We start from the raw sequence: 57,671 nt of genomic DNA, 5'->3' as shown, positions 1-57,671 counted from the left end.
TTAAAAAGGCACCGTCTAAAGACGAAATCGTTGTTAATTTGGTTTCCTAATTCCTGTTTGGTGTAATTGAGAGCTGACGTTGCTTTGCAAGGTCAGCTTTTTCATTTTTTATTCGTAGGAAGTTAAGCAAATGTAAGCTCATTTTCAAATGCTTTTCTGTGACATAATGCTCTCTCATCAGTTTTGAGTGCATTTTAATCTTCATCTCAGCTTTATTCATTTGTATCACGAACGTGAACTGATGGCTCGGCTCGAAAGATGCTGGTTTATTTGATATATTAACTGTAATTTTTCAAAGGTTGAGGCCGCTTTAGGGACTCGACCTTTTTCATTAGGACAATGATATGACGCGTAAGTATTTTGGCACCGATGGCGTGCGCGGTAAAGTGGGTAACTTTCCTATTACACCTTCATTTGCGATGAAGTTAGGGTGGGCGGCAGGTACAGTGCTGGCATCATCAGGCACCAAAGGTGTCATAATTGGTAAAGATACTCGAATTAGTGGCTATATGCTTGAATCTGCGATCGAAGCAGGCCTGATTGCAGCAGGCGTCAATGTTTCTTTGATTGGCCCAATGCCAACACCTGCGGTTGCATATTTGGCTTCAACTTTTCGGGCTGATGCAGGAGTCGTGATTAGTGCCTCCCATAACCCGTATTACGATAACGGGATCAAGTTTTTTTCAAATGCAGGCACAAAATTGACTGACGCCCAAGAGCAAGAAATAGAAGTTTTGCTCGATAAGGCAATCAATGAAGATGGCATGGCGTGTGTCGAGTCAGATAAGTTAGGTAAGGTGAAGCGCATCGAAGATGCTGCAGGCCGTTATATCGAGTTTTGTAAAGGAACTTTTCCCAACGCACTATCGCTATCAGGTTTAAAAATTGTAGTTGATAGTGCCAATGGCGCGGCTTACCACATTGCGAAAAAGGTTTATGCCGAGCTCGGTGCTGAAGTGATCAGTATCAATGACCAGCCAGATGGGATTAATATCAATGACCGTTGCGGTGCAACTGATTTGAAAAGCCTTTCTATTGTCGTACAAGCTGAAGAGGCGGATTTTGGGATTGCATTGGATGGTGACGCAGACCGAATTATGTTTGTGGATCACTTGGGCAACAAAGTCGATGGCGATCAAATTTTATATATTTTGGCAAGCTCGTTAAAAGCAAAGGGCAAAATGGATGGTGGCGTCGTTGGGACTTTGATGTCAAATCTGGGGCTTGAACTTGCGCTTCGAGAGATGGATATCCCGTTTGTTCGAGCGAATGTTGGTGACCGGTATGTTGTTGAACAATTGAAGAAAACCGGTTGGAAAATTGGTGGTGAAAACTCAGGGCATATCCTGAGCTTAAAGCATACAACAACTGGTGATGGTATCGTTGCATCACTGCAAGTGCTAAAGGCGATTGTTGAATCGGGTCAATCACTTGCGGAATTAGTTTCCGGAATGAAGATGTTGCCGCAAGTCTTAATTAACGTGAGAGTTGAAAATGGCAATGCCGCGGCAATGATCGAGATGGATGCTGTCAAACAAGCAGTGAAAGATGCGGAAGCTGAAATGGGAGATAGTGGCCGAGTATTGCTGAGGAAGTCTGGTACAGAGCCGCTGATCCGAGTTATGGTTGAATCAACGGATCCAAGCGGAACTCAGCGGCATGCCGAAGCCATTGCTGAAGTGATCCGTAGTCTATAGTTATCATTATATCGTATTCATGGATTTTTAGATTAGGGAAAGGCTATGGCTGTTTTAGTGACCGGTGGTGCAGGGTACATAGGAAGTCACACAATTGTTGAGTTACTCAACATTGGCAAGGATGTAGTCGTTATCGATAACCTTTGTAATTCAAGTATTGAAGCGCTTAAGCGTGTTGAAAAAATTGCAGGTACCAGTATACAGTTTTATCAAGGTGATATTTTAGACAGCGTTATTCTGCATAAAATTTTCTCAGAAAATAGCATTGATGCAGTGGTCCACTTTGCTGGTTTAAAAGCGGTTGGTGAGTCTGTTGCTGAACCCTTAAAGTATTACCAAAATAACGTTGCCGGCACTTTGGTATTATGTGAAGTGATGAATAAATTTAAGGTCAAAAACCTTGTGTTTAGTTCTTCGGCCACGGTTTACGGCGAGCCTGCTTCACTGCCAATGCTTGAAAGCTTTCCTATGGCGCCTGAAAGCCCTTATGGGCAATCAAAGCTGATGGTAGAAAATGTGCTAGCTGATTTGGCTAATTCAGATCCCGAATGGAATATCGCTCGCTTGCGGTACTTTAATCCTGTTGGGGCCCATGAAAGTGGTTTGATTGGTGAAGATCCAAATGACATTCCCAATAATCTGATGCCTTTTATTGCTCAAGTTGCCGTCGGTAAGCGCGAACAACTGAGCGTTTTTGGTGATGATTATGAGACGCCAGATGGAACCGGCGTCAGAGACTATATTCATGTCGTCGATTTGGCTCGTGGTCATTTAAAAGCACTTGAAAAACTAGCGACGGGATCTGGTCTCGTCACTTACAATTTGGGTACCGGTGTTGGTGTTAGCGTTCTTGAAATGGTGAAAGCTTTTGAGCAAGCTTGCGGCATGCCGATCCAATATCAAGTGGCAAAAAGGCGGTCTGGAGATATTGCTGCTTATTGGGGAGATCCTTCTCTGGCTAAGAAAGACCTAGGCTGGCAAGCAACCCATACTCTAGATGACATGGTTTCTAGCAGTTGGAAGTGGCAGTCCATGAACCCTGATGGTTATTATTCATAGAAAGCTCATTCATTATGGCCAGAACGCTAGCTTGTAGAGGGCTGGCGTTTTTTGTTTAGAATAAGTACAACCTGCAAGTCGTAAAATCAGTAGAAGCGCAGGTAACAGGATTCGGGGGCTAAAATCGTTGTAACTAAAAAAGGCATTGTTCTAGCCGGCGGGCAAGGTTCTCGTCTGTATCCGATGACACTCAATGTGAGTAAGCAACTGCTACCCATTTACGATAAGCCTATGATTTATTATCCATTGGCGACGTTGATGCAAGCTGGAATTCAGCATATTTTAATCATCTGTACAGCCCGAGATTTACCTTTGTTTCAGACATTGCTGGGTCGTGGTCAGCAGTGGGGCATTCACCTTGAATATGCCATTCAAGAACAAGCGAATGGTATCGCAGAATCCCTGTTAATTGCGGAAGATTTTTTGGCTGGTCATGGTTGCGCATTGGTCTTAGGGGATAACCTTTTTTATGGTGAAAACTTAGCGCAGATATGGCTTGATGCGGCAAGTCAGCATGTCGGTGCCCATGTTTTTGCTTATCACGTTGCAAATCCTCAGGATTATGGTGTCGTCAGTCTTAACCAGCAGGGCGTTGTGATTTCCATTCAAGAGAAGCCGAAAGCGCCGAAGTCTCAATATGCCATGCCAGGATTGTACTTCTTCGACTCTCAAGCCGTTGAGTATGCGAAGGGTATTCAACCATCCTCTCGCGGTGAGTTAGAAATCGTTGATGTGATAACTCAATATATGAATACTAATCAGCTCACAGTCTCTACCTTAGGCAGAGGCGTGGCATGGCTAGATACGGGAACACCGGATGCACTTTCTGAAGCGACACAGTTTGTTGCTGCTATCGAAAAGCGTCAAGGTTTAAAAATAAACTGCCCAGAAGAGGTCGCATTTCGGCAAGGCTGGATTGATGGTTCACAATTAATGAAGTTGGCAAAGCCTTTGTTAAATAGTGGCTATGGCGAGTATTTAGAAAGTTTAGTTAGAAAACAGAGACGTTTATGAAATGTAATCAATCAGCGATTCCGGATGTATTGGTTTTTGAGCCGGTTGTACATCATGATGAGCGGGGTTTTTTTAAAGAGGTCTTGAGGGAATCAAGCTTTAACCAATTTCTTTCGCTCTACGGCCAGCCGAGTCAGTCTTTAGTGCAGGAGAATTTGAGCCAGTCAAAGCGCCACGTTCTTCGAGGATTACATTTTCAGTCTCAGCAACCACAAGGAAAACTAGTGAGTGTGGTGCATGGAGAGGTATTTGATGTTGCGGTGGATATTCGACCTCATTCTGAAACATATGGCCAATGGGTTGGACATATATTATCAAATCAAAACCATCAGCAGGTTTGGATTCCACCGGGTTTCGCCCATGGCTTTCTAGTGTTGAGTGAGTCTGCCGATGTGCTTTATAAGTGCTCGAGTTACTATATGGCTGGTGACCAACAGGGCATTTTATGGAGCGATCCAACGCTTGCGATTGACTGGCCCCTCGCTAAAGGACAAAGCCCTATACTCTCTGTACAAGATGTGACTCAACCGTTATTTCGAGGTGAATAGACCCGTAAAGGTTCGATATTAGTCATTTATATATTGTGCTGTTTGTATGATGACTTTAAGTCGTTTTTGTTAACTCCATTCTAATTAGCATATCAATTGCGCCCATCAATTGCGTCCATTAATACAGGCCCTAAATACTCCCAGTGGCATTTCCAGTTGAATTCTCATTGTGGCTTTTATCGCAATATATGTTGCGTTACTGCCAATACTCTTCTTAATCAAAAAGTCGCTAAATGACTTAAAATCACTAAATTGTAATCGCCTTGTGTAGGACTTCAAAAGACGTTTGCTGCTGTTGCCAATACAGCTGTTTGGCAAGTTGGTAGTCTTGTGTCTGAGTTGCCGTCGACGTTATTTGATCTCGTTCACCGAATCTTCCATGCCTGCCTTTTGCAGCGATATGAATGAATGCCTCAGAATTGTGGATTTCTATGCCGGGCAATCTCATGTGCTCTGCATACTCATATTGAGCGCGACTCTTGGTGAGGTAGCTGTCTTTATCGAATTGAAAAAATGCCAATGGCACTTGGAATTGCAGTGCGTCGATATAAAGTGATGAGTAGTCGGTAATCAATAGATCAAGATACGGCAGCAAGTCGTATACATCCTCTCGATGGCTGATATCAATGATGTTAGGCTGCTGTGCCAATGCTTCAGCTAAATGCCGCTCATTCGGGTGGCAACGTATAAGTAGTAACGTGTTACTCGCAACCAGCTCATGGGATAAATTGAGCCAGTCTATGACGTTGACATACGGGTTCTCGTCCGTGCTGATGTTATCTCTAAAGCTAGGCGCGTACAGCACAACGCGCTGATAGTCAGCAAGTTTGATCGCGGGTGAATGCAAAGGTTTTACCTTCGGTATCGCATAAGAGGCTTGAGCGTCTGCGAAATAGTCGGTTCTAGGGTAGCCGCTGCGCAATATCTGCTCGTGAGATATACGGAATGCACTAGAAAATAGGGCATCGACGAGTGGACTCGGGCTTAACATGAGATCAGGGCGTACATATTCCTGATGATGGAATAGCTCAGTCATGAAGCGGTTCACAATTCCAATGGGCCGATAGGTAGATGCTAAGGTGCCGTGTTCAATATCATGTTCAATTTGTTTTAGCGGACTCCCATGCCACAGGTTAATTTTGAATGTGCCGCCAGTAAGATATTGATTCACATCTCCCACATAGCTGCTGTAGCAAACGTATTTTGCCGTTAGGCTATGGAAGACCCCTTGTAAGGACCACCTCACGTAAGCTTCATGACCGGATAAGCGCAATTGCTCGACGAGTCGGTGATTGCCTGAAATCCATATTGCACGGATAAATTGGCTCTGAGACCAGTGCAAGAATAAGTATTTACTGTTGTCGCTAAATAAGTTGTGGTGGCAACCAAATACCGCTTTATGCTTGTTTCTAGGGCTTAGTTTCGCGAGTTGATATAGGCACTTGCCGATAATTGCCTTCAATACGTTAAGCATAGGGCTATCCTCTATTTTTACTGGAGTTGGATTTCACTCATGTGAGCCTATTCCATTCTACGGGGTGGCTAGCTGCTGAATATTTCTTGCGAGATTATCTTTAATTTCAGTCGTAGAGATGTCCTCAGTTCTTGGCAAATAGACCACCTGACAATACTTTTTCAAATCATCAAACTTCCCTTGCCAGTCGTCACCAATTGCAAAAATGTCGGCATGATAAGTTTGAATATCCCTCGCTTTTTGCTGCCAATGTTGTTCCGGGAACACGGCGTCTACAAACCTGCATGCGCTCACTATCTCTGCGCGTTGGCGATAGCTAAAAAATGCCATCTTTCCTTTCATTGCATTAAATTCATCGGTTGAAACACCCACAATTAATTGGTCTCCTAGCGCACTAAGCCTTTCGAGTAGGCGAACATGGCCGATATGAAATAAATCAAAAGTTCCGTACGTGATTATCGTTTTCATCATGTGTTTCTCCTATGTCCGAATGAGTGTCGGTTAATGTATCGGTGCATGCTTTGGGGTAGAGGGCTGACTAACATTGAGCTGGCTATTGATGTTCAAAATTGATGACCGGATGTCACTTTCCTGAGCTGCATCAATAGAGCCTAAGGAAGTCGCATTTCGCAGCGATTGCCAAATTAGCGTGATGCCTTTCATGGCTGAGAACTGATGCATAAATTCAATTTCAGCCAGTAGAATTTGTTCAATTGGTGCTTTAGAAAGTAACAGTTGTTCTGGCCCAAATACGCCAACTGGTAAATGATGATTGGTTGCTAATACAGAGTCTGGCTTGATACGTTGATGTTGATGTGCCGCAGCAGAACGTCCGAAAAACTTGAGGCGTCCAGAAACGACGTGCCATAGCTCAGGAAGGCGCGCGACCACTTGGGGGGGAAGGTGCCATTGCCAAGATGCAAACCTCTGACCTCTATTGTCGATAAAGGGGTTTTTAATCATCATTTGATGAGGCTGTTTTAGCCACGCAGCTATGTGAAGCATTGGCCAACACGGTAAGCTGATGACGAGTATGCAAAGGGCGATGAAGCGCTCCAGAAAGCTGCTTTGATGCAAAACTTCTAGCGTTTTAGTAGTTGGGTGTGTTTGTTCAAGGTTATGAGTTTGGCTTGCCTGTTGCGCTTGTGTTCGCTCCTCTTGAGTGGGGCTCTGAAAAAATGACGATGCTGTGTGCTGAGAGATGCTTTCCCCGATTACGGTATTGTCAGTCACCTTGCAGGCTGTTTGCGTATCCATTTGAATAATATGGTTCTGACAGACAATTGAATTTTTGATGCTGAGGTGCTCGCCAATAAAAGTATTCGGCAAAACGAGGCTATTTTCTATTTTCGTTTCTGCGCCGATATTACATAAATCACCAATAACGACTTGGCCTTGCAGCCGGCACGAGCTATGAATTTGTACACATTTGCCAATCGCACCATTTGCATTTTGCTCGTGTGCAGAACAAATTTTAGATTGAGCGCCCACAAAAAGACGATTGGCGCTGCCGCTGACTAATGCATGCCCTTGAGGCGTCATCCCTGCGACTTTTTGGCTGGCAATATCTCGGTTGGCTTGTAAGTAATCATCAAGAGAGTCCAGGTGATAATTCATGCCGTGAATGACTTGGGTTACTGGCGACTTGTCGCTTTGCTGTTGAAGTGGCCAATTGAGCGATTTGGCTTGCGTTAATTCCACCGCCTTGCTTTGAGATGGCTGGAGTAGTACTAATCCAGCGGGCTTATGGTTGATTAAGACGTCGACAGATCCATGGCTCATATTTTTTGCGTAGGCAATAAACTGTTCGATACACGGGCTGCGAAGAATATCCCCCCTGACTAACAGAGTAGGCAGGGCTTGATGCACCGTTAGTCTTTGGATGATGTCTTCAGTGCGTTCTTGCTGCTGGCAAGGAAAGTAACTTAACTGAACCCCCCAACGACAGCCTTTTTGGAGATGGGCTGCAATTGCTTGAGAATGCGTATCTGCAACAATTTTTATATCCTGAATACCCGCGCGAGCGAGATCTTCAATGGCGTATTCGATAACTGCTTTGTTAGCTACCGGTAGCAAGGCTGGCGTGTAAAATTGATTTAATGGAGCGACTTCGCTGCCGGTTCGATTTGCAAAAATAATTGCTTGCATGATATTTGTCCTCAATCTAAGTGGATCCATTAATATGCGCCGCGGGCCAAAACGACTGCTGGAATGGTTTTGATTAGAAGCATGACGTCTGCTTTTAGCGATTGCTGGTGGATGTACTCAACATCCAGCTCAACTTGTTGAGCAAAAGGAATATCTGAACGCCCCGAGACTTGCCAGATACAGGTAATTCCAGGTTTAACTGCGAGCCGTTGCCGTTGATGAGTTTCGTATTGCGCGACTTCTGACAGTAAAGCGGGTCTTGGTCCAACTAAGGACATATCGCCTTTTAATACATTCCACAGTTGCGGTAGTTCATCAATCGATGCTTTTCGAATGAACTTACCGATGCGAGTGATGCGTGGATCTTGTTTCATTTTGAACAGCACACCACCTTTCATTTCATTGTTCTGCTGAAGTTTTTTTAACCTGTGGTCAGCATCTTGGTACATGGAACGAAATTTCCACATCGTGAATGCTTGGTTATTTTTTCCTGCGCGTTGCTGGCTATACAATGCTGCGCCCGGTGATTCCAAGCGGATTAAAACCGTAATCAGGCATAACAGTGGGCTCAATAGCATGAGTAATAATGCCGATGCACAGATGTCTAAAATTCGTTTGCTTATCTGGCTTATGGCGATATTGGCGCGTTGTAATCTCCGAGTGAAAATCGCTTTCACGGCGCGGATATTATGATGCTGAAGTGAGGTTGGCATCTCGAATTGGATCGCAGCATTTCGTTTGTCGTGCATTTGGTTGTTGGCCGATTGAAAGGCGCGCCACAAAAAAATGGGATTGCCGAGAATGTATCGGCGCCACATTCTTTGGGGTTCTTGCACTAAACGCCAAATCCACTCCATTCCAATGTGGCGCAACCACATCGGCGCACGACTTATTCGATTCGAGTAGAAATCAAACAAGCCTCCAACCCCTATCGCAATCGCAACGTTGAGTTGTGATGTATGCTCTGCAATCCATAGATCTTGCTTCGGGGCGCCCATAGCGACCAATAAAATGTCAGCCTGTGATTGGTTAATTTGCTCAATAATGGGGGTCGCATCCGAAAAAAAACCGTGGTGCGTACCCGCTATCTGTAGTTCTGGGAAGCGCTTCAGCATATTATTCGCGGCTGTCTCTGCGATACCGTCTTGGCCACCCAGCAAGAAAATTCGATGTCCTTGCTCAGATGCCTGCTTGCAAAGCGCAGGGAATAAATCTGTCCCGTTTAAATTGTCTTTGAGTCCAAAACCATGCCAAAGCGAGGCTAGACGGACACCAGAGCCGTCAGCAAGGAGATGCTCACAGCGGTTGAGTTGCTCCCTATAGGTCGCATTGCGATGACTGATATTGACGCAATCAGCATTCACGAAGGCATACTGAGTGAGTGTTGAGCGTTGCCCGATATGACGGGGGCGCATCACTCGCTCGTTTATGTCAGCGAGCACCTGCACCATAGTCAAGTTACTGAACGTTAATCCCATTATTTTGAAACGACGGCTGTGTCGGTTCATAGGGCGTGAAGAAGAGAGCGCATAGGTCGCAATGCAGCGGGTAAGCGCCATCATTAGACGTAGCGGCGAAGATAATGCCTGAGACGTCGCAATCTGGGCGTTTTCAAAACTAAGCCCCATTCTTTGTTGGCTTGCTGCCAGCGAAAATAGCCCAGGTTTGAAAGGTGAATCGGGTTGACCCTCAATGCTGTAAATCAGTGGATCGCCAAGTAGGGCAATATCGCCATTGATAACACTGAGTAGCCTTGGAGAGCGACCGAGCCAAGATTCATCATCGAACTGTTGAAGCGTCCTAATCGTTCCTTTCTCACCATAGACGTCAATGCGTTCGATGGGGTTCAGTTTTAACCATTGTCGACACAACTTGAGCAGCATCATTGGCGAAAGCAATGTCAATGCTAATGAGGCAAGCAAAATTTCCATAGGGCGTATCCAAGGATGAGCAAATCGATCTTGGTAATGCTTGATGTCGGGATGATTTTGTTTTCCTGTTCGATTCATTGTCTGCACCTCAAAGGATGATTCATATGACTTTGAGTGAAGGTATTGCAGGGGCTGTGCCAAATATTTTTATCTATAAAAACATGGGATTACTGGGTCTGATGCTGGTCGGGGGCTGGTGGTATGGATTGATTTGCAAATTGCAATGCGGCTTGCGAATTACCTGTGTTGGCAAAAACATAGAATCGTGGAAGGTCATCATTGCTGAAAAGCATGTTGTTGGTCGACAACTCGCTTTCATTTCTAAGGATAAATCAAAGCGAGTTGTGAGACAGTTTCATGGTGGGGTAAGCCCTTACCCCGCAAAGCCATGACGACGTGAGGGGCAAGGCTTGCGCTAATGGGTGAATGATGTTGGAACGCCATCGATGTAAATCTTAACTTTTTGTAAGCTGCTGACCCATTTCTGCCCGAGTCGCTCACAAGCTTTATACATGCCCAAAGGGAGTGCCCATAACAGATAAGCAGCGCTTAGGGTGACTAAGGTTCGGCTGGTTTCCTGGAATAGGATTGAGGGTGACTCCATCAGTGCATTATTCACGAGTTTCTTCGCTGCATGGCCATCCGCAAGTCGAATCGCTTGTCGCGCGAGATAGCGGAGTTGGTAGCCCCTTGCTTGGTTTTCATGCTTTGCAAGTAATGCTGGTGCATACACTCTTGCCTTACGGATCATCTGCTCCCATGAATCCAGTTGTTTATATAAGTTTGAGGATAGGCCGCCATGATTTAGACGGTAATAGGTCAGTGGCTCTGGGATCCCTTCCATTTGCCAATCTGTTGTCGCAACGATTCTCAACCAGCATTCAATGTCCTCTGATTGGCGAAATCGCTCATCAAAGTAGCAGGAATGGGGCTGCGAATGTGTGTTGGATTGATAACGAATGTCATTGAGGGTTTGTCTGCGGATCACGGGTGCAGAACCATTGCCAACCGGATTTCTGCAAAGCAAATGCGCAGCATTGATTTGGGTCAGCTGTGGCATTTGGTAAAAATCGAGCAGTTTGCCCTCAAAGCTCATAAAGCATGAACGCGAAAAACTGATCCCAACTTGTGGATTATCCGCTAGATGTTTTGCATGCAGTGCCAATTTGTGCGGGTGCCACATATCATCAGAATCAATAAAGGCCACTAAGTCACCAAGCGCATGGCGGATACCTGTATTGCGAGCTGCTGCAAGCCCTTGGTTCACCTCATGGTTGATGATGCGTATTCTTGAATCTTCAAATTGTTTGCAAATGGCAAGACTGTTATCTGTTGCACAGTCATTCACAATCAGTAGTTCGAAGTTTTCAAAAGTTTGTGCAAGAACCGATTCAATGGCTTGCTGTACGAATGCCTCGACATTGTAAACGGGCATGACGACCGAGATTTTTGTGGTATTCATCTTAAGCTCCTTGAAGGATTGGATTGGTTTAAAGCGACAAATTGAATGGGAAGTCGTTTGAAGTTTTCTTGGCGTACATTTTGATATGAATACAGACAAATGAGTGGCATACAAATGCTGTATAAAACAAAGATGGATTGTGCAACGGTTAATAGACTGACTTGGCAAGCGAGCGCAATGGTGATCGCAAGCAGGCAGGTAAAGCTAATATTAATTGCAAGATTTATATGGCTTTTTCCTTCGGAGATCAGTAGTTGCCCTGCGGCTTCTCCCATGGGTCTGACCATGCCAGATAAGCAAAGCATTACAAAAACGGGCAGGGCACCTGCATCTACCCACTGCGTTCCATAAATGTAAGGAACATAGAAGGGGGCCAGTCCTGCTTGTAGTAAAACAATGGGGATAGTGAGCAGCGAAATGATACTGGTGGATTGTTTAAACTGGATGAGCTTCTCACGGTTGATAGATTTTGCTGGGGGGTGATGACTCGCGCTATCTTGTTCGCTCTGGCGTTGATCTTTTTGCTTGCAAAGAAGTGAGTAAAAAGCGGTGCCAAAACTTTGAGAAACGCCTAAGCTAATGCCTAAACTAGCATTGACCGCAAAGAAATAGACACCAAGTGCTTCCACCCCCAAAAAGTAGCCGACAATTAAGTAATCGATGTTTTGGCGGAGGGAAATGCTGAAGTCACTGAATCCAACTTGTAACCCAAATTGCAGTAGTTTTTTTGTTTGATTTAGCGTGGCTTGAGATGCTTTATAATTTGGTAAAGGGTTTTGATGTCGGTGAATCATAATCCAAACACTGACGACTAAAAGTTTAGGGAGCACGATGGCCCAAATCCCCACCCCTGCCAAAGCTAAGCTCGCAGAAAGCACGCTTTCTACAATTGTTTGCCACAGCGCAGCACGGCCAACCACCCGCATTTTGTTGGCCCTTAAATTTTGTGTGGCGTATTGCATTCCAAAAGGGAGTAATAAGTAGCTGAGCGCCATACAAAGCATTGGAGCGATGAGACTTGGCGTTGCGTTGTAGCTTGCAACCACCCATGTAATCAAACTCATCAGTAGAAATGCCACAATACATGCAATCCAATTCACTCGATTTGCTGCTGCCAAATGCTGCGAATATTGATGTTCGCTCATCGCAATGAGAGGTGCTGAACTGATGCGGCGTGTTGGCGTGCAGATGAGCTCAAAACAGGTCAAGATGATTGCAACCTGACCAAACACCTCCGGCACTAACAGTCGTGCTAAGATGACACTTGAACCTAAGCGGACAATTCGGCTCATTAATTGTGAGGAACAAAGCCACCATAAACTTTTACCAAGTGTGAGTGAGGTGCTGGATTGCCGATAGCTTGCCGGCTTTAAATCACTTTGGGCAGTGTTTTTAGTCTTTGTTTGTTTCATCGACGGTTATAACTTGATGGGGCTGTACCTTATCCCTATCAGGTTCCGTGCCAATCAGGTATTACCTTTAAAAACAGGGCTTTACATTGAATTTATTCAGGTATTTAATTTAAAGAAGCCCGCGTCAGGCATGTTTTTGCAATATGCAACGCGTATTGATAACTATGGCGATCGTCGTTGCGGCTGCCACAGCGTGAAAAACACTTTGACTAACAAAAATGGAATAACAGCTATATTGAGCGCACTTTGGCGAGAATAAGTTGAGTTTCCCTAACGGCTTCTTTAGCATTGGTCGATTGGGCGCTAATCTTGATATGGATAAAATCGACTTTATGGTTCATGGGACAGATCAAACCTTTAATGTCACCCAAGCAGAAATTGAGCATTGTTTTAACGATAAAACGTTAGAGCAAGGTCTTGAGGTGCGCAAAAAGTTCAGTATCTCTCATTGGATTTATGCCGTCACTGGGGCGGGCAATCGCTCGCGTGATCCTGATGGTTCACCTGATGCCGTCAGTGCGCGTGTTAAAGAGCGCGGTGGAAAGACATATCATGTGGGACTCACACGCTATCAGGATGAACTGCAAAATGCGTCAAACCTAGGTAGCTCCTCATTAATTGTATGTCGGTGTAGCTGTCAGGTTGGGTTAAATTGCATCCATGGTGCAGTAGTCGCTTTATCATTGGCGTTGAAAGATCTTTCCCCAAATCATCTGCTCCAAGAAGAGTTAGCTATTCAAAAGCGATTGAATCATCGAAAAGCAGGCCTAGTGTCATCCTGCGATGTTCAAACCCGTGCCGCTGATCATGTATTGACCTCAACCCCCTTTGATTCTACGCATTGTGAACCAGCAAACGGCACAGCTGCGCAACACGCCGAGGATAGCGCAGCTGTGGGGTTGGGCAAGCGTGCTGCTAATCAAACCCAAAGCGACACGAACGATGCCGATGTACTGCTTGAGGAACCGCTCGATTTAAGCTCGGTTTCCAAGCTGCGCGGAGTAAACCATCCAAAGGGTACAAATACAGGTACGCATCTGCCATCTAAAAATGATTTTCATGTGCAACGGGATTCTCGAAACACCAGCCGTCAGGCTGAGCCATTGTCTCTATGGCTAGCGCAATTGGGACAAATTAGTCAGTGTACAACGGATGCCACGCCTGAAGCGCGTCAAAGAAAATCCGACAGTGATGAAGTGATTTTTATCCTGCAAGAAGGGCGCAACGGCATCAATGTAAACGTAAAGCGCAGTCGTCGCGGCAAGCGTGGAGATTATTTAAAAGGGAGTCAAATTGCGATTAGCGATTTTCGTTACTTTGTTCCTCAATGGGTTGATGCGCAAGAGCAGCAAATTTTAAGCTTGTTAACCCCATCGGATGGCAAAAGTGAGCGATTTGGTGAGCTAACCGGTGACGTAGGTTATTTAGCTTTAAAGAAAATGGTGAATTCTGGCCGCTGTTTTTGGGAAGAAAATCGCATTCCAGTCAAGTGGGTGGAAAAGGCGTCACTGCAAGTGCAATGGTCACAAAAGCAGCTTGGTTATCAAATTCAGTTCAATTTGCAAGGTCATGAAAATTGGGAGTTACTTGAAACTGAACCCCTGTGTTTCTTTGATGCCGATTACTTAACAACTGGGTGGATAGAAACTGATTTTTCAGCAGCACAGCTGCGATACTTGCAAAGTATGCCCAGCGTTCCGGCGTTGTCATTAGAATCAACAGCACGACAGCTATTACAATATTTCCCCGCGCCCCAGCTTACACTGCCGCCCGCAGTCGCCGTTGATTATATTGAAACTAAATGCGTGCCCAACGCTTATTTTATGATGCTCAATGCCAAACCCGTATTACGAATTGGCTTTCAATACGCTGAACACGTGTTTGGTGGTTTGTGCGAGAAATCAGCGCAACAATTATCAGTGGTACACAATCACAAGCAGCTTGTCCAAGTGCGACGGGATTGCAAATTTGAAGCCTCGGTTCGCGCTGAACTGATTGCCTTGGGGCTTGAGCAAGTAAAGCGTGATTCAGGGGATGGATTAGAGCAATGGGGCTGCGTTGCTGAACAGGATGAACTGCAGCTTTGGTTAGCGCTACTTGGGCCACAAACTAAGCGATGGCAGTCGCAAGATTGGCATGTTCAAGTGGATGAAAGCTTTGATATCGGTGTGCAGGAGTCAACCGTTAATATCGAAGTTAACGAAGGCGATAAAGGCTGGTTTGCTATCGGTATGACAGTGGTTATTGATTCACAGCCCGTTGCACTGCTGCCCATGATTGCCAGCTGGCTAGCATTGCAAGCCAAAAGCAATGATAGGCGAGCGCTGGCTGATATTTGGCAGCAGACTCCCAAATTATTATTACCGGCACCAACTGGCGGTCGCGTGCTCGTTGATGTGCAACAGATCCAGCCACTGCTTCGAGTTATTGAAGAGTTATTTAGTCACAGCGGAAGCCATGCAAAATCGCTCGATACAGAGTTTTTGCAATTGCCTGTCAGCCGAGCGGCGCTCTTAACTGAGCTGCAAGCACCGCAACATGGCTCCTGCCAAGTTCAAGTGAATAGCGACAAGCTGTTGAATTTGGCCAAGCAGCTCGAACACTTTAACGGGATTGCTGAAGTCGAACCACCGCAAGGACTTAAAGCTACACTGCGGGAGTATCAAGCCCAAGGCTTAAGCTGGATTAGCTTTTTGCAGCAATATCAATTGGGCGGGATATTGGCTGATGACATGGGGCTGGGTAAAACCTTGCAAGCCTTAGCTTTCATTCTTAAGCAAAAACAAGCAGGCAAACTGAAACAAGGTGCACTGATTATTTGTCCAACGAGCCTCATTGGCAACTGGCAGCAAGAAGCGAAAAAATTTACACCAGCTTTGCGTGTTGTGTTGCTTCAAGGCCAAAAGCGTCATCAAGTGGTGGCGGATATTGAATCTGCCGATATTGTGATTACCACCTATCCTTTGATCTCTCGAGACCAAGCGTTTTATGACAGCCGATGTTTTGATGTGCTTATTCTGGATGAAGCACAGCAAATTAAAAATAGTCAGGCCAAGGTAACCCGCGTTGTAAATCAATTAAATGCTGATTTCAAATTGTGTTTAACGGGAACACCACTTGAAAATCACTTGGGGGAACTGAAGTCTTTAATGGATTTTTGTCTTCCGGGCTTGTTAGGCGATAGCAAACAGTTTGCTAAGCAGTATAGAACGCCCATTGAGAAACATGCTGACAAAGACGTCGCAAAACAGTTACAGCAAATCATGGCTCCATTTTTATTGCGCCGAACTAAAACACAAGTCGCTTCAGAACTTCCGTCTAAAACCGAAATTGATGTGTTGTTGGAAATGGAAAGCGACCAGCGCAATTTATATGAAAGTATTCGAATTGCGATGGAGAAAAAACTGCGGGAACTATTTGCTCGTAAGGGCACTTCCGGTAGTCAAATTGAATTTCTCGATGCATTGCTGAAATTACGCCAATCATGCTGCGATGCAAGGCTGGTAAAATTGGAGCAAGCCCAATATGTTCAGCAAAGTGCCAAACTGGAATGGCTGAAACATCATTTGCCGGAAATGCTTGAAGAGGGCCGGAAAGTACTCATTTTTAGCCAGTTCACGAGCATGCTCAGCTTGATTCAATCTCAGCTGGAAGCGCAAGGTATTCGCTATAGCCTGCTCACTGGCGAAACCCGAGAGCGCCAGCCACAAATAGATGCTTTTCAATCTGGTCAGCAAAGTGTGTTTTTAATTAGCTTGAAAGCCGGCGGAACGGGGTTAAACCTCACGGCTGCGGATACAGTGATCCATTATGACCCTTGGTGGAATCCGGCGATAGAGCGTCAAGCAACGGATCGTGCATACCGTATCGGGCAAGAAAAACCGGTATTTGTTTATAAGCTGATCGCAAGAGGAACGGTGGAAGAAAAAATTCAGCGCATGCAGCAGAACAAACAAGGGTTATCTGAGAGTCTATTTGATCATGAAGGACAACAAGTTTGGCAAGGCGGTGCCGATGAGTTGTTATCACTCCTGAACTAGTGCCAGCGAGTCTGAAGTTCTCGCCTCTGTTCGCGTGGGCTTCGACATCCCTTGAGGGCCGTTAACATGTTGATGTGCAGAACCCAAAATGATGAGTCCTGGCCAGAATAAATAGGCCAAAATTTCTAAGTTTTCTCCAAATGTGTAGAGAAACAGTAGCAACATAATCGCCACGCCGGTGGCCGCGAGTTTGCTGCGCAATAGGTATCGCAGTAGCAGCAGTAAACTCATTAACATGGGAACCGCTAACGCAGCAGCGCCCACCGCACCTTTGACAAACAAAAGTCCATACCAAGTATGATGCGAACCAATGGGCATGTATTCCACCAAGTGCGGACCACGCTCGACAATGCCATGCCCCCAGGTGATGGCTTCATTTTGCCAACGCTGAATGGCAATGTCTGCCAAAGCCTGTCGCACACGTGTAGAACCAGCGCGGGCCGCTTTAAACGCGGTAATGGTTTGTTCAATTTTTTCGTTAATTTGTATTCCGACGAGCCCCGCAAATAGGGCTGCAGGGGTCATTGCAAAATAGACCCAAGGTCGATGCGCGTAACGAATGAAAGTGAAGTAGCCAATGAGTGCCATATAACAAACCAGCCCAAGACGAGATTGAGAAATCAGCACCATGAGTAAACTTCCCCAAATACCGTAAAGTCGATACCTCTTACTCGTTTCTTGCAGCGAAAAAATTAGATATAAGTTTGCCAGCATCCCCAGTGCAGGTGCCCAGGGGGTAAATAGTCGCCATCGAGGCGTGCCGCTGCCTGGGTCGATTTCATAAAGGCTAACGCTGAAAAACTCTGGCCCTGGACCACCGATGATACTTAGAGGGGACACGTAGAGTGTCGCGGGGAGCTTTAACATCCAAGCCATCACAAATATAGGAAGTAAAATGAGGGTGTGTTTTGCGACAGTGGTGCAGGCTCGATAAATGAGCGTTGGACGAATATCCAAACAGCCGATGACTGGAAAAATCGCCAAAAGCGCCCAACCTTTCGCCCAGCCGATTGTCGACTTGATTAACTTAGCTGCGCCCAGTTCAAAGTCTAGGTGCCCAACAACCAGCGCCAATAGCATTACTAGCATAGCGATAATCCAGCACCAGTGGGCAAACGTCACCACGATTTGCTGGTGGATCAATCGCCACATGACTCGTGCAAATAAGATCCACGCGATCACCGGGGCGACAACATACATGGCACCGATTAACCAAAACCCGTAGGTCCAAGTAATCGCATACCAGACTATGCGCTCGTCAAAATTTTGCGGAGTATAGGTTTGCGTATCCATAACACAATGAGTCCTGTTAGGGCGAAAATGGAAGCGCAAACCGCGCCAATCAGAGTCAGGATGAATGCCATTCGATCGGGTTTATCTGGTGTTGAAGGGGGGGTGAGCAATTGCACCATGGGGTAGGCTGAATAAATATCAGCTTTTCCCACATCCATTTTGGCTAGAGCTGAAGTAAAGACTGCTGTGGCCAATTGGTGCTCTCGATGCAAATCTTCGAGTTTTGCCGCATCATCATTGCTGCTGCTTAAGCGTGCGTCCCATTGTTTGATTTCGGCATCTAGGCTGGCAACTTCTTGTCGTAACCCCTCACTTTGGCTCGCTAAACTCAAAAGTTGTTTCATCAAATCGGCGCGGCCATCAATATCATCAGCCGAAAGCATCAACATCAATTTATCTTGGTTATAGCCTAATAGCGCTTTACAGCGTTTCTGCATCGCGCTTAGCAGTGCATTTTGTTCTGTTTTTATGGTCAAGACTTGTGGATGATTTCTTGCAAATCTTCCACTTACGGCCACGAGTTCTGTACTCGCTTGGGTATACTGCACCAGCAACTGTTGAAAGTACTGATCATTTTTCAATATGAGTAAGTCAGCTGCTTGCTGACTGTCTAGCCCTAAGTGTGTTTCTAGGACGTTTTTACTGGCATCGAGTCCCTGTAGTTTGGAAATCATATTGACGCGACTAAAGCGTAGCTTTTCCATCGTCAGTGCAAGCTCTTTGAATTGATCTAAAGATACCAACCCCATTTCTGACTGATAAGACAGTATTTTGGCCTGACTTTGACTGACTTTATTGGCAAATCCATCGAGGCTACTGCGGATCCCATTTTCTCGCAATTGAATTTCGTCGCGACGCAGCTGGCTTAGCAAAGCTTGCAAGCTTTGATAGTGAGCATTGGCTTTTGCTGCGGCGAGCGCAGCGCTGTTTGCTTTGATGCTGAAATGGATCAGTCCCGTTTGGCTTGGTAGTTTGAGTTTGGGTTTTCCTAGCACGCTGGATTTGATTTGCAACGTTGCAGCTGCAGCATCCAATAGGGTTTTGCTCGTGGAAATTGCTTTGTAGTTTTCTCTTGGGTCTATTGCTGAACTTAAGTAGGGCGAACTACTTGAGCTTGTCGCCTGTCCGATACTATCAAGATTAACGAGGGAACCTGCCCCTGCGCCGGGCAAAATAAGTGTCCAGCGGCTAGTGTATTTCGTTGGCGTTATCAGTATCGCGCTTGCAGCGAGCCCCCAGATGATCAATAGGCTGACGAGTGCGACTTTGACATAGAGCTTACGACGCTCGGTTACAGACAACCGGCTGCCATCGACTAAAGCGCGCTTTATCCATAGGAGTTGGCTTGGGTGGTGTTCTTGACGTTTCATCAGGCTTCCTCCTTCTTGTTTTCTTGTTTTCTTGTTTTCTTGTTTTCTTGTTTTCTTGTTTTCTTGTTTTCTGGTTTTCTTGTTTTCTGGTTTCTGGTTTCTGGTTTCTGGTTTCTGGTTTCTGTTTTCTGGTTTCTGGTTTCTGGTTTCTGGGTTCGTTACAGCCAGCCTAGTAGGTTGCTAGGAATAACGACTTCAGTGAGTGAGCGGGCAATCTCTCGTAAATTGGTCACTCGAGAGTCATAACAGGCAAGACCATCTCCAGGCAGCAAAACAGGATTGAAATGGGGATCCCACGCTTTACCAATTAAGGCGTCCATAGCTCGTTCAACCACATCCATCTGTCCTGATAAGGGGTTTTTGGTGACAAGCAAAAGATGTCTACTTGCATTGGTGGTTTGGGCGCCACCCACACAGTTTGCCGCGATGGCACCGCTGAGCAGTCGAGTTCCGTAAGGGAATCGTGTTGCCTCCGTATCGACGGCGGACTGAGAGTTGCTACTTGCTGGCTGAGTCAAATTTGAAATAAATACCCGTATGCCAGGTGCCGTGATTTGCGAGGGACGAACCAGTGCATCATCAAACTTCATGCTAGATGGCACATGAATACTGTCACCTGCAACGAGTGTAATTTGTGGCACGGGTTTACCATTCATGATCCCGCCAAAATCCACGCTCATTCTTTGATGATTGCGGATTAACACTATCTTGGTTATATCTGCATCTGGGCGGATCCCCCCAGAAGCTCTCAACGCTGCACCGATTGTTCGATCAATGGCTTGATCACCTGCTTGACCGCGGTCATCATCTTGAATTTCTGTAACCGACTTGTGGTTAATTAAATGTTGGCCGGTTTCAAACACAGCGCCAGTCACGGTAACTTCAATTGGGGCCCACTTTAATGGGGTTACACTGACTCGGATGGCAGTAGCGTACATGAGCTCTTCATCAATGAGTGTTTGTTTTACTTTGGATTTCAGCTGCTGGACACTAAGCCCTTTTGCATAAATCGCTGGCAAATAAGGCAAGTAAATGTTGCCGCTGGCATCGATTTCGACCTCCGCAGCGAAATCGTCACCATGGAGAATGCTAATAGCGAGTCTGTCTCCCACGGAAAGCGTGGTGGTTGAGTCGAAGGATGCCATTGCGTTGGTCTGAGAGCTGTTCAGTGGTTGGAGATCGAACTGATATTTATATCTTGGTTTAGAACGATCATAGGGAGTTTGATTATCAAAGTAGTGACATTTTGATAAAGTTTTTTGAGTCAATGCTTTGTTGTCTAACGTATCTTCGTTTGTCATACCAAACCGTTTTTGAGAGTTACAAACCGCCTGAGGTTCGTATTGCTGAGGCGTGACACAACCGGACAACACGCCTGAAAACGCAACCAAAGCAAGTGCCATCAGCGTTGAACGAAGCGTTAAGGGTGGCAAGGTTATGTTGGTTAGTTGCTGATTCATTTGCGTATTCCTCTGATCCAGTTCACCGCATGCATCTACATGAAAAATTAATGCGCGAGTTGAGCGTCCTCAGCGGCAAAGGCCAGTCTTGCCTGCTCGTTGACGTATTCAACTGCGGCCTCTTTGTCTTCATAAATCGGGAATATTTGGTGCAGCTGTGTCAATTCAATCAGCGCACGCACATTGTTTGATGGGTTTAAAAGTACGACTTCCCCTTGGGATTGTTGCGCACGTTTGAGCGCACTGATTAACACTGATAGCCCGCTAGAGTCGATGAACTCAACCTGATGTAGGTCGACAACAAGCCGATTGATGCCTTTGTTCATTAGCTTCAATACGGCGCCTCTTAGTGTCGCTGTATTTGCAAGCATCATTGCCTTAGGCATGATAACGAGGCTTGTGGTTGCCGTTTGTGGATTTGAAAACTTGTTTTGTGTCATTTTCATGATGAACTCCTTGAGCAAATCAATATTGCTTTGGGGTGGCTTTATCATGAATCTGCAGGAATGGTGCCAGATTTTTTGTCATTAAAATTCATTGACTTAGGTTTTATTTGGTTTTGTTCTGAGGATATTTGCAAATTGCAATTGACCATGGTTTGCAATCTGCAACATCAAAGCCAATTTATTTGAAGCATAAGAGTTCCGTGCAGAGAACAGCAATCATGCAAAAGAAGAATTAGTCAGAGCATAGCGCGAAGGTTTGGATGGTTATAAATTCGCAGGATAAAAGACGCTTTGTGATGATTTATTGGCGTTGGTTTCAACGTCTAAATTACGTATTTCAAGCCTCATTAAAGTGGCGTAAGCGGGGCCGTAGAGTCCTTTTTTGCCCAAAAAATCGGAAAAAAGCGTTATATGTTGAAGCCCAAAATGAGTTGCATGTAGCTAGCAGTGAAGAGATAGAGAAGAGCAGTAATCCGTCAGCCTATGTAAAACAATAGATATTGGTCTCGATTTACTCTAGATAAGGCCGCTTTATCTTTGCTCGCTTGTTCAATTTTTCATGCTCGTTTATTCAGTGATTCTCTAGTAGAGTTTTTATTAATCAATCGCTTTGCTTTAGCGAGGCTAAAAAATAGGTTTGTTTATTGTGCATGCACGTTTTGCCAGAGATGTATGCATACGCAGTATACAAATGTTATGCGTTTCAGAGGTAATATGGAATATCTTCATTTTAAAAAAGATGTTACACATATTCCCGAACTCCAGGTTGGGAAGTTTCGCTGCATAATTGTGGCTGAGGAAGCAGTAGCTTAAAGTTGGTAATCGAAATCGAGTTCTTGGCTAGTCGAGGGTGGTTGCATGTATGCTTCAGCTTGGGGTGTTAATGCTAGTTCTTGGGATACATCTATAGATATAGCAAATATCATTTACGTCGGAGATAGCGATTTGAATGATGAAAATTTGGTTGTAACAACTTGGCACGATGATGAGCCGCTGTCAGAGGCCTTTTGGTTTGCAAAACATTTAGTATCACACTCTTACTATGAACTCAGAGATACGGTAGTTATTTATATTTCTAGCCGTGGGCCTCGTAAACATGAGTTCGTTGAACTTTTAAAAAACGCATAACAAACTGCTCAAGAGGGATTCGCAACGCGTGGCATTTTTACTATGCGTTAATTATAGTGATTAACGTGGTGTGCGGCGGCTTCGGTATTGCGTTGCTCACCCCTTAGCAGGGTGTCATAACTCAGGAGTAATATGAAGTCTGAATTAGAAAAAGCAGTGTTAATTCTAGATGGGTTAGCTGGAGACCTTGAAGGCGCAGTGCTTTTGATCAAAGAAAGTAGGCGTAAGTCTATCATTGAGGAAACTGAAGTTAGTCATAAGCATGTTTTCAGAATTTGCTTCACTTCAATATTTATAAATACATCAAAATTTGTAGAGTTTTGCCGCAAATACAGTAAGTTGCTCAACGAGGAAACTCCAGAGCTAACGACTATTCGAAACTCGTACCAAGAAAGCATCAAGAAAAAAGGTATTATCAAATTTCGAAATGACTATATTGGGCACATACATTCTAAGTCATTAAAAAGACCATTAACGAATATTGAAAACCAAGTTGCACTGGAGGCTATTATTGGTGGTGCTGATACACTACCGTTTTTAAACTGGATCTATCCAGATGACTATGAAACCAGTGATAGGCTCGATTCGCTAGTTGGTATTATTGAAGAACATCATGATGTCTTGCGAGCTAAGTTATAACAAAGCGTTTAAGACAGATTCCCAACGCTCGGCATTTTCAGTTCAAGTCGAGTTTTGTGTATGAGGTGCCATGGGTTAGGTTTAGTGGCAGCGTTGCTCACTACTTAATGCGGTGCTATACGAAAAGGAAGTGCAATGCGTAAAATATTTATCGCGATTATCACTACACCTATAATCTATTTAATCGTGGCGATTACCCTCGTACATTTTCCCTTTGAACGTACCTCTCCAGAAAAAGGCTTGGATTTTGATGTCATTGAAACTGAGGCATTTCTAGCTGATAACATCGAAGAAACGGGCTATTTATCTCGCGATAAAACGGAATTATTTTATAGATATATTCAAGGTCACTCGGATATCAGTATTGTCCTATTACACGGTTCAGGGTCTGAAGGTCGGTATTTAATCCCTTTAGCTCACAAGCTAAATTCACTGCTTGATATATCTGTCGTCATACCAGACCTTCGGGGGCATGGTCGTTCTATGGGCCAACAACCTGGAGATGTTCATTATCTAGGTCAATTTGAGCATGATCTGGAGGACCTTCTTCTCCATCTTAAGTCATCAAAACCCGACAATGTATTCTTATTAGGCGGTCATTCATCTGGTGGGGGACTTGTGGTCAAGCATGGGGGGAATTCTTTAGCTCAATTTAATGGCGCCATTCTGCTAGCCCCCTATTTGGGCTATCAAGCACCCACTGTCCGCCCCAACTCTGGAGGATGGGTTCAAGTGGTCGTGCCACGTTATATTGGTCTGGCTATGCTTAACAATGTAGGTATCACCTACTTTAACAACACGCCGGTTTTATTTTTTAATCGTCCAGCAGGTGTCATGGACCACCTGCAAGTCGACAGCTATAGCTATCGGCTAAACGAATCATTTGCGCCCGTATCATACGCAGCTGATTTATCGGCAAATAAAAATCCTATTCTTCTTTTAGTCGGCAAAGAAGACGAAGCGTTTTATGCCCAAGCATACAAAGATGTAATGAACAGTTATGCGCCTCATACCGAGCTTTATATTCTAGAAAATGTAAAGCATCTAGATATAACATCCAATGAAAAAGCGGTCTCACTAATTGTACAGTGGATTGAAAAAACGTATCACAAATAAGGACGCGGCTACGCGCGGCCTATCCTTATTGTTATGGATGGCTCAGCACCAAGACAGTGGATGTGGGTAGTTGTTGAGCTGGCAATGGTCATTGGTTTCTGGTTTTTGTATGCCAATCAACGCACATAACACGTCATGAAAGCAGCACAAATAGTTGTTTTTTTTGCTTTGTCGAAATTTTATCTGGCTATTTTGTAGCCTCCACACGAGGCGTTAGCATTGTGAATAAAGCAGGGTGGTTTTAATGAATAACCTACAAAAAGCTGCAGGTATTTCAGCTATTTTTGAAGCATTGATTTACATTGTTGCCTTTGTGTATTTTGGCGCTTTTTGGGCATATCCCTCCGAAGGTACCGCATTAGAAAAAATGGCATATTTAGCAGAAAATCAGTTGGCATTTTCAATGATTTATTTTCTGATGTATGCCGTGTTTGGAATCTTTCTAGCGGTTCTTGTTATTGGCTTACATGAGAAACTAAAACCAACCAATGACCCAATTGTTAAAGTGGGTTCTGTTTTCGGCGTTGTTTGGGTTGTTCTGGTCATTGCCAGTGGTATGTTGGCAAATATTGGGCTTTCACATGCAATTAGCCTGATGGATCTATCCACCGAGAAAGCTTTTGATATGTGGAGAATGATTTCAGTGCTAGTCGAAAGCCTTGGGGGAGGAAATGAGCTGGTTGGTGGACTTTGGGTGCTGTTGGTTAGTATAGCGGCTTTAAAAGCCAAGGAATTCTCGCAAGGACTGAATTACCTTGGCCTAATTGTTGGCGTTTTTGGGATTGCAACAATATACCCCGAGGAGGTACTCACCGAAATTTTTGGTATCACTCAGATTCTTTGGTTTGTCTGGCTTGGTTTATCCATGTTACGCCAGAGTCATGCTAGTAAGCCAATTCAGCCGACCGCTAACGTGTCGACTGATTGAGGTGTTAGGAAAAAAGAAGGAACCAGAGACAATGGAAGTGAGCTGTCATTGTGGGAATGTAAAATTAATAATGGCCAGATACCCAATAGAAATTGCCGAATGTAACTGCTCTATTTGTCGTAGATATGCCGCTTACTGGGCTTACTTTTCACCTAGTGAAGTTGATATTCAGGTGGGAGATAAAGGTACGAAACCCTACATTTGGGGAGATAAGGAAGTTGAATTTCATCATTGTAATTCCTGTGGCTGTATTACTCATTATATCTCAACTGCAAAGTGTTCAGTTGATAGGACTGCGGTGAATATGCGCATGGCAACTTCAGAACAGCTTCAAGGTTTGGCGCTTAGACACATCAAGGGTGTACTGTACTGATTTACCAAACTCCATAACGTGTGCCGGTTTCGCTTCGCTCAAGTATGGCACATGTCACTCCGCATATTTAGACGGCACTGGGTGATGCCTTTATCATTCAGATCTCTCATCAATGACAACTAACGGGCATCAAAACTGTGGCAAAACACTCGCACTTCGGGGAATCGATGATGGCTATGTAGTGCATCGCTATCTCTACAGGTTTAGCTTCAAGATAGAAACGTTGGTTCGTATACGGTTACGCTGCGGCCTTGTTTGCTGATGGATGCACGTAAATTCATCAATCTCAACAGCTCTGGTACATGGTTCTATCTACGAGCATATTGGGCATAGATTTGGCGCCACAACACCTTTGCACTTCATTGAGAAGAACGCACAATATATATACACAGACTTCATCGTTGAAATCCGATTAAGCTCGCAAAGAGCTGAGCCGCAAATGAGTGCCAGCAGCTGTAGGTTGAAATCGAACTTGATCCATCCAGTGCTCAAGAATCCAAAGCCCTCGCCCTGACTCTTTGTCAATTTGAAGTTGCGATGGTGCCTGCGGTACCGAGTTTAAGGTGGTGCTATCAAGCAAATCAACTACCACCCGATCGGGTTGGCAGTGAATCATCAAAATTGCAGAGTCTACCCCTGTGCTTGCATGTTGCAGTAAATTTCCCACAGCCTCGAGAATGCAAGTCACAACCTTGAATCGCTGCGGGTTGGGAATGTTTTGCAACGTGAGAAATTGTTCTACTTCATTACAAAAATCTACATTCTTCAAAATGCTACGAGTTAAGTTAATTTGTAGGTGATTCATACTGTCTCCTTAGGGGCAGATATCAACATGAGTGAAGTGTCATCTTGGGGTTGATGTTGCTGCCAAAGTTCGAGTGAATGATTTATGTGGTAAATCAGCTTTTGCGGCTGCAAAGAATGGGCGTTTTGACACAATGATTGCAGTCTTTGTTGCCCAAACTCGCCATAGCAAGGATGGTGGCATTCATATGCGCCATCGGAGTACAGGAGTAGCTGGGCGATATCGTGAAGGGGAATGATATGGTTTTTGTATTTGTGGCTTCGATGGATCCCAAGGGGAAGTTCTGTTGGCATTTCTGCAACTTTCCATGCGATATCGAAGATGAGGGGGGCCGGATGCCCTGCGTTGCATATCGTTAAAACCTGCGTTGTCGTGTTAATGATTGCTATCATTCCGGTCGTGAATCGTCCGGCTTGTTCAGGGTCTTGATAGTTAAAATTCAGTTTGTTCATTAGTAATGCAGGATCTAAACCTTGCCAATCCGCTAACGAATGGTTGAGCTGCTGCGCTAATGTAAAGGCGTGCATTGCCGAGGCCGCACCATGTCCGGCGACATCAAGTAGATAAAACCCGATATTTTCGTTATCAATTTCAACAATTTGAAATAGGTCTCCAGCAAGCTCAAGTGCAGGCTTAAAGCTGGTGTTAAATTGCCATTGTTTTAAATCAACTTGTGGTTTGGGTAGTAAAGACTGTTGTAATTGTGCGGCACTTTGTAGATCGGTTTGCCGCTGTTGATGTAAGTATTTCTCATGCGCTAAAACTTGATTGAGCTGTTGATTTTGTTTTTTGAGCGTAAGCTGCATTTGCAAAATGCGACTTGCGGCGAGCAATCTAACTTTAAGCTCACTGGGTGCAAATGGTTTGGTGATAAAGTCATCTGCACCAGCAACAATGCCCTCAACTAAGTGGGTGGATTGATTGTTGGCAGTAAGCAAAATGAAATAGGGTGGCGTCGTTGATTGTTTTAAATGTTGGCAAAGTTGTAAGCCTGTTAACGTTGGCATACGCCAGTCGCTGACCACAATGTCAAATTGATGATTAGCCCATAGTTCAAGGGCTTGTTCCCCATCATCGCAAGTTGTCACTTTGAAACCATAGCTCTCAATTAATTGTGCAATGAATAGGCGTTCACTTTGAGTGTCTTCCACCACAAGTACGCTGAGGCAAGTCTCTTTCCTTGGTGCTGCGAATGAATCAGAGCTGCCCACTTCAGCCGTCACCTCTTGCTGAGTAGAGGTGTTAAATACTTGGTTTTTTAAGCGCTCACTATATGGCCGAAGGGTATTCATGTGAGTTCCATTTGGTAGGTTTACTGGATGTCTGTTGGAAAGCAAAACTCGAGCCATACAGCAATAACAGCTGATTAGTCATACAAATAGTCCAATGTAATCAGAGGTTTGAGTGGTTTGGCGTCGGGTGTTTTTGTGACGGATAATGTGTTTGATGAATTGTGATTTGCAAAATGCACTGAACTGATAGGGCATCTTTGCAAAATGCAAATCACTCATTCATAGTAGGAGTGAGTCAGTTAAAAAACGAACGATTGATTTGGGCGTTGGAAGCCTTTTCTCTAATTTTTTAATGGCTTGTATGGTATTTGATCGAGTTTGAGTGTTGGGGAATGTTCAAGGGGAAGTTGGTGTAAAACTTGCTCACTGAGTATTCAGCGCTTTTATCTGGTGACTTTGGTTTCTTGTTTTGTGTGAGGCAGAAAGGTAAATATCTTCTCCGCTCGTCGCATGAGTTCAAGGCTTTGTAAAGCTCAGCCAGAATCAATAACCTAACAAATTCGCAAGGAGTGCAAATGAACCTGAATTTAAGAACCATCAAAGTACTAGTCGAGCTTCATTGTGTGTCTAGAGCTATTGCTTTGCGGGCAGAAGTAGAGAGTTGGTTTTCTTTTTTGTTCAATAACCTATGCATTCGCCTTCGTCCTATTAGATTCTGTTTATGTCAATGTATATCAGCCAAGCACTGGCAGCGGTGCTTACCTGACTATCAGCGCGTTTTTGCTAGGGGGCTCGCCAGCTGTTTGCTGCTGACGTTGTGTATTGAAAGTCCAATGGTACACGCCGCGCAGCAACAGAGATTAACCGCGCCGAAAATGGTGACACCGCTTAAGTTTGGTGCTGTACCGCAGCAATCTGCAAGCAAGCTGGCGAAGGTCTGGTTGCCATTGATTCAGCAATTGTCACAAGACTCTGGATTACCTTTGCAGTTTGCCACCGCACCAGATATCCCTACTTTTGAAGCTCGGCTCGCCAACGGTGAATACGATATTGCTTATATGAACCCCTATCACTACGTTACTTTTCACCAATCATCTGAATATCTGGCACTCGCGAAGGAGGCACACAAGTCTCTGCAGGGGATTATTGTTGTGAAAAACAGTGCTCCAATGCAGAGGATTGAGCAGTTGCAGGAGCGGTCGATAGCTTTTCCCGCACCAGCAGCATTTGCAGCAAGTATGGTGCCTCAAGCGAGCTTAAAACAGTTGGCTGTCCAACACGATTCTCACTATGTTGGTTCCCACGACTCGGTCTATTTAGCCGTTGCCAAAGGGGTGATGGATGCTGGTGGTGGCGTGGTTAGAACTTTCAATAAGATGGACCCCGCGATAAAGCAACAATTACGCATTATTTGGCATAGTCCTGAATACACGCCACACGCAATTGCTACGCACTCTCGGATTTCGGCACAGCGCGAAAAATTGATGGGTGCGTTGGTGAAGGTATCGAAAAATAAGAAAGGAAAGGCGTTACTGAGCAACTTGGGCTTTGCCGGGTTTACTCTGGCGACCGATGCGGACTGGAACCCGATTCGAGAATTAAAGCTCCATGAATTGTTTACAGTGCCAGCGGATAAGGCCTCGACAACCGATTTAAGCACGGAGGCTAAATAACGTGTCGTTTCGACTAAAAACCATTTTGGGTATTGCGCTTATTGAAGGTGTATTGCTATTGCTACTGGTGTATACCAGTGTTGATTATTTGAAGCGTTCCAACCAAGAGCAAATCGCTGCCAGAGCGCAAGCTACTGGGGCTTTGTTTTCGGCAGCTGCAAAAGATGCAATTATCAGTACAGATTTGTCTACCCTACAAGAGCTTGCCGATGAGTTAATCGCAAATACGGAAGTCAAATACGTCAAGGTGTTTGGACAAAACCAATTGTTGGCGAGTGCTGGCGAACCGGTTCTATTGACTCGATTGGCGACTTTGGATGCGAATGTCGCAGCAGTTGATGATGGTATTTTAGACATTAATGTTGATGTTAAAGCGTCTGCTTTTGTTGTGGGCCATGTGAAAATGGGCTTTTCAATCGCCAAGCTTGATGAATATGTGGTGCAGGCTTCGACTCGAATTGGTTCAATTGCCGCCTTGGAAATGATTTTGGTGGCACTTTTCTCTTGGCTATTAGGGATGTATTTAACTCGCAATCTGAGTCAGCTAAAGCGAGCATCCCAACAAATATTACAAGGGGAAACTCTCGTTCAAATCCCTGTCGTTGGCAAAGATGAGATTGCCCAAACCACTGCCGCATTTAATGATATGAGCGCGCAGATATCTACACGAACCCATGATTTGGAAAGTGCAAATACACGCTTGAACACCATTTTATCCGCTGCGATAGACGGATATATCATTATCAATACCCAAGGCATTATCACACAAGTGAACCCCGCTGTGAGCCGTGTTTTTGGCTACGATAGTGAAGAGTTGATTGGTGAAAATGTCGCAATATTTTTACCTGCTCCCGATCGCCATCGTCATGATGGATATATTCAACACTATCTTGATACAGGTGCCGCGGGAATTATTGGTAAAGGGCGCGAAGTGACTGCGCAGCATAAAGATGGGCACCTTTTTCAAGTCGATCTCTCTGTATCAAGAATGGAGATTGAAGAGGAGTTGATGTTCCTCGGGTTGGTGAAAGATCTAACCGATATTAAACGCCAACAAGATGCCGCCAAACGTTCTGAAGCCATTTTGCTCGCGACCTTAGATGCCAGCCAGGATGCTTTGATTACCATCGATATATCCGGACGGGTGTTAGAGTTTAATGATGCTGCAGTCGGACTATTTGGTTATACAAGAGAGCAAGCCATAGGAGAAACGCTAGAAGATCTCATTATTCCGCCAGAGTATCACCAGGCCCATGCAATGGGTATGGAGCATTACCGCCGGACTGGTGAAGGTCCAGTGTTGAATAAGCAAATCGAGGTGACTGCACTCACAAAAGATAGAACACCGGTGCCGGTTGAGATGACGATTATTCCAATCCAACTTGGGGATGATGTATTGATGACGGCGTTTTTACGTGACATTACTGAGCGTAAACAAATTGAGGATAAACTGAAACTCGCAAAACAGCAGGCCGAAATGGGTAGCAAAGCGAAATCTCGCTTTTTAGCAACCATGAGCCATGAGATTCGTTCGCCGTTGAATGCTGTTCTCGGCAGTGTTGATCTCCTGCTGGATTCAGAACTTGATCAAGACCAACAAATATATGCCCGAACCGCAAATGAAGCTGGCTCCGCTTTGCTTAGTACGATCAATGACATTTTAGATTTTTCTAAAATCGAGGCTGGGCAAATGGTGCTGACGAAGCAAACTTTTACCCCGGCTAAATTGGTCACTCAAGTCTTGCAAGTGCTCGCACCTAAAGCGCTTGAAAAAGGTATCCATCTTGCCAGCTTTATCAACCGCAATGTGCCAGATTATTTGGTTGGCGACGAGCAGCGTTTACGTCAAGTGATTCATAATCTAGTTGATAATGCGATTAAGTTCTCGGAATCTGGCTGCATCTCTGTGCAGATGTGGATACCTGACAGTCATGCAGAAGATATTCAATTATGCTGCAAAGTTGAGGACCAAGGCATTGGTATTCCTGAGGCCGATCAACAAACGTTGTTTAACGAATTTTCTCAAGTGCATGATGAAAACAATACCAGCTATAAGGGAACTGGTCTGGGGTTGGCTATCTGTGCGGAATTGATTCATATGATGGGTGGTGAAATTAGCCTGAAGAGTGAATTGGGTCAAGGCACTTGCTTTGAATTCGACGTCCGCTTGCAGCTTGATGAGAAGCAACCTTTAAAACTTTTAAATGTACCTAGCCATTGTCGAGTTTTGTTGGTGCACCCTGACGCAACACTAAGTGCGTTGATGAAAAAGCAATATAGTCAGCACGGTGTGCAGCTCATCTCCGTGACACAAGTCGAGCAGGTTTATAAAACAACTGTGGTCAAAGGGCGCTTCAATTTAATTTTAGTTGATGACTCGTGTTTGTTTGATTTAGACAATAAGCAAATCAACTTACTGAGTCGAGATTTCTTATTTAGTGGTGGCATGATTTGCGCCCTAGTGTCGAGCATGAGTCGGGATATCTCACAATTGATGGCGAGTATTGGTTTAGAGCAGGTTGTGAATAAACCCATTAGCCGAGAAATGCTTCTGGGGCTGCTTAATGGGCAGCATGCTCATCAATTGACAGACCAAGGCGCTGTCAGTATTGAGGATGAGAGTATTGATACCAGAGTCACCCCCGCAGGAGTCCGCCTTTTGCTTGCAGAGGATAGTAAAGCAAATCAACTGGTTGCAGGTGCGTTGTTGTCTAAAGCTGGTTATCAAGTTGATTTTGCGAAGAATGGCCAAGAAGCACTTGAAATGGCACTGTCCCATGACTATCAATTGATTTTGATGGATATGCGCATGCCACAAATGGATGGTCTGGATTCGACGCGCCATATCATGCAACAAAAGCCATCACAGCTTATTGTTGCAATGTCTGCCAATGTGTTGAAGCAAGATGTTGAGCAGTGTTTTGCTGCAGGAATGCAAGACTTTATTTCGAAGCCGGTGAAGCGTGAAGAACTATTAGAAACCGTCGCGAAATGGGTGCAACATCAGCCAACGGAACCTATAGAGGAGCAAGCCACTGCGCCGGAATCGATTCACGAGCAGTTATGGCTTGATACCGATGTGGTGGACGAGTTGCTTGCAGCGTTAAGTGAAGAGAGTGTGCAGCAAATGATGTCTGTGTTTATCATTGAAGCTGAGGAGCGGCTCGGTGTATTGAAACAAGCGCAGCAGCGATTGCAAGACGAATCATTTGATTTTGATTTGATTGAAACACAAGCGCATACGCTCAAAAGCAGTGCGGGTAGTTTTGGGGCGAGCGCGCTGTTTGAAATATCTAAAACGTTGGAATCAGCGGCAAGAGAAAAGCAGGTAACATTGCTGACAGAGTCACTGATTGCAATTGAAAAAACAGGTACGGAAACCCTTCGAGTCTATCGACAAAAATTTGGTGGTGAACATGGATAAGCAAATAGAGTTTACAGCGTTACTGGTAGAAGACAGCATGTCGCTAGGGGCGCTTTATACTGAGTATTTGCGAGCTGAAGGGGCGAAAGTGACCCTAGTGCACTATGGGCAGGATGCGCTCTCAGAACTCGCAAAGTGGCAGCCTGAGTTACTCATCCTTGATATAAAATTGCCAGATATTTCAGGTATGGAAGTCTTGGAGACGGTACAAAAAAAATACCCTGACATTAGCGTCATTATGATTACCGCCCACGGTACGATTGATATCGCCGTCGATGCAATGAGGGCGGGTGCGTTTGATTTTCTTGTAAAGCCATTTGACGCCAAACGTTTATCGATAACGCTGCGCAATGCATTAAAACAAAAGGAATTGTTTAATCTCGTCGCCAAGTATGAAAACAGCTTGCCGAAAGCTAATTTTCAGGGATTTATTGGTAATTCTCTTGCGATGCAAGCCGTGTATAAAACAATTGATAGTGTTGCCAACAGTAAGGCCTCGGTTTTTGTCGTCGGAGAGAGTGGTACCGGCAAGGAAGTGTGTGCCCACGCGATACACAATGCAGGCAGTCGCCGTGATAAGCCATTTGTTGCGTTGAACTGCGCTTCTATTCCGAAAGATTTAATTGAGAGTGAAATTTTCGGGCATACCAAGGGCGCTTTTACCGGTGCTCATGCTAACCGCGATGGCGCGGCTACAAGAGCCCATGGCGGAACGCTTTTCCTTGATGAAATCTGTGAAATGGATTTAGAACTGCAAAGTAAATTGCTTCGATTTATTCAAACTGGTGTATTTCAGCGTGTTGGCGGCAGCCGTGAAGAGAAGGTGGATGTGCGATTTATTAGTGCTACCAATAGAGCCCCTTGGGATGAAGTCAAAGCTGGCCGGTTTCGGGAAGATCTGTTTTATCGTTTACATGTGATCCCGATTGAGCTGCCACCGCTGCGGATGCGCGGCAAAGATATCTTGTTATTGGCTAAACGCTTATTAAAAGAATACAACCGTGAAGAGGGCAAATCATTTGCTCGCTATAGTGAAGAGGCGATCCAGTCTCTATTACGTTATAACTGGCCTGGGAATGTTCGGCAGTTACAAAACGTTGTCAGACAAGCGGTCGTTTTAGGCTCGGGGCAACAAATTGAGTTATCTATGTTGCCGCAATTGATTGATAGCAATCATCAACCGTCAGGCTCTCGTGTAGCAAATGAGCCATCCTGCGACAAACAGCCGTTGCCTCAAATCGAGGCGGTGGTTGCAGCGACAGATGCCACAAACAAAAGTTTGATTGGCGATGAGCTCAGCTTTAGTGAAACAGCATTGGCACCTGATGGTCATATTCAGCCTTTATGGCTTTCGGAAAAGCAAACTATAGAAGCCGCGATAGCTCAATGTGACGGCAATGTCCCTAAAGCTGCAGCCTTGCTAGATATTAGTGCCTCAACCATTTATCGCAAACGACAAAGCTGGGAGGAAAAGCAAGAGGCGGATGCTTAATGGTTTTTGTGTATGACACGGATTTGTTAAAGAGGTGGCTATTACGGTAGTTTTAACGGCGTTGAGGCTGCGATCTCCTTAGACGTGATAGGTGACTGCTAAAGAGGAGCTTGAACCGATCTACCTTGTTAGTTTTTCATTCATCTGCTCAAGCACATGTTGAAAAGCTAAAAGATCGTGCTGAGCGATATTTGAATGCACTTTATGGGCGATTTGCTGTAGCACTGGTTTACATCTCATCGGTTTCGATTGAACGATGAATTGCTTGGGCAATGAGATCGCTTTTCATTGTCGTTGGAGTTACAGCTTGCTCAAACCAGAAACTCATCGGTTGATCAAAGCCGATTCCGTGCATGTAGTTATAGATAGCTTTGCGAAGACCTTCGCCGAGCATTTCATGATCCGTGCCGGTTGGGTCAATGAATTCTACATCATTTTCGGCAAATAAAATTTCAGGGCGTTCAGCCAATGTAATACCAAACTGTTCTGGGTTTATTCCAATAGGGCTATGAACGGTAGCGACAAAACGATGCCAATAAGCAGATTGAAAACAGCCTTGCTCCATCATCTGCCGGACCATTTCGAGTGAGTCGACCGTTTCTTGCTCCGTTTGTGTTGGGAAGCCATACATCAGATAAGCGTGTACCATGATGCCTGCATTACTGAAGGCTTTGGTGACTTGGGCGACACGTTCGACACTGACGCCTTTCTTCATTAGCTTTAATAGTCGATCTGATGCGACTTCTAGACCACCGCTGACGGCGATACAGCCGGAGTCTGCTAGTAATTGGCAACGGGCCTGACTAAAGGTTCTTTCAAAACGTATATTGCCCCACCAACTGATAACTACACCGCGCTCAATGAGTCTTTTTGCAAATGAAAACAACACTTTTGGTGGTAATGCTTCATCTACAAAATGAAACCCTGTTTGGCCAGTTTCTTCGATGAGTTGTTCTACACGGTTAACTAGAATATCGGCTCCGGCAGCATCGTAGCGGTCGATATAGTCAAGGCTCACATCACAAAAGCTGCATTTTCGCCAATAGCAACCATGGGCGATAGTGAGCTTGTTCCAGCGACCATCACTCCAAATACGATGCATAGGGTTAAGCATTTCACATAAAGATAAGTATTCGTCTAATGGCAAGCCATCGTAAATGGGGGCGCCAACGTCAGTTTGCGGAATATCATGCAGGGCAGTGTTTTCATTAAAGTGGACATATGCCTGGCCATTTTCATCTTCTGCGAGGAAGTATGTGCGTACCAAATCATCTATCTCCCGTTGCCCTTGGAAGTATTCCAGCAATGTGATCAATGGCCGTTCGCCATCATCAAGGCAAATGAAGTCAACGAACTCAAAAATGCGCGGATCATTCAATGCGCGAAGCTCTGTATTGATAAAACCGCCGCCGATAATTATTGGAATATTTGGATTAATGGCTTTACAAGTTTGCGCAATTCGCAGAGCCCCGAGCATATTTCCAGGGAAGGGTACTGTTAGCGCAACCACACTGGGTTGCGTGTCTTCTATATAGTGTTCGACAAGTTGTTCTAGGATTTCAGAACTAAATGTAGCTTCATCTATTAAGGTTTCGTAAAGGCTGTCAAAGCTTGGGTTCGCTGCAGCGAGTTGCTCGCCATAACGACTGACTTCAAAATAAGGGTCCACGCCCTGAGTAATGACACTTGATAGATCATTGATAAATAAGGTTGCTAGGTATTTTGCTTTATCTTGAACTCCCAAATTTCCAAATGCCGCTTGTAAAACATCGCCTGAAACGGCTTCCATTTGTGCGATTGCGTCAAATGCAGGGCCTTCTGGTAAAAACTTACGCGAATTAATGCGGAGCGCCAAACTTGGATCTTTGCCCTGTAAAAACCGAATTGCGCTCTCAACTGTCAGCTGATATCGATCAAATTCTGCAAGGAAGTTGAAAATCACATCAGGAAGTTCTTCGTCTTCAAAATGCTCAAAGTTTTGTTCCACGTGCTGGCGAATGATTTCGAGTGCAGGTGCAGTCATCATTTCGAGAAAAAGCTCGATGGCTGGATCCCTTTGAACCGCTTCATAGCCCCTCGTGCGCAAAAAACCAGTCAAATACGCAGTTGCAGGATAGGGCGTATTGAGCTGAGTCATAGGGGGAGTCATTAGAAGAACGGTCATAGCCTGCCTTTATTTATGAAATTTGATTGCTTTGCTCGCAACCAAGCTTGGACGCAGATACTGCTGCCTTAAAAATTGAGTGGATTCTAGCAAATGAGTTGCATAAAAACCCGAAAATTAGTCAATGGATTTATGACATGACCTTTTTCATTTGATAATGAGCAACGGTATGGCTAAGTGGCTATCAAATGCACCACGGAAAAAGTGGTGCGTTTAGTTTTATGTATGGGGGAGAATTGACGAATTTGATGTGTAGCGCCTAAAGATCTTGATTGAGTTGGAGAGCGTGCGGGTGTAGTAACGGGCTGCATTTTGTAGCGCTGATATTTTTAGGTTTCAGTGAAATATATGGAGTGTTGCAATCGTAAAGACGTTGCGAACTTCAATTTGGTGCAGCTAAAACATACCTGAATAACACTGGTTTATTTTCTGATAAAGCGCCACAATAGCGATGGCGTTTTTTGTTAGGAACACTCAATGACTTTTCCCGTCGATACCCATACGCACACGCTAGCATCAACCCATGCTTATAGCAGTATTCATGACTATCTTGCAGAGGCAAAACGAAAAGGCATTAAATTATTTGCCACTACGGATCATGGCCCTGCGATGCCTGATGCGCCTCACTTTTGGCACTTTGTTAATTTAAGGGTATTGCCCAGAATGTACGATGGTGTTGGGATTTTGCGTGGTATCGAAGCCAATATTTGCGATCTTGAAGGAAAGATTGATTATTTTGGGCAGTATCATGCTGAATTAGACATCATCCTGGCTGGGTTTCATGAGCCGGTGTTACCACCCACTCATATTGATGATCATACGCAAGCGATGGTGAATACGATTAAAAGTGGCATGGTTGATATAATTACGCACCCAGGGAATCCTGCCTACCCAATTCATGTTGAAGCCGTTGTTGATGCGGCGGTCGCTCACAACGTCGCATTGGAGGTGAATAACTCTTCATTTGCGTGTTCGCGTAAAGGCAGCGAAGCCAATTGCTTAAACATTATTCAGTCGGCTAAAGAAAAAGGCGCGTCGATAGTTGTTGCCTCTGATTCTCATGTTGCGTTTAGTCTCGGCGAATTTCCATTGGCAATGGCTTTGATTGAGCAAGCTAAATTTCCATCATCGAGAATATTAAATCGCTCTCCAGAGGCTTTGCTGGCGTTTTTAGCGGCTCGAGGTCGTGAAACCGTGCATGATTTTAAAACTTATTTTGATTTCGAAATGCCGGCTCAATCGTAAATGAGGGTATTGATTACTGGTGCCAAAGGGCAGCTTGCGACGGTTTTAACGATGCAAGCAAGTTGCAACAGTCGTTGCTTTATGTCACTTGCGTCATATAAGCAAAGCCTTGCCCGCCAGAGTGTCGATCAAGATATAGAGCCAAAAAGTTCTTCATGTCAGTCTTCTGGTAATGAGTCGAATCCGCCCAAATACTCAGATGAACAACGCCAGATGATGAGCCGGTTGTTTGCCAATATTGAGCGACTTGTGGAATCGGACTGGCAAGTGCTGTGCCTACAACGCAAAGACTGTGACGTTACCTCAGAAACTGCAGTTAATCATGTTTTTCATACGTTTATGCCACAAGTTGTTATTAACTGTGCCGCATTCAATCGGGTGGATGAAGCAGAAGAAAAGCCATGCCGTGCCCAAGCCGTGAATGGGGAAGGGGTTGAGTTACTGGCGAAGTGGTGTGTTCGTATTGCTGCCAAACTTGTCCATATTTCGTCAGACTATGTATTTGATGGGCAAGCAAACAACAAGTATTCGCCACAGTCTAAAACAGCGCCTTTATCTGCATACGGTCGTAGTAAACTTTCTGGTGAGCAATTGATAGCGAAGGCTTATTCTACGGAGTCAACTCAGGCAAGAAATTCAAAATGGATGCATTCCAAGCAAGACCTTTCTTTGAATCAAGAAAGAGCAAGGCAACAAGATTTACAAGCTCATGATAGTAGGTCTTTAACCGCGACAGGCATTGTGCCTGAGCCTCTTATTATAAGAACTGCTTGGCTATACAGCCCTTATGGTGACAATTTCGTCAAAACCATGCTGAGATTGCAGCGTGACTGTAAAACGTTGAACATCGTTGCAGATCAAATGGGTTCACCGACTTGGGCTGATGCGTTAGCTGTAATGATATGGCGTGCTGTGCGAGCGGGATTGTCAGGTCTCTATCATTATGGTGCTAGCAATACCTGCACATGGTTTGAGCTTGCAAGTAAAATCCAGGCATTTTCAAATGAGCAAGTTCTGCAATGTGAAGGTGAACGGTCTATTGAACAAGTCGATACCTCCTCATGCCAGCTCATTCCAATTTCCTTGGCTGAGTATCGTAAGCAACAGCATAAAAAAGGTCGAGTATTTGCGTTGAGACCACTCAATAGTTCACTTGAGTCATCAACGATCCACCAACATTTGGCGCCACATGTTGGAGGCAATGACGCCCCTAATGCACATCAGTGGCAAACACAGTTACAGATGATGTTAAAATTCATGGGTATGAATAACGAGCGACATAATTGCTAGAAAATAGGGTCTTATGATTGTTGGCTGACAAAATGTCTGGAGATAACGATGATGAGCCGAATAATGAAACAAAACCAATAATGATGATTCAACAGAGAACATATTTTGCCTAAAAGCCAACTCGCACAATTACCAAAAACACAAGCCTCAGTTAAGTCTCGACGAATACTGGTTACCGGAGCTGCAGGTTTTATTGGCGCTAATTTTGTGGATTATTGGCTAACACAATATCCTAATGACCAAATATGGGGTTTAGATAAGCTCACCTATGCTGCTAACCTTCGAAATTTAAGTGAGGCAATAAAATCTGTTCGCTTTACGTTTGTAAAAGGGGATATTGCCGACGAATCTTTAGTTCGTGGGTTAGTCATTGAGCACCATATTGATACCGTAATTAACTTTGCTGCAGAGTCCCACGTTGATCGCTCTATTGCTTCGGCCGATGAGTTTGTACAAACCAATATCGTAGGTACCCATAACTTACTCAAAGTATGTAAGTCAATTTGGATAGATGATCCCAATTGGTGCCAGCGAAAGCCTGAGGTTAGATTTCATCAAGTCTCTACCGATGAAGTTTATGGAAGCCTAACAATCGAAGATGATAGCTTCACTGAAAGCAGTCCGTTTTTACCTAATTCACCATACTCTGCCAGCAAAGCCGCTGCTGATCATATGGTCAGGGCATTTGGCAAGACTTATGGTTTACCGGTAACAACGAGCCATTGCTCCAATAATTATGGCCCTTACCATCACGTGGAAAAAATGATCCCGATGATCATTACTCACTTACTGGAGAATGAGACGATAGGGATTTATGGCGATGGACTGCAGATCCGAGATTGGCTCCATGTTGAAGACCATATTCGTGGCATTGAACATATTTTAAAAGACGGTATTGCTGGAGAACACTACAACATTGGTGCCCAATATGAATTGACCAATATCGAATTGGTTCATCGTATTTGTAAGTTAATGGAACAGGAGTTTTCCCAACGTCCAGAATTACATGCTCAATATCCGATGGCGACAGCTTTGCAAACAGGAACGAGCACATCTTTGATTGAGCATGTACCGGATCGGTTAGGTCATGACAAAAGATATGGCGTTAATTTTGATAAACTAGCCGAGCTTGGTTATCAGCCTCAAGTTGACTTTGATGCGGGGTTAAAGCGAACAATCGCTTGGTTTATGCGCTAGAAATCGTTTTACCTATAACCTTTTATCATGAATAAAAGGTATTTGTTATTAAAAGCTTAACAGTTTTAATGCCATAATCATTGTGGTATTACCTATCGAAGCGAAGGAGTCTCGATTGCCTATTACTCGTTTTCAAAGCGAATACTTATCTGTAATGGCAGATATTGCGAAACAAGCAGGCCAAGCCATTATGCAGCATTACGGCACAGATCAATTATCTGTTCAGGTGAAGTCCGATGATAGTCCCGTGACTATAGCAGATATGGCGAGCCACCAAGTTATCGTGCAAGGGCTCACGAAACTGACGCCAGAGGTTCCGGTCCTATCTGAAGAATCAGAAGCGATTGATTGGGAAACACGCAAGCAATGGCCAGCATATTGGCTCATTGATCCGCTGGATGGAACGAAGGAGTTTATTCAGCACAATGGTGAATTTACGGTGAATATAGCTTACATACATCAAGGCGTTGCGGTCGCTGGTGTTGTTTATGCACCTGCACTCGGTAAATGCTACTCCGGTGCTTTAGGTTTTGGCGCATGGCTTGAAGTAACATCGGCAGTCAATCAGCAGCGTTGTTCAGCGCCTGTCCCAGCAAAGCTCTCTCAGCTATTTGCCAAATCTTCTGTGCCGCGCAAGGTGCCGATCATTGTTGGCAGTCGTTCTCATCCAAGCCCTTTGCTTTCTGATTACCTTGCAAATCTTGATGACTATGAAATGCTCTCCGTTGGAAGCTCTCTCAAGTTTTGTTTATTGGCGGAGGGCGCCGCTGATATCTACCCTAGACTGGGTCCGACAAGTGAGTGGGACACCGCTGCCGCACAAGCGGTACTTGAAAGTGCTGGTGGTCGAGTGAACATTTACGATGCAGATATTCGCTTGAAATATAATCAAAAATCTAGCCTGTTAAATCCGTTTTTTATTGCGACTTCTGCCCAATGGAAATAATGGATTTGTTGAAGCCTAGTTCTGCATTCAAAGTGACTATAATATTTTGACTTTTAATGAAGACGTTGGTTGTGGATGTCGGGTGTAGTCCTGCTCAAGCCTAGGTGGATTCAACCTTTTATCGGATGGTGGTGAGAATGAGATTCGGGGTAGATTTAGGCGGCACGAAAATCGAGTTGATCGCTCTTGATGAGCAGGGTCAAGAACACTATCGAAAGCGCATTGAAACACCAAAAAGCTATCATGGTACCCTTGAGGCTATAACTCGACTAGTTGCTCAAGCTGAAAGTCATTTATCTGCTAACAAAGATATATTCGAAAATAAAAATCGAAGACAAACTCGTGTTAACAATATGATTGCAACACCGGTGGGAATTGGTATTCCAGGCGCAATTTCGAAGCAAACGGGTTTGGTTAAAAATGCGAATTCGGTATGGTTGAATGGGCAGAATTTCCAAGAAGATATTGAGTTGCTCTTGGAGCGCCCGGTTCGAATTGCCAATGATGCAAATTGTTTTACGGTTTCGGAAGCTATAGATGGCGCTGGTGCAGGAAAACCGTTGGTATTTGGGGTTATTTTGGGCACGGGTTGTGGCGCTGGTATCGCTATCAATGGTCGTGCTTTGCTTGGACCCAATCGTATTGCAGGTGAATGGGGGCACAATCCGCTTCCCTGGATGCGTCCGCAGGAAATCCAGTCAAATCTATGTTTTTGTGGTCAATATGATTGCATTGAAACGTTCATTTCTGGAACTGGTTTTACTGCTGAATATCAGAAATTGTCGGCTCAGAAATTGACTACGATTGAAATTATGCAATTGGTGCAAAATGAGCATTATTTAGCTTGTCAGGCTTTCAATCTGTATCTAGATAGGCTAGCCCGTGCGCTTGCTCATGTGATTAATTTGCTGGATCCCGATGTGATTGTTTTGGGCGGAGGAATGTCGAACATTGAATCGATATACAGTGCTTTACCTTTGATATTACCTCAATATGTATTTGGTGGGGAATGTACAACGCCGATCCTTAAAAATCAGTTTGGCGATTCATCTGGTGTTCGTGGTGCTGCTTGGTTGTGGAGCGATGCAGCAAAGGCTTAAAACAGAAAATATTTAGATATACATAGATAAAGGGATTTATTGTGGGTGACATCATGTTTTGGGTGAAGAAAATGGCATCAATGTTGATGATGCCTATTTCTGTTTTTATCATTTTATTACTTTTTTCTATGGTCATTCTGTACCGCCGTCCAACTGCTGCACGTATTTTACTGTCAAGTGTCATTGGCTTATTGTTACTACTGAGTAGTCAATTAGGGGTGAACTTGATTGTTGCGCCATTAGAGCAGCAATACTCGGTAAACTCAGAAGCAGTCGAGCATGAATGTATCGTGTTGGTTCTTGGCTCGGGTCATTCGACGTCACCAGACTTACCGCCGTTGCAAAAGCTATCATCGACTGCGCTTGCCCGCCTAATGGAAGGGGTTCGTCAATTGCAATTGGGTGAACATTGCACTTTAGTGACCAGTGGCTGGAGTGGCGATGAGTCCCTCGATCAAGTAGAGCACTCCCATGCCTATATTGCTGCGCAAGCAGCGCTAGAATTAGGCGTTTCCGAGCAACAGATTTATCAACAGCCTCGGGCAAAAGATACGATTGAAGAAGCATTGTGGTTTAAACAGCGATTTGCTGATGCGCCTTTTCGTATTGTGACATCTGCGACGCATATGCCAAGAGCGATGTCTATTTTTCATCAACAGGGTTTGTACCCAAGTCCTGCTCCGACTGATTTTATTGCCAGAGATGGTTTGTGGTGGCGCTTAGAGGCCGAAAACTTGTACCGTTGTCAAAGGGCGATTCATGAGTATATTGGCCGGCTGTGGTTCTGGCTTAAGACTCACGTGTTATAATTTACCCTGTCATTATTTCTGATATTTGAGCTTTTATGTCTGTTGTTGAAATCCGCCCTTATTCTAAAAGAAACGGAATAACGTTAACTGTTGTGGGTGCAAGTGTGCTTTTTCTTGGAATTGGCTTGTTCTTAAACTCAGCAGATAATTTTGCAGTAGGCCTTACCTGTTTTTCATTGGGCGCAGTCTCCTTGATTTTAGGCGCTGCTAAGCTACTTGAACCATCCAACAGTTTTACTCTCGATAGTGAAAAGTTCACCTATCGCCATCGTCGAGGAAAAGTTTCTGTGCATTGGCGACAAATTCAAAGGGTAGACATTGTTAGGGTGAATCATGGTTTAGAAATGACAGAGTTGCCTTATATCGGTATTAAGCTGAAGAGCGTAAGTGCCATTTTGGACACTATCTCTCCTCGTCTTGCGACAGGCTTATTGACGGAGCAACGCCCTCTGATGATGACGGCGACCGCACAGGGCGAGAATGAGGATACTTTGGAAGCACATCTTGGGCTTGAATTTACACCGTTAATTGTCGCTTCCAATGAAGCTGCTAATCGGGCTACCAAAGAGTACACGGGTGTCTTGGCGATGTTTGGCCACAGAAGCATGATGTTAGATCAATACCTTGGTTATCACTTATATGTCCCTTTGGATAGTTTAGATAGGCCGCCAGAAGAGTTCTTGGATGTGTTACGCGGGTATATGCGTTAAATGAGTATGAACAACTTGATTGATATCTAGCAAACTAAAACAGAGGCCGTAAGGGATGGGCGATAAACGGCCTTTTGTCGATTATTCACACTCAATAAAAGCGTTGAATGCCTTAGGTTTTTACGTTTATGCTTCGGGTTCTGTTTGTGCTTCGAGTAACATCACGTCATCTTTTACCCGCATACCGATAAATTGGCCACCATCGGTAATTTCCATCGATTTGCTAGCAACTTCACCTTCAACTGTACCCGTGACGGTAATCATCAGTTTGTCACAGCTGAGTTTTCCTTTGAAAGCACCGGCAACTTTCAGCTCTTTGCAACGGACTTCTCCCTCAAGTAGTCCGCCTGCTTCGACTGTAATGGTGCCTTTGGAGTTAACTTTGCCAAAGAGTTCTCCGCCAATCAGTGCATCACCTATGATTGCCGATTCCCCTGTAAATCGAGTTCCTTGCGCAATAAAAGTCAGGCTTGTGTTTGTTTTATTTTTTTTGAACATAAGACTCTCTAACAACTTAGAAGTTGAGGGATGTTAACCTGTATTTTGGATGAACAAAACCATAAATAATTGGCACTGTGATGTCAGTTTTTTGGCATTTCAATTTTGATGGAATCATTGGGGCATGGTGCAACGCAAGCCCCGCATCCTGTACAATCTTCAATCGTGATGCTAGGAAAAGCTGGTTTGCCGAGTGCTGGAGGAAATTTGATTGCCCCATAGTCGCACGCATCTTTACAGCTTTGGCACATGACCCCTTGGTTGACCAGACAACTCTCATCAACCTGAGCAACTATAAGCCAAGGGCGAACGTTCGTATTACCGAAAATGGGCTCAGGGCATGCCTCGACACATTGTTTGCAAAATGTGCACTCATCACTATTGAAGCTAATTTCGGGAAAACCGCCGCTCCCTTTGATAATGATTTGAGTTTCGCAAGCCTGAATACATTTGTCGCAGCGGCTGCAAAGATCTGTAAATTCAATATCTTCTTTCACCCAAGGTGGTCGATTGACATGTGTCGTGCGCCGGTTAAACAGATTCCGGCGACTTAAGTTAACGCGATTGCTCATATTGTTGATTGCTTTTATGTTCTTTTTAATCAGAGGGTTGAATGGCTAAGAGTCAGATTGACTCTCGAGTTTTTCTACAATGTCTTTGAGGTACAGAGCAAACTCTCTACCAATTTGTTTGTGACGCAGACCATACTCTACACATGCCTGCATGTAGCCCATTTTATTGCCGCAGTCATGACTTTTACCATGCATGTAATAGGCATTTACTTGTTGTTTTTCCATGAGCATTGCGATGCTATCGGTGAGTTGGATTTCATCTCCAGCCCCTGCAGGAGTCTTACCTAATAGTTTCCAAATCTCTTTAGGAAGGATATAACGACCAACCACAGCGTAATTAGACGGTGCTTCTTCGCGGTCCGGCTTTTCGATCAATTGCGCAATGGGGCATGAGTCTCCAGGAACAATGCTTTCACCTGAAAGATCGGCAATACCATATTGATCAACTTTGTCTTCTGGTACTGCTTCTACCATGATTTGCCCAATTTGCTCTTCATTAAAACGCTTGACCATGTGTGCCAGGTTCTGTTTTTTTAGGTTGCAACTCGCTTCGTCAATAATGACATCGGGGAGTAAGACGGCAAATGGTTCATTTCCAACTACAGATTGGGCGCAAAGTATTGCATGTCCTAGGCCTTTTGCCTGTGATTGTCTGACGCTGATGACTGTTACACCAGGAGGACATATGGATTGAACTTCATCAAGTAGTTGGCGTTTTACGCGTCGCTCAAGCTGCGCTTCAAGCTCGAAACTTGTATCGAAGTGGTTCTCGATAGAGTTTTTACTTGCATGAGTCACGAGAACAATCTCTTTAATACCGGCTCGTATCGCTTCATTTACAACATGCTGAATTAAAGGTTTGTCGACGATGGGAAGCATTTCTTTTGGAATGGCCTTGGTCGCTGGGAGCATGCGTGTGCCGAGTCCTGCAACAGGGATAACGGCTTTACGAATTATCTGCTGTTTCATCGTTGTTCCTTTTTCATTGCGCGTGATGTGTTAATTGACAGTCAATTCAAGTCTTCGATTGGGACTTGATTGAACGCTTTTGTGCAAGTGCATTTTTCACCATCATAGCAATGATTTATAGATGCGAACATGCTTCTGTTGATGACATTTATGACTTTGCTGAAAAATGATGCTGTAACAATTAATTTACAACTAATGGTGTTCGCTCACCGAACTAAAAGTGTGATGTGGTTAACAAAAGTGTGGATTTGGTTAAGTATGTGTATATGTGGATTTAAGAAATGAATCATTGATATGACAAAAGCAACTGCTTACACGGCGAGAGAAGCGAATGCTTCTGGCTATATAGAATACCCAGATAATGAGCATCAAATTTGGCAACGTTTATTTGAGCGTCAGATAGAAAACTTGCCGGGGCGAGCTTGTCAGGAATATATGGCGGGACTCGATGCCTTGGCATTGTCGAAAGAGCGTATTCCGCAATTAAATGAAATTGATCAGGTGTTGATGCAAACCACTGGCTGGCAAACTGCGCCTGTACCTGCGTTGATTTCGTTCGGCAAATTTTTTGAGTTATTGGCAAGTCAAAAATTTCCTGTCGCGACATTTATTCGAAGCGAACAAGAGTTTGATTATTTGCAAGAACCCGATATTTTCCACGAGATATTTGGCCATTGCCCACTGCTAACCAATCAAGCTTTTGCGAATTTTTCACAGAAATACGGACAACTCGGTTTGGCAGCATCTAAAGAAGATCGCGTGTTTTTGGCTCGGCTTTATTGGTTTACCGTTGAATTTGGTCTGTTGCGTAATCAATTCAGCGCTCAGGAACCTTCAAAGCTGCAAATTTACGGCGGCGGAATACTCAGTTCACCTGGAGAAACTTTATATTGCATGGGGACTCAGCCAGATATCCGAGAGTTCAATATAGTTGATGTACTCAGAACACCTTATCGAATAGATATTATGCAGCCTGTCTATTACGCGATAGATTCAGTCGACTATTTAGATGAAATCGCGTCAATGGATATTATGGCCGCAGTTAGCCAAGCAAAGTCACTGGGGTTATTTCAACCTTTGTTTGACCACCAAGCGAGTTAAAGCAATTTGTGCGTCGAGACATAACGAATCACCGGACTAAAAAAAGAGCAAGGAAATCAAATGAATAAACTAGCAAGTATGACCTGCGAAGCGTGTCAAGCCGATGCCCCCAAAGTTACAGAGCATGAATTGGCTGAATTAATCCGCTTGATTCCTGACTGGGGTGTTGAAGTGAGAGATGGGATTATGCAACTAGAGAGAGTTTACAAATTTAAAAATTTTAAGCTTGCGATGGTATTTACGAATCAACTTGCTGAACTGGCCGAGTCCGAATTTCATCATCCTGGTATTTTGACCGAATGGGGCAAAGTGACGGTAACTTGGTGGTCTCACTCCATTAAAGGGTTGCACCGCAATGACTTTATTATGGCAGCGAAAACAGATGCACTATTAGACTCTTAATATGAAAATGCGAAGCGGTGCTTAGATTGCACGCTTCGCTTCTACAGTGTTTTTGCTCCAAATTGTATTCAAGTGTAAACAACTCTTGCCACAACGCTCATAACCTTCTACCGTATAGCCATAAATACACATAAATGTGATCTTCGTCATGCTTTATTGGCGTTAAACATAGATTACAAGTACACGATTTAATCGTCCTAGATTCAAATCAAAGGGAAATACGGTCCTATGCGCTTGGAAGTGAGCTGTCAAGACAGAGTGGGTCTTGCAAAAGATATTCTGGAAGTACTAGAGCGGTACGATATTAATCTAATGGCCATCGATGCAAGTAATCAAGGTTTTCTATTTTTGCAGTTTGCAGAGGTAAGCTTTGATACCTTGAGTGTATTGATGCCTCAAATCCGCAAAGTGGAGAGTGTGAAAGATGTTCGAACGGTTTCATTTATGCCGTCAGAGCAGGAACACTACGCATTAAAAACTTTGTTGCGAACCCTACCTGATTCCGTGTTTTCTATTGATTCAAAATCACGAATTCGCATTGTGAATGAGTCCGCTTTACAAACCCTATCAATGCAGGAGCACGAGGTTATTGATGAACCACTTAACCATTGGGTTCAAGGCTTTAGCTTTAGCCGTTGGTTAAGTGAAGGCGAGGTATTAGCTCAAGCTGCTCGCGTGATGATTGGGCAGCGTGAATACCTTGCAGAAATGTTACCTATTTATCTCCCAGATGATAGCCAAAGTTCTATTTTGGTGGGGGCAGTTGTTTCTCTGAAGTCACCAGCAAGAGTTGGCAAACAATTTAATGCTTTGCAAAACCAAACAACAGGTTTCGATAACGTACTTGCAGTAAGTGACAACATGCAAGAGGTGCTGAAGCACGCCAAAAGGATGGCTCATTTAGATGCGCCATTGCTCATCACGGGTGAGACTGGAACGGGTAAAGAGTTAATGGCGAGAGCCTGTCATGATGCAAGTCTACGCCGTGAGCAGCCATTTATTGCGATTAACTGTGCCGCAGTACCTGAAAGTGCAGCGGAAGAAGAGCTATTTGGGTATGTTGCAGGTGGTGAGATCATCAAGCAAGGGCTATTTGCTGAAGCTTCTGGTGGGACAATTTTTCTTGATGAAATCGCTGAGTTATCCGTCGGAGCCCAAGTCAAGCTGCTACGGCTGTTGCAGGATGGGCATTTCAGGCGAATTGGTGGCGAAAAAGAGGTTCGGGTTGATGTTCGGGTGATTTGTGCGACGCAAAATAATTTGGCTGAGCTCTGCCAAACCGGTGAGTTTAGGGAAGATCTTTATTATCGGATCCATGTACTAAGCTTCCATATGCCTGCATTACGCGAGCGACGCGTAGATGTTATCCCACTGACTGAAATGTTCCTTGAGCACTATAGCCAGCAATTATCCTGTCCAGTTCGTCGCATCTCAACCGCTTGCCGAGATCATTTGATGACCTATGCTTGGCCCGGCAATGTTCGTCAGTTAAAAAATGCAATTTTCAGAGCGGTCTCGATGTGGGATGGCTCGGCAGAGCTAACCGTTGAGCAGCTCAAATTACCGTCTTATGCAGAGGGCTTTGGCTACTATGATGACGAGTTTGAAGGTTCTCTTGATGATGCAATGAAGCAATATGAATCAGGGTTATTGCGCCGACTATATCCAGCATACCCGAGCACAAGGCAGTTAGCGAGAAAGCTTGGGGTTTCTCATACGGCCATTGCGAATAAGCTAAGGGATTACAAAATTACGAAGCCTAAATCGCAATAATTGTTGTGAGCAATATGTTCGAATTTTAAGGCTGTAAAAATTTATGTACGCTTGATTTGTGATGTGAGTTTACTGTGATCTTGCTCACGTTATATGATGTGTTCATTACAATGAAAAAAGCTACTTTTATTGAGTTATATTCGCAAAATTTAATCTGCTGAAAACTCAATCGCAGTGAAACTTGGTACGGGAGAAAATATGAAATTAGCGACATACAACAATGGTCGTCGTGATGGTGTATTAATGTTGGTTAGCCGTGATTTGAAAAAAGCAGTCGCAGTTCCAGCAATTGCCAATACGATGCAACAGCTGATGGATTCATGGGATTTACTTGTACCTCAGTTGCAAGAGTTATATGAAGCGTTAAATCAGGGAATCTTACCGAATACAGTTGATTTTGAAGAAGATAAATGTCACTCACCGCTGCCGCGAGCATACCAATGGGCCGATGGGAGTGCTTATGTGAACCATGTTGAGTTAGTTCGTAAAGCGCGTGGTGCTGAAATGCCTGAGTCATTCTGGACCGATCCTCTTGTGTACCAGGGCGGCTCTGATAGCTTTATTCCGCCTCGTGCAGACATTCCCTTAGCAAGTGATGAGTGGGGCATTGATTTTGAGTCTGAAATTGCTGTGATTACTGATGATGTTCCGATGGGGGTGTCTGCAGAAAATGCTCACAAGCATATTAAATTGCTGATGTTGGTGAATGATGTTTCTTTACGAAATTTAATCCCTGGTGAATTAGCAAAAGGGTTTGGCTTTTTTCAATCGAAGCCGTCGAGCAGCTTTTCACCTGTTGCAGTAACACCTGATGAACTGGGTGATGTTTGGCGAGATTGCAAAATTCATTTGCCGCTGGTGACGCACTTAAATGATGAGTTATTTGGTCAGCCCAATGCCGGTGTTGATATGACATTTAATTTTAGTGATCTCGTCTCTCATGTGGCGAAAACTAGACCCATCGGCGCAGGTGCAATTATTGGGTCTGGTACGATTTCAAATTATGACCGTAGTGCTGGTTCGAGCTGTCTAGCGGAAAAGAGAATGTTAGAAGTGATTGCTGATGGCAAGCCTGCCACCCGTTTTATGGGGTTTGGAGATCGCGTTCGCGTTGAAATGTTTGATAAAGAGAATCACAGTATTTTTGGTTCAATTGATCAGCAAGTTGTGCGCTATGAGCCGTAAATGAAGTCTTGTGTCATTGTTTTATTCGACGCTTGAGCTGAGAAACAAAGAAGGAAATGCTGTGAAACTTTATGGATATTGGCGCTCTAGTGCTGCTTATCGAGTTCGAATTGCTTTGAATTTGAAACAAATTCAAGCAGAACAGTTTTCAATTCATTTGGTTAAAAATGGGGGAGAGCAACACAGTGAAGTGTTTCGCCAACTCAACCCGCAATCTTTGGTGCCAGCACTTAGCATTGCACCAAATCAGCTTCACCAAAGTGAAAAGACACGGCAAGCGTCCGCAGAAGGACAACCTAGTCCCAGTCAACTGGAAGACGAGCAAATATTAACGCAATCATTGGCGATTATTGAGTATTTGGATGAAGCGTTTCCCGCTCCTTCACTATTACCTCAGACTGCTTGGGAGCGAGCGCAAGTGCGTTCGCTGTCCTATGCTATCGCGTGCGATATCCATCCATTGAATAATTTGCGCGTATTGCAATATTTGACTGGGGAACTCGGTGTTGATGAGCAACGCAAAAATGCTTGGTATCTGCACTGGATTCAATCAGGGTTTGCTGCAATTGAGCAAATGCTTGTTAAGCAAAGTGGTCAGTATTGTTTTGGTGATCAAGTAACAATGGCCGATATATGCTTAATACCTCAAGTTTATAATGCTGAACGTTTCCACGTTGATATGGCGCCATACCCACATATTCAGCGGATTTATCAAACTTGTAATCAACTTGATGCATTTATCAATGCGCAGCCAGAGCGTCAAGCAGACGCTATTTAGGCAGAGCAATATAAGCATTCAGGTGCTATTCAGCGGTGTCTTATGAGCAGGCTGTTGATACTGCAATATATAGATTACATTGAAAAAATTGGAATTTGCACGGTAAATATCGCACCGCCATCATGAGCATTTTCAGCCATAATCTTCCCTTTCATGGAATGCACAATTTTGGTTGAAATGGAAAGCCCAAGTCCTAACCCAGGGTTTTGCTCGGTTGAATAGAAGGGTTCAAATATCTTTTCAATGTAAGCTTCATTAATGCCAGGTCCGGTATCTTTAACGCGAATGGTCAAATACTTCTGGACCTCGACTTCTACGACGAGCTTTTTGGTTGATGAATGCTGCATTGCGACAATTGAGTTACTCAGCAAATTCACCAAAACCTGTTGCAATCGGGTTTTCTCCGCCCAAATCATTACTTTTTCTTTGGGATATCGAACAATTAATTCGACACCCTTTTTGTCCAATTCTGGTTGCACGATAACAATGGCGTACTCAACGTTTTTAACGATATCGATTGCGGTTTCTTTGCCTTGGCTTTTACGAGTGAAATCTTTATAACGTTCAACAATATCGGTGAGTCGATCACTTAATTCGACAATGGTCTGTATATTCTCTAACGCCTTATCATTGTGCTCTCTTAGTAAAAACGATTGAGTGTTTTGTGCATAGCTTCGCAAAGCTGTTAAAGGTTGGTTAATTTCGTGATTGATGCTTGCTGACAAATTACCCATAGCCGCTAATTTAGCGGATTGAATGACTTCTTCTTGGGACTCCTTGAGCATTTCATTGGCTTTTAGTAATTCCTCTGTGCGCTCTTTGACCCGGTTTTCTAATTGCTCTTGTGCTTGCTTCAGGCGCTTTAGGTGGCGTCGTCGTTCAAAAGAAAATAATAAGCCGCCGCAAAATAGTAAATAGATACATGTGGTAAGGAGATATGCGAAAGGCATTTGGTCATAGACATCGTTGATTGGTGTTAAAACATGTACGCGCCATTTGGCAAAAGGCATGTACTTTCTGTTTTCCATGTACTTAATAGAGCCGCTTGTTGAAGCGATTTGATAAATCTGGAAGTGGTGCTCTGCGACGGGTCTGTACTCTGGTGTAATATCTAATTGCTTAATTTGTCGTTGTGCGTATCGTTGTGAGCCATTGATAGTCATCTTTTCAGCGCTAGTAATGGAAACCAGTGAAGCGAGACGCCAGCTTTGCTCGGTTGCAAGAAACACAATGTCATCTCGACTACTCACAATCACTTCAAACTGACTCGATTGCGCCATACTTTTGATTTGTTGCTCAACGAGGTCGATATTGAGTTTCACGACGATGACGCCCAAAATATTTGCCTGACTATAGACTGGGGAGGAGAAGTAAAAACCGCGCTTATTTGACGATACGCCGACAGCATAGTAGCTACTCAAACTACCCAAAATTGCTTGTTGAAAGTAAGGCCGAAAAGAGTAGTTTTTACCAATAAAAGTGTTTTCCTTTTGCCAGTTACTTGCAGCGATGGCGTCGCCTTTGCTGTTAATTAAGTACACATCTGCGGCAGCAGTGGCTTTTTGTAGTTCTTCTAAGTAAATATTTAACTTCTGGATCCCTACTGGATCACTCTGATTATTGAGAACTTGGTTCAATAATGTGTTGTCTGCAATGACTTGGGGAATTCGCTCGTAACGTATCAGTGTATCTTCTAGAAACCCTTTCAGCTCTTCGAGTTGTTGTTCTGAATGTTGCTGTAATTGTTCAAAACCGCGCTTTTCGCACCACCAATGAGTGGCTTGTATCGCTACAAGCAACCCTAAAGTTAGCAAGACATAAATAAATAGCCGGTTCTTATTAAAGCGGTGCGGTGGCATATACACTCAAAAATGATGAAAACTCTCTATTTAGCGTCGTTCATAAACTGGAATTTATCAAGCCACGATGACGAGAAAATGCTTGTAAATTGATAGCATTATGAACGAATTTTTTTGGCTCATTGTTGAAAGACTAATACGCTTATTCGCTAGCTTTTGTTTGCTCTGATTCTCTATACCATAGTGAGGCTTTGAAATGTCCGTGATAAAAAATTGCACATGCAATCAGGACGACAAATGCTCCACAAATCAACGCCCATTGAACTTGTATGAGTGAGAGTAAACTTCCAACAATTGCCGCAAGTACATTTCCTATGCAGAATATCGTGACGAGCATTCCCATCAGTTGCCCTTGCGCTCTATGGGCATACGCAGTCGAAATATAAGCTGGCAAAAAGCCGTTAAATATAGCAATTCCTGCACCCATTAACGCGAAGCAAACGAGAAATTGTATTGAGCTAAATAGTGGGACGAAAAGTAATGCGAATGCGAACATCATCATTCCTAAAATACCGGCTTGAGCATGGGAGTAGCGGCGTTGTAATTTAGGGTTAAATGCAACACTTGTTAAGATCATACATGATGTAAGAAATATCGTAGCCCAACTGATGCCGATGGGGCCGTATTCATGAATATTGACTAGCCAAAGAGGGTAAAATTCGTAGTAGATATTCACGCCAAGGGTTAAGCAAAGGTATAGGGTGAAAAATCGTCTTAGTTTTGGATCTTTAAGGAGCACAAAACTAGACTTTGCTTCTGCGTTCAGAACTTTTTTGTCCAAACTTTTAGGAAGTAACCAAAAACTCAGTATGCCGCACAAAAAGCATGCGAGCCCCGCGCAATAAAACACTAATCCGGGGCCTGCAAATGCGAGTTGCCCACCTGCTAGTGGACCTAAAAGATAACCACCATACCCCATGGCACTGATGAGAGAAAAACTTCTCGTTTTATCTATCGTGGGGTGAAGGTCTGCAGCAATTGCCCGTGCGATTGCGATATTGCCTTCACAAATTCCTGTCAGTAAACGCGCCAAGATGAACAATAAGAAGTCACCTGAAACTGCGGCTATTCCAGTTAGCCCATAACTAATAGCCGTACCGATGAGTGTGTACCCAAGAATTCTTCGCCGCCCCCAATGATCAGACAGCGAGCCGATAACGCTGCTGCCAATAATGATACCTAGCGGATAAATAGCCAGCACGATGCCAAATAAAAGCTCCTTTGGAAGGCCTAGAAATTGTGTCAGCGGTGATGTGCCTTCGGCAAATAGGGGGGCCAAAATAGGATAGGGAAGGGCAATGCCTGCAACACTGATTAAGGTAACCAGCAGGGTAATACCAAGAATGCTTTTGGCTGTTTGTTCGTTTTGGGGCTTGTGCATGATTAACTGATTACCAAACTAAGTTGCTGTTCACTATGTCAGTTAAATCTAATTAAGTAAAGTTAATGCTTTATTTAATGGTTTAGATATTGATTTATTTATATCAAGCTCATAAACATGAATTGAAAAGGGTAGCTCACTCCTCCTAGAACGAGAACAAATCACTAAAAGTTAAATGATTACTATATGTGCTGAAATGAAAAGTGGATATTTCCAGTTAGGCCAACTTGGCTGTCGTCGATATTGATATGATTGGTAAATTGCGTCAGTTTACACATAATTGTTTGTGCTTCGCTGTGTGCTTGTTGTTTATCAAAGCCGTAGGCCTGCTCAAGATGGCGCGCAATATGATAAATTGAAAGAGAAGAGACATTATTTTCCATAGCGAGACTCATCACATAATGAACTTATTAAAAGCATAGACCGTGATTTTTGAGATTGGAAAAAATATTTGAAGAATGGTGGTCGATACTGGGCTCGAACCAGTGACCCCCTCCTTGTAAGGGAGGTGCTCTCCCAGCTGAGCTAATCGACCTGGGATCTAACAGATGGAGCAGTAAAAAATGGTGGTCGATACTGGGCTCGAACCAGTGACCCCCTCCTTGTAAGGGAGGTGCTCTCCCAGCTGAGCTAATCGACCTGGGATCTAACAAATGAAGTCGTAAAATATGGTGGTCGATACTGGGCTCGAACCAGTGACCCCCTCCTTGTAAGGGAGGTGCTCTCCCAGCTGAGCTAATCGACCTGGGATTTTACGAAGCGTTATTTATACTTTTTCAATTGCTTGAAAAATGGTGGTCGATACTGGGCTCGAACCAGTGACCCCCTCCTTGTAAGGGAGGTGCTCTCCCAGCTGAGCTAATCGACCTGGGATAACGCTTTTATCAAATTGTCATAAAAAATTTGTATCATGGTGGTCGATACTGGGCTCGAACCAGTGACCCCCTCCTTGTAAGGGAGGTGCTCTCCCAGCTGAGCTAATCGACCTGGGATACAAACTTTTCTAACACATTGCCATAGAATTCAAATATTGAAAATATGGTGGTCGATACTGGGCTCGAACCAGTGACCCCCTCCTTGTAAGGGAGGTGCTCTCCCAGCTGAGCTAATCGACCTCGCTGTGTGGAGCCGTATTATAGGGGGCAACGATCCTCTGTCAACGGTTTTTATTTAAAAAAGATCCGGTAGCTGCAAAATTGTGCGCATTGATGTTTTGTTATTCACAAGCCTGCCATCTTTGATTTTCAGCGATTGAAGGCGATGATTTTCACTGAATTCCAAATATAGACTTACCCTGCATTTTTAAATACTTCAGTAAATCACATTGAGTAATTAATTCGATGTAAACCCGATAGAGTTTGGTCAATCTATTTCCCCCACCTTTATTGACTGTTAGAATATGGCCACTTTTTTACACTTGTCGTCGCCTCGGGCGACTGCTTTATATAGGTAAATGTTCCATTATGGTCACTAAGACACGTTTTGCTCCTAGCCCCACCGGATTTTTGCATGTTGGTGGTGCGCGTACTGCACTTTATTCATGGCTACATGCTCAAGCAAACCAAGGTGAGTTTGTTTTACGTATCGAAGATACAGATCTTGAGCGTTCAACCCAAGAAGCATGTGATGCAATCTTAGATGGCATGAAGTGGCTTGGACTGGATTGGGACCAAGGCCCTTTTTATCAGACAAAGCGTTTTGATCGTTACAATGAAATTATTGCTCAACTGTTGGAGCAGGGTAAAGCGTATAAGTGCTATTGCAGCCGTGAACGTATTGAAGCTTTGCGAGAAGAGCAAGCTGCAAAAGGTGAACGTCAGAAATATGATGGTTGTTGTCGAGATCTGCCCGCGCGCGATACGGATGAGCCATTCGTCATTCGGTTTAAAAACCCCACAGAAGGCAGCGTTGTCTTTCAAGACCATGTACGTGGTCAAGTTGAATTCTCAAATGAAGAATTGGATGACTTAATTATTGCTCGTACAGAAGGCACCCCCACGTATAACTTTTGTGTTGTCGTCGATGACTGGGATATGGGGATCAATTGTGTGGTGCGAGGTGAAGACCACCTTAACAACACACCACGCCAAATCAATATCCTTAAAGCATTAGATGCGCCTATTCCTGAATATGCACACGTATCAATGATCCTTGGTGATGATGGTGCTAAATTATCAAAGCGACATGGTGCAGTAAGCGTGATGCAGTATCGTGACGATGGTTACTTGCCTGAAGCGTTACTTAACTATTTGGTTCGTTTAGGCTGGTCACATGGCGACCAGGAAGTCTTTTCTATTGAAGAGATGAAGCAATTATTTAAACTCGATGATATCAATAAGGCTGCGTCAGCGTTTAACACTGAAAAGCTCAATTGGCTCAATCAACACTATATTAAGAGCCTTGCACCAGAATATGTGGCTGAGCATTTAGTTTGGCATATGCAAGAGCAAAATATTGATACAAGCAATGGTCCTGCATTAGCTGAGGTGGTAACGGCCTTGTCTGAGCGAGCAAAGACTCTGAAAGAGCTTGCTGCGTCGAGCCGTTACTTCTATGAAGACTTTGAAGAGTTTGATGCCGCGCAAGCGAAGAAGCATTTGCGTGGTGTTGCCATGGAGCCACTGCAATTAGTGCAAAAGAAATTAGCCGAACTTGAGAATTGGGAACAGGAAGCTTTGCATCAAGTGATCCAAGATACTGCTGCTGAGCTAGAAGTGGGCATGGGTAAAGTAGGGATGCCGCTTCGTGTTGCTGTGACTGGCGCGGGGCAATCACCTGCACTAGACCTCACTTTATTACTGATTGGTCGTGAACGCTGCGCACAAAGAATCTCCAAAGCGGTTGAATTTGTAGCAGATAGAATAAATTCGTAAAAAACGAGTTGACACTTTTGGGTGTGCTGCATAGAATGCGCCTCGCAGTTGAGACACAGGGCAGCATTTGCTGACGGTGCACTCAAAGGCTATAAGTTAGTATGAGGGGCCTTAGCTCAGCTGGGAGAGCGCAACACTGGCAGTGTTGAGGTCAGCGGTTCGATCCCGCTAGGCTCCACCATCACTTATACAAAGCGTTAATGTTTAGCCTACAGATATTAGCGAGTATTCACTCTCTTACAGAGTCTAAACGTAAGACCGGCGTCCCATTCGTCTAGAGGCCTAGGACACCGCCCTTTCACGGCGGTAACAGGGGTTCGAATCCCCTATGGGATACCACTTATTCTTGAGTGGTTGACTGTAAAGTTAACGATTCGATAGCGTTGATGCTTAGCCTACAGGTATCAACGAGTATTCACTCCCTTACGGAGTCTAAACGTAAGACCGGCGTCCCATTCGTCTAGAGGCCTAGGACACCGCCCTTTCACGGCGGTAACAGGGGTTCGAATCCCCTATGGGATACCACTTAATTCTTGAGTGGTTGACTGTAAAGTTAACGATTCGATAGCGTTGATGCTTAGCCTACAGGTATCAATGAGTATTCACTCCCTTACGGAGTCTAAACGTAAGACCGGCGTCCCATTCGTCTAGAGGC

Annotated in this window: 46 protein-coding genes, 9 tRNA genes and 2 pseudogenes (1 of these 57 running past the window's edge); 31 read left to right on the top strand and 26 right to left on the bottom strand. The window is 44.3% G+C overall.

Annotation, left to right across the window (positions count from 1 at the left end; all coding sequences use genetic code 11):
• The 5 genes from IEY18_RS00280 to rfbC form a co-directional block, all read left to right on the top strand.
• Positions 1-50: the end of a polysaccharide biosynthesis protein gene (locus tag IEY18_RS00280; protein WP_188916673.1), read on the top strand. The gene continues 1,891 nt to the left of window position 1, outside the view; the window shows 50 of its 1,941 coding nt (coding positions 1,892-1,941); its start codon lies beyond the left edge, outside the window; it ends in the stop codon at positions 48-50.
• Between the two features lie 294 nt (positions 51-344).
• Positions 345-1,697 carry a phosphoglucosamine mutase gene (gene glmM / locus IEY18_RS00275; protein WP_188916671.1) on the top strand — a complete coding sequence of 451 codons (1,353 nt, stop codon included), beginning with the start codon at positions 345-347 and terminating at the stop codon, positions 1,695-1,697.
• A gap of 45 nt (positions 1,698-1,742) precedes the next feature.
• Positions 1,743-2,756 (top strand): UDP-glucose 4-epimerase GalE, encoded by a 1,014-nt coding sequence (galE, locus tag IEY18_RS00270; RefSeq protein ID WP_188916669.1) that lies wholly within the window; start codon positions 1,743-1,745, stop codon positions 2,754-2,756.
• A 123-nt stretch (positions 2,757-2,879) separates the two neighbouring features.
• The gene (gene rfbA / locus IEY18_RS00265; protein WP_268244244.1) at positions 2,880-3,770 is read left to right on the top strand and encodes a glucose-1-phosphate thymidylyltransferase RfbA; all 891 of its coding nucleotides are present in this window, start codon (positions 2,880-2,882) and stop codon (positions 3,768-3,770) included.
• Positions 3,767-4,318: a dTDP-4-dehydrorhamnose 3,5-epimerase gene (rfbC, locus tag IEY18_RS00260; RefSeq protein ID WP_188916665.1), complete on the top strand. Its 552-nt coding sequence runs from the start codon at positions 3,767-3,769 to the stop codon at positions 4,316-4,318. Before rfbA ends, rfbC begins: the two co-directional genes overlap by 4 nt.
• A 247-nt stretch (positions 4,319-4,565) precedes the next feature.
• On the opposite strand, the gene IEY18_RS00255 is transcribed toward rfbC, so the two are convergent.
• Genes IEY18_RS00255 through IEY18_RS00240 form a run of 4 tightly spaced genes read right to left on the bottom strand, consistent with a single transcriptional unit; the run spans position 4,566 to position 9,949 of the window.
• Positions 4,566-5,792: a CDP-glycerol glycerophosphotransferase family protein gene (locus IEY18_RS00255; RefSeq protein WP_188916663.1), complete on the bottom strand. Its 1,227-nt coding sequence runs from the start codon at positions 5,790-5,792 to the stop codon at positions 4,566-4,568.
• 57 nt (positions 5,793-5,849) lie between these two features.
• Positions 5,850-6,260, bottom strand: coding sequence for a glycerol-3-phosphate cytidylyltransferase (gene tagD, locus IEY18_RS00250; RefSeq protein ID WP_188917832.1), 411 nt, complete (start codon positions 6,258-6,260; stop codon positions 5,850-5,852).
• Positions 6,261-6,293: 33 nt separating this feature from the next.
• Positions 6,294-7,940: a nucleotidyltransferase family protein gene (locus IEY18_RS00245; RefSeq protein WP_188916661.1), complete on the bottom strand. Its 1,647-nt coding sequence runs from the start codon at positions 7,938-7,940 to the stop codon at positions 6,294-6,296.
• Positions 7,941-7,969: 29 nt separating this feature from the next.
• Positions 7,970-9,949, bottom strand: coding sequence for an exopolysaccharide biosynthesis polyprenyl glycosylphosphotransferase (locus IEY18_RS00240; protein ID WP_188916659.1), 1,980 nt, complete (start codon positions 9,947-9,949; stop codon positions 7,970-7,972).
• A gap of 26 nt (positions 9,950-9,975) precedes the next feature.
• On the opposite strand from IEY18_RS00240, the gene IEY18_RS00235 reads away from it, so the two are divergent.
• Positions 9,976-10,263, top strand: coding sequence for a hypothetical protein (locus IEY18_RS00235; RefSeq protein WP_188916647.1), 288 nt, complete (start codon positions 9,976-9,978; stop codon positions 10,261-10,263).
• A gap of 23 nt (positions 10,264-10,286) precedes the next feature.
• On the opposite strand, the gene IEY18_RS00230 is transcribed toward IEY18_RS00235, so the two are convergent.
• A complete protein-coding gene (locus tag IEY18_RS00230; RefSeq protein WP_188916645.1) occupies positions 10,287-11,333 on the bottom strand; it encodes a glycosyltransferase family 2 protein in 1,047 nt (348 codons plus the stop codon).
• Positions 11,330-12,745 carry an oligosaccharide flippase family protein gene (locus tag IEY18_RS00225; RefSeq protein WP_188916643.1) on the bottom strand — a complete coding sequence of 472 codons (1,416 nt, stop codon included), beginning with the start codon at positions 12,743-12,745 and terminating at the stop codon, positions 11,330-11,332. Before IEY18_RS00225 ends, IEY18_RS00230 begins: the two co-directional genes overlap by 4 nt.
• Positions 12,746-13,005: 260 nt before the next feature.
• Here IEY18_RS00225 and IEY18_RS00220 point away from each other — a divergent pair, with 260 nt between their 5' ends.
• Positions 13,006-16,785 (top strand): DEAD/DEAH box helicase, encoded by a 3,780-nt coding sequence (locus tag IEY18_RS00220; protein ID WP_188916641.1) that lies wholly within the window; start codon positions 13,006-13,008, stop codon positions 16,783-16,785.
• Here IEY18_RS00220 and IEY18_RS00215 read toward each other — a convergent pair.
• The 4 genes from IEY18_RS00215 to IEY18_RS00200 form a co-directional block, all read right to left on the bottom strand.
• On the bottom strand, positions 16,771-18,078 hold the full coding sequence (locus tag IEY18_RS00215) for an O-antigen ligase domain-containing protein (protein WP_229779678.1): 1,308 nt from the start codon (positions 18,076-18,078) through the stop codon (positions 16,771-16,773). The genes IEY18_RS00220 and IEY18_RS00215 overlap by 15 nt on opposite strands.
• Positions 18,033-19,448, bottom strand: a complete 1,416-nt coding sequence (locus tag IEY18_RS00210; protein ID WP_188916640.1) for a GumC domain-containing protein — start codon at positions 19,446-19,448, stop codon at positions 18,033-18,035. The genes IEY18_RS00215 and IEY18_RS00210 overlap by 46 nt, the downstream gene beginning before the upstream one ends.
• 158 nt (positions 19,449-19,606) lie before the next feature.
• Positions 19,607-20,908, bottom strand: coding sequence for a polysaccharide biosynthesis/export family protein (locus IEY18_RS00205; protein ID WP_229779677.1), 1,302 nt, complete (start codon positions 20,906-20,908; stop codon positions 19,607-19,609).
• A gap of 47 nt (positions 20,909-20,955) precedes the next feature.
• Positions 20,956-21,354 carry an STAS domain-containing protein gene (locus tag IEY18_RS00200; protein ID WP_229779676.1) on the bottom strand — a complete coding sequence of 133 codons (399 nt, stop codon included), beginning with the start codon at positions 21,352-21,354 and terminating at the stop codon, positions 20,956-20,958.
• Between the two features lie 840 nt (positions 21,355-22,194).
• On the opposite strand from IEY18_RS00200, the pseudogene IEY18_RS00195 reads away from it, so the two are divergent.
• The 5 genes and pseudogenes from IEY18_RS00195 to IEY18_RS17530 form a co-directional block, all read left to right on the top strand.
• A pseudogene (locus IEY18_RS00195) lies at positions 22,195-22,482 on the top strand (DUF7684 family protein); the annotation flags it as partial.
• Positions 22,483-22,614: 132 nt separating this feature from the next.
• Entirely contained in the window at positions 22,615-23,121 is a 507-nt protein-coding gene (locus IEY18_RS00185; protein WP_188916636.1) for a hypothetical protein, read from the top strand.
• 135 nt (positions 23,122-23,256) lie between these two features.
• Entirely contained in the window at positions 23,257-24,237 is a 981-nt protein-coding gene (locus IEY18_RS00180; protein ID WP_188916634.1) for an alpha/beta hydrolase, read from the top strand.
• Positions 24,238-24,481: 244 nt separating this feature from the next.
• The gene (locus IEY18_RS00175; protein WP_188916632.1) at positions 24,482-25,165 is read left to right on the top strand and encodes a hypothetical protein; all 684 of its coding nucleotides are present in this window, start codon (positions 24,482-24,484) and stop codon (positions 25,163-25,165) included.
• Positions 25,119-25,538 carry a GFA family protein gene (locus IEY18_RS17530; protein WP_444544674.1) on the top strand — a complete coding sequence of 140 codons (420 nt, stop codon included), beginning with the start codon at positions 25,119-25,121 and terminating at the stop codon, positions 25,536-25,538. The genes IEY18_RS00175 and IEY18_RS17530 overlap by 47 nt, the downstream gene beginning before the upstream one ends.
• A 215-nt stretch (positions 25,539-25,753) precedes the next feature.
• On the opposite strand, the pseudogene IEY18_RS17480 reads toward IEY18_RS17530, so the two are convergent.
• The 3 genes and pseudogenes from IEY18_RS17480 to IEY18_RS00165 all read right to left on the bottom strand — a co-directional run.
• Positions 25,754-25,884 (bottom strand): annotated as a pseudogene (locus IEY18_RS17480) (IS4 family transposase); the annotation flags it as partial.
• 66 nt (positions 25,885-25,950) lie between these two features.
• On the bottom strand, positions 25,951-26,343 hold the full coding sequence (locus IEY18_RS00170) for an ATP-binding protein (protein WP_188916629.1): 393 nt from the start codon (positions 26,341-26,343) through the stop codon (positions 25,951-25,953).
• Positions 26,340-27,635 (bottom strand): SpoIIE family protein phosphatase, encoded by a 1,296-nt coding sequence (locus IEY18_RS00165; RefSeq protein WP_188916628.1) that lies wholly within the window; start codon positions 27,633-27,635, stop codon positions 26,340-26,342. The genes IEY18_RS00170 and IEY18_RS00165 overlap by 4 nt, the downstream gene beginning before the upstream one ends.
• 515 nt (positions 27,636-28,150) lie before the next feature.
• Between IEY18_RS00165 and IEY18_RS00160 the strand changes: the two genes are divergently transcribed.
• The 3 genes from IEY18_RS00160 to IEY18_RS00150 are packed head-to-tail and all read left to right on the top strand — an operon-like array spanning position 28,151 to position 34,164.
• Positions 28,151-29,248: a phosphate/phosphite/phosphonate ABC transporter substrate-binding protein gene (locus tag IEY18_RS00160; RefSeq protein ID WP_229779675.1), complete on the top strand. Its 1,098-nt coding sequence runs from the start codon at positions 28,151-28,153 to the stop codon at positions 29,246-29,248.
• 1 nt (position 29,249) lies between these two features.
• On the top strand, positions 29,250-32,672 hold the full coding sequence (locus tag IEY18_RS00155) for a PAS domain S-box protein (protein ID WP_188916626.1): 3,423 nt from the start codon (positions 29,250-29,252) through the stop codon (positions 32,670-32,672).
• A complete protein-coding gene (locus tag IEY18_RS00150) occupies positions 32,665-34,164 on the top strand; it encodes a sigma-54-dependent transcriptional regulator (protein ID WP_188916624.1) in 1,500 nt (499 codons plus the stop codon). The genes IEY18_RS00155 and IEY18_RS00150 overlap by 8 nt, the downstream gene beginning before the upstream one ends.
• A 229-nt stretch (positions 34,165-34,393) precedes the next feature.
• Here IEY18_RS00150 and IEY18_RS00145 read toward each other — a convergent pair whose 3' ends face one another.
• The gene (locus IEY18_RS00145; RefSeq protein ID WP_188916622.1) at positions 34,394-36,328 is read right to left on the bottom strand and encodes a B12-binding domain-containing radical SAM protein; all 1,935 of its coding nucleotides are present in this window, start codon (positions 36,326-36,328) and stop codon (positions 34,394-34,396) included.
• A gap of 477 nt (positions 36,329-36,805) precedes the next feature.
• On the opposite strand from IEY18_RS00145, the gene IEY18_RS00140 reads away from it, so the two are divergent.
• The 7 genes from IEY18_RS00140 (at position 36,806) to IEY18_RS00110 (ending at position 43,625) form a co-directional block, all read left to right on the top strand.
• Positions 36,806-37,573 (top strand): phosphatase, encoded by a 768-nt coding sequence (locus tag IEY18_RS00140; protein ID WP_188916620.1) that lies wholly within the window; start codon positions 36,806-36,808, stop codon positions 37,571-37,573.
• On the top strand, positions 37,574-38,863 hold the full coding sequence (locus tag IEY18_RS00135; protein WP_188916618.1) for an SDR family oxidoreductase: 1,290 nt from the start codon (positions 37,574-37,576) through the stop codon (positions 38,861-38,863). It abuts the gene before it with no gap.
• A 105-nt stretch (positions 38,864-38,968) separates the two neighbouring features.
• Positions 38,969-40,060, top strand: a complete 1,092-nt coding sequence (rfbB, locus tag IEY18_RS00130) for a dTDP-glucose 4,6-dehydratase (RefSeq protein WP_188916615.1) — start codon at positions 38,969-38,971, stop codon at positions 40,058-40,060.
• Between the two features lie 115 nt (positions 40,061-40,175).
• On the top strand, positions 40,176-41,006 hold the full coding sequence (cysQ, locus tag IEY18_RS00125; protein ID WP_268244238.1) for a 3'(2'),5'-bisphosphate nucleotidase CysQ: 831 nt from the start codon (positions 40,176-40,178) through the stop codon (positions 41,004-41,006).
• 137 nt (positions 41,007-41,143) lie between these two features.
• Entirely contained in the window at positions 41,144-42,106 is a 963-nt protein-coding gene (mak, locus tag IEY18_RS00120) for a fructokinase (RefSeq protein ID WP_188917820.1), read from the top strand.
• 53 nt (positions 42,107-42,159) lie between these two features.
• A complete protein-coding gene (locus IEY18_RS00115) occupies positions 42,160-42,915 on the top strand; it encodes a YdcF family protein (protein WP_188917818.1) in 756 nt (251 codons plus the stop codon).
• Between the two features lie 35 nt (positions 42,916-42,950).
• Positions 42,951-43,625 (top strand): DUF2982 domain-containing protein, encoded by a 675-nt coding sequence (locus tag IEY18_RS00110; RefSeq protein WP_188916613.1) that lies wholly within the window; start codon positions 42,951-42,953, stop codon positions 43,623-43,625.
• A 126-nt stretch (positions 43,626-43,751) separates the two neighbouring features.
• On the opposite strand, the gene IEY18_RS00105 is transcribed toward IEY18_RS00110, so the two are convergent.
• The 3 genes from IEY18_RS00105 to galU all read right to left on the bottom strand — a co-directional run bounded on the left by IEY18_RS00105 (position 43,752) and on the right by galU (position 45,664).
• A complete protein-coding gene (locus IEY18_RS00105; protein WP_188916611.1) occupies positions 43,752-44,123 on the bottom strand; it encodes a bactofilin family protein in 372 nt (123 codons plus the stop codon).
• An 83-nt stretch (positions 44,124-44,206) separates the two neighbouring features.
• The gene (gene napF, locus IEY18_RS00100; RefSeq protein WP_188916609.1) at positions 44,207-44,695 is read right to left on the bottom strand and encodes a ferredoxin-type protein NapF; all 489 of its coding nucleotides are present in this window, start codon (positions 44,693-44,695) and stop codon (positions 44,207-44,209) included.
• 45 nt (positions 44,696-44,740) lie between these two features.
• Positions 44,741-45,664, bottom strand: a complete 924-nt coding sequence (galU, locus tag IEY18_RS00095; RefSeq protein ID WP_188916607.1) for a UTP--glucose-1-phosphate uridylyltransferase GalU — start codon at positions 45,662-45,664, stop codon at positions 44,741-44,743.
• A 294-nt stretch (positions 45,665-45,958) separates the two neighbouring features.
• On the opposite strand from galU, the gene phhA reads away from it, so the two are divergent.
• The 5 genes from phhA (at position 45,959) to maiA (ending at position 50,903) form a co-directional block, all read left to right on the top strand.
• Positions 45,959-46,765, top strand: coding sequence for a phenylalanine 4-monooxygenase (phhA, locus tag IEY18_RS00090; RefSeq protein WP_188916605.1), 807 nt, complete (start codon positions 45,959-45,961; stop codon positions 46,763-46,765).
• Between the two features lie 60 nt (positions 46,766-46,825).
• The gene (locus IEY18_RS00085; RefSeq protein WP_188916602.1) at positions 46,826-47,167 is read left to right on the top strand and encodes a 4a-hydroxytetrahydrobiopterin dehydratase; all 342 of its coding nucleotides are present in this window, start codon (positions 46,826-46,828) and stop codon (positions 47,165-47,167) included.
• Positions 47,168-47,395: 228 nt separating this feature from the next.
• The gene (gene tyrR, locus IEY18_RS00080) at positions 47,396-48,940 is read left to right on the top strand and encodes a transcriptional regulator TyrR (protein ID WP_188916600.1); all 1,545 of its coding nucleotides are present in this window, start codon (positions 47,396-47,398) and stop codon (positions 48,938-48,940) included.
• Between the two features lie 198 nt (positions 48,941-49,138).
• Positions 49,139-50,125, top strand: coding sequence for a fumarylacetoacetate hydrolase family protein (locus IEY18_RS00075; RefSeq protein WP_188916598.1), 987 nt, complete (start codon positions 49,139-49,141; stop codon positions 50,123-50,125).
• 61 nt (positions 50,126-50,186) lie between these two features.
• Positions 50,187-50,903 (top strand): maleylacetoacetate isomerase, encoded by a 717-nt coding sequence (maiA, locus tag IEY18_RS00070; RefSeq protein ID WP_188916596.1) that lies wholly within the window; start codon positions 50,187-50,189, stop codon positions 50,901-50,903.
• Positions 50,904-50,977: 74 nt separating this feature from the next.
• On the opposite strand, the gene IEY18_RS00065 is transcribed toward maiA, so the two are convergent.
• The 9 genes from IEY18_RS00065 to IEY18_RS00025 all read right to left on the bottom strand — a co-directional run bounded on the left by IEY18_RS00065 (position 50,978) and on the right by IEY18_RS00025 (position 55,258).
• The gene (locus tag IEY18_RS00065; protein ID WP_188916594.1) at positions 50,978-52,762 is read right to left on the bottom strand and encodes a sensor histidine kinase; all 1,785 of its coding nucleotides are present in this window, start codon (positions 52,760-52,762) and stop codon (positions 50,978-50,980) included.
• Between the two features lie 142 nt (positions 52,763-52,904).
• A complete protein-coding gene (locus IEY18_RS00060; protein ID WP_188916592.1) occupies positions 52,905-54,143 on the bottom strand; it encodes an MFS transporter in 1,239 nt (412 codons plus the stop codon).
• 182 nt (positions 54,144-54,325) lie between these two features.
• Positions 54,326-54,526, bottom strand: coding sequence for a hypothetical protein (locus IEY18_RS00055; RefSeq protein ID WP_188916590.1), 201 nt, complete (start codon positions 54,524-54,526; stop codon positions 54,326-54,328).
• A 76-nt stretch (positions 54,527-54,602) separates the two neighbouring features.
• Positions 54,603-54,678: transfer RNA gene (locus tag IEY18_RS00050), tRNA-Val, on the bottom strand.
• A gap of 29 nt (positions 54,679-54,707) precedes the next feature.
• Positions 54,708-54,783, bottom strand: a tRNA-Val gene (locus IEY18_RS00045).
• Positions 54,784-54,812: 29 nt separating this feature from the next.
• Positions 54,813-54,888 (bottom strand) — tRNA-Val (locus IEY18_RS00040).
• Between the two features lie 47 nt (positions 54,889-54,935).
• Positions 54,936-55,011 (bottom strand) — tRNA-Val (locus tag IEY18_RS00035).
• Positions 55,012-55,054: 43 nt separating this feature from the next.
• A tRNA-Val gene (locus IEY18_RS00030) sits at positions 55,055-55,130 on the bottom strand.
• 52 nt (positions 55,131-55,182) lie between these two features.
• A tRNA-Val gene (locus tag IEY18_RS00025) sits at positions 55,183-55,258 on the bottom strand.
• Positions 55,259-55,606: 348 nt separating this feature from the next.
• Here IEY18_RS00025 and gltX point away from each other — a divergent pair.
• The 4 genes from gltX to IEY18_RS00005 all read left to right on the top strand — a co-directional run bounded on the left by gltX (position 55,607) and on the right by IEY18_RS00005 (position 57,541).
• Positions 55,607-57,016, top strand: coding sequence for a glutamate--tRNA ligase (gltX, locus tag IEY18_RS00020; RefSeq protein WP_188916588.1), 1,410 nt, complete (start codon positions 55,607-55,609; stop codon positions 57,014-57,016).
• A 105-nt stretch (positions 57,017-57,121) separates the two neighbouring features.
• A tRNA-Ala gene (locus tag IEY18_RS00015) sits at positions 57,122-57,197 on the top strand.
• A gap of 82 nt (positions 57,198-57,279) precedes the next feature.
• A tRNA-Glu gene (locus IEY18_RS00010) sits at positions 57,280-57,355 on the top strand.
• A gap of 110 nt (positions 57,356-57,465) precedes the next feature.
• Positions 57,466-57,541, top strand: a tRNA-Glu gene (locus IEY18_RS00005).
• The last annotated feature ends 130 nt before the right edge of the window (positions 57,542-57,671 follow it).

The sequence above is a fragment of the Shewanella gelidii genome, from assembly GCF_014647855.1.
GTDB classification, from domain to species: Bacteria; Pseudomonadota; Gammaproteobacteria; order Enterobacterales; family Shewanellaceae; genus Shewanella; species Shewanella gelidii.
The sequence above is the reverse complement of the archived record's forward strand: the minus strand, read 5'-3'. Positions and strand labels throughout refer to the sequence as shown.

Excerpts from the sequence above, each read along its gene's own strand:
- glmM (WP_188916671.1), top strand. The coding sequence starts at position 345 with ATGACGCGTAAGTATTTTGGCACCGATGGCGTGCGCGGTAAAGTGGGT.
- galE (WP_188916669.1), top strand. The coding sequence starts at position 1,743 with ATGGCTGTTTTAGTGACCGGTGGTGCAGGGTACATAGGAAGTCACACA.
- rfbC (WP_188916665.1), top strand. The coding sequence starts at position 3,767 with ATGAAATGTAATCAATCAGCGATTCCGGATGTATTGGTTTTTGAGCCG.
- IEY18_RS00255 (WP_188916663.1), bottom strand. The coding sequence starts at position 5,792 with ATGCTTAACGTATTGAAGGCAATTATCGGCAAGTGCCTATATCAACTC.
- tagD (WP_188917832.1), bottom strand. The coding sequence starts at position 6,260 with ATGAAAACGATAATCACGTACGGAACTTTTGATTTATTTCATATCGGC.
- IEY18_RS00245 (WP_188916661.1), bottom strand. The coding sequence starts at position 7,940 with ATGCAAGCAATTATTTTTGCAAATCGAACCGGCAGCGAAGTCGCTCCA.
- IEY18_RS00240 (WP_188916659.1), bottom strand. The coding sequence starts at position 9,949 with ATGAATCGAACAGGAAAACAAAATCATCCCGACATCAAGCATTACCAA.
- IEY18_RS00235 (WP_188916647.1), top strand. The coding sequence starts at position 9,976 with ATGACTTTGAGTGAAGGTATTGCAGGGGCTGTGCCAAATATTTTTATC.
- IEY18_RS00230 (WP_188916645.1), bottom strand. The coding sequence starts at position 11,333 with ATGAATACCACAAAAATCTCGGTCGTCATGCCCGTTTACAATGTCGAG.
- IEY18_RS00225 (WP_188916643.1), bottom strand. The coding sequence starts at position 12,745 with ATGAAACAAACAAAGACTAAAAACACTGCCCAAAGTGATTTAAAGCCG.
- IEY18_RS00215 (WP_229779678.1), bottom strand. The coding sequence starts at position 18,078 with ATGGATACGCAAACCTATACTCCGCAAAATTTTGACGAGCGCATAGTC.
- IEY18_RS00210 (WP_188916640.1), bottom strand. The coding sequence starts at position 19,448 with ATGAAACGTCAAGAACACCACCCAAGCCAACTCCTATGGATAAAGCGC.
- IEY18_RS00205 (WP_229779677.1), bottom strand. The coding sequence starts at position 20,908 with ATGAATCAGCAACTAACCAACATAACCTTGCCACCCTTAACGCTTCGT.
- IEY18_RS00200 (WP_229779676.1), bottom strand. The coding sequence starts at position 21,354 with ATGAAAATGACACAAAACAAGTTTTCAAATCCACAAACGGCAACCACA.
- IEY18_RS00185 (WP_188916636.1), top strand. The coding sequence starts at position 22,615 with ATGAAGTCTGAATTAGAAAAAGCAGTGTTAATTCTAGATGGGTTAGCT.
- IEY18_RS00180 (WP_188916634.1), top strand. The coding sequence starts at position 23,257 with ATGCGTAAAATATTTATCGCGATTATCACTACACCTATAATCTATTTA.
- IEY18_RS00175 (WP_188916632.1), top strand. The coding sequence starts at position 24,482 with ATGAATAACCTACAAAAAGCTGCAGGTATTTCAGCTATTTTTGAAGCA.
- IEY18_RS17530 (WP_444544674.1), top strand. The coding sequence starts at position 25,119 with ATGCTAGTAAGCCAATTCAGCCGACCGCTAACGTGTCGACTGATTGAG.
- IEY18_RS00170 (WP_188916629.1), bottom strand. The coding sequence starts at position 26,343 with ATGAATCACCTACAAATTAACTTAACTCGTAGCATTTTGAAGAATGTA.
- IEY18_RS00165 (WP_188916628.1), bottom strand. The coding sequence starts at position 27,635 with ATGAATACCCTTCGGCCATATAGTGAGCGCTTAAAAAACCAAGTATTT.
- IEY18_RS00160 (WP_229779675.1), top strand. The coding sequence starts at position 28,151 with ATGAACCTGAATTTAAGAACCATCAAAGTACTAGTCGAGCTTCATTGT.
- IEY18_RS00150 (WP_188916624.1), top strand. The coding sequence starts at position 32,665 with ATGGATAAGCAAATAGAGTTTACAGCGTTACTGGTAGAAGACAGCATG.
- IEY18_RS00145 (WP_188916622.1), bottom strand. The coding sequence starts at position 36,328 with ATGACCGTTCTTCTAATGACTCCCCCTATGACTCAGCTCAATACGCCC.
- IEY18_RS00140 (WP_188916620.1), top strand. The coding sequence starts at position 36,806 with ATGACTTTTCCCGTCGATACCCATACGCACACGCTAGCATCAACCCAT.
- IEY18_RS00135 (WP_188916618.1), top strand. The coding sequence starts at position 37,574 with ATGAGGGTATTGATTACTGGTGCCAAAGGGCAGCTTGCGACGGTTTTA.
- mak (WP_188917820.1), top strand. The coding sequence starts at position 41,144 with ATGAGATTCGGGGTAGATTTAGGCGGCACGAAAATCGAGTTGATCGCT.
- IEY18_RS00115 (WP_188917818.1), top strand. The coding sequence starts at position 42,160 with ATGTTTTGGGTGAAGAAAATGGCATCAATGTTGATGATGCCTATTTCT.
- IEY18_RS00110 (WP_188916613.1), top strand. The coding sequence starts at position 42,951 with ATGTCTGTTGTTGAAATCCGCCCTTATTCTAAAAGAAACGGAATAACG.
- IEY18_RS00105 (WP_188916611.1), bottom strand. The coding sequence starts at position 44,123 with ATGTTCAAAAAAAATAAAACAAACACAAGCCTGACTTTTATTGCGCAA.
- napF (WP_188916609.1), bottom strand. The coding sequence starts at position 44,695 with ATGAGCAATCGCGTTAACTTAAGTCGCCGGAATCTGTTTAACCGGCGC.
- galU (WP_188916607.1), bottom strand. The coding sequence starts at position 45,664 with ATGAAACAGCAGATAATTCGTAAAGCCGTTATCCCTGTTGCAGGACTC.
- phhA (WP_188916605.1), top strand. The coding sequence starts at position 45,959 with ATGACAAAAGCAACTGCTTACACGGCGAGAGAAGCGAATGCTTCTGGC.
- IEY18_RS00085 (WP_188916602.1), top strand. The coding sequence starts at position 46,826 with ATGAATAAACTAGCAAGTATGACCTGCGAAGCGTGTCAAGCCGATGCC.
- tyrR (WP_188916600.1), top strand. The coding sequence starts at position 47,396 with ATGCGCTTGGAAGTGAGCTGTCAAGACAGAGTGGGTCTTGCAAAAGAT.
- IEY18_RS00075 (WP_188916598.1), top strand. The coding sequence starts at position 49,139 with ATGAAATTAGCGACATACAACAATGGTCGTCGTGATGGTGTATTAATG.
- IEY18_RS00065 (WP_188916594.1), bottom strand. The coding sequence starts at position 52,762 with ATGCCACCGCACCGCTTTAATAAGAACCGGCTATTTATTTATGTCTTG.
- IEY18_RS00060 (WP_188916592.1), bottom strand. The coding sequence starts at position 54,143 with ATGCACAAGCCCCAAAACGAACAAACAGCCAAAAGCATTCTTGGTATT.
- IEY18_RS00055 (WP_188916590.1), bottom strand. The coding sequence starts at position 54,526 with ATGGAAAATAATGTCTCTTCTCTTTCAATTTATCATATTGCGCGCCAT.
- gltX (WP_188916588.1), top strand. The coding sequence starts at position 55,607 with ATGGTCACTAAGACACGTTTTGCTCCTAGCCCCACCGGATTTTTGCAT.